Genomic DNA, 57671 nt, shown 5'->3' with positions numbered 1-57671 from the left:
GGGAGCGGCGGGCCGCGTCCAGCCACTCCTCGGTGATCCCGCTCGCCCGCGCGGCCGCCGCGACGGCCGGGTCGTTCGGGTCGAGGAAGGCCTCCAACTGGGCCGGGTAGAGGTCCTGTTCGTCCTCCACGGCGGCGGCCGCCCCCACCTTGTCGGCGTCGTACAGCATCACGCCGATGTAGCGCATCCGCCCGACACAGGTCTCCGAGCACACGGTCGGCATCCCGACCTCGACGCGCGGGAAGCAGAAGGTGCACTTCTCGGCCTTGCCGGTCGAGTGGTTGAAGTAGACCTTCTTGTACGGGCACGAGCTCACGCACATCCGCCAGCCGCGGCACTGGTCCTGGTCGACGAGGACGATGCCGTCCTCGGCGCGCTTGTACATCGCGCCCGACGGACAGGCCGACACACAGGCCGGGTTGAGGCAGTGCTCGCACACGCGCGGCAGATAGAACATGAAGCTCTGCTCGAACTCCATGCGGATCCGTTCGCCCACCTCCTTACGGAGGCCGTCGATCTTCCCGTCGATCTGCCTGTTGATCTTCTCGACGATCGGGTCCTTGGTGGCGTGCTCGGGCGCACCACCCAGGTTGTCGTCCCAGTTCGGACCCCATTCGATCTTGTCGATGGGCTCCCCGGTGATCTGCGAGACGGGCCGCGCGACCGGCATGTCGTTGCCCGCCGGGGCCTCGGTGAGGTTCTTGTACTCGTACGTCCACGGCTGGTAGTAGTCGTCGATCTCGGGCATCTCCGGGTTGGCGAAGATCTGCCCGAGCCGCTTCAGGCGGCCACCTGCCTTGAGGCGGAGCCGACCCGAACGGGTGCGTTCCCAGCCGCCCTTCCACTTCTCCTGGTCCTCCCAGCGGCGCGGATAGCCCTGGCCGGGGAGGGTCTCGACGTTGTTGAACCAGACGTACTCGGTGCCCTTGCGGTTCGTCCACGCTTGCTTGCAGGTGACGGAGCAGGTGTGGCAGCCGATGCACTTGTCGAGGTTCATGACCATCGCCACTTGAGCCATGACGCGCATCAGTACTGGACCTCCTGGTTGCGGCGACGGATGACCGTCACCTCGTCGCGCTGGTTTCCGGTCGGGCCGAGGTAGTTGAAGGCCCACGTCAACTGGGCGTAGCCGCCGATCAGATGGGTCGGTTTCAGCATCACGCGCGTGAGCGAGTTATGAATTCCGCCGCGGCGCCCGGTCTTCTCCGTCTTGGGGACGCCGACCGTGCGCTCCTGCGCGTGGTTCATGAAGACCGTGCCGGGCGGCATCTTGTGGGACACGATCGCGCGGGCCGTGATGACGCCGTTGCGGTTCACGGCCTCGATCCAGTCGTTGTCCGCGACCCCGATCGACTCGGCGTCCTGCGGCGACATCCACACGGTCTGCCCGCCGCGCCCGAGCGTCATCATGTAGAGGTTGTCCTGGTACTGGCTGTGGATCGCCCACTTGTTGTGCGGGGTGAGGTATCGCACGGCGACGGTCTTCTCGTCGACCTTCCCCAACTCCGGCTCGCCGTACAGCTGGTGCATGTCCAGCGGCGGCTTGTAGACCGGCAGTGCCTCGCCGACCTCGTGGATCCAGTCGTGGTCGATGAAGAAGTGCTGGCGCCCGGTGAGGGTGTGCCAGGGCTTGAGGTGCTCGGTGTTGACCGTGAAGGCGGTGTAGCGGCGCCCGCCCGACTCGCTGCCGCTCCACTCGGGCGACGTGATCACCGGTACGGGCCGCGCCTGGGTGTCCGCGAAGGTGATCCGCTTGCCCTCGGCCTCGGCCGCGAGGTGCGCCAGTTCGGTGCCGACCTTCTTCTCCAGGGTCTGGAATCCCTGGGTGGCCAGGCGGCCGTTGGAGGTGCCGGAGAGGGAGAGGATCGCCTCGCAGGCGTGCTGGGCGGTCGTAAGGCGCGGCCGTCCCTCGGCCACTCCCTCGCGTACGACACCGTTCTTGCTCTTCAGGTACGCGACCTCTTCGGCCACGTCGAAGGTGATCGCCTTCGTGGTCACGCCGAGGCGGTCGATCAGCGGGCCGAGGGCCGCGAACCTCTCGCCGACCGCGCCGTAGTCGCGCTCGACCACGGCCAGGTTGTACATGGTCTTGCCGGGGATCGGCTCGCACTCGCCCTTCGACCAGTCGAGCGCCACGCCGCCGGGCTGGGCCATCTCGCCGCCGGGGGTGTCGTGCTGCAGCGCGGTGGCCACGAGGTCGTGGCGTACGCCCAGATGCTCCTTCGCGAGCTCGCCGAAGCGCTTGGCTATCGCGTGGAAGGCGTCGTAGTCCGAGCGTGCCTGCCACGGCGGGTCCACGGCCGGGGTGAAGGCGTGCAGGAAGGGGTGCATGTCGGTGGACGACAGGTCGTGCTTCTCGTACCAGGTGGCGGCCGGCAGGACGACGTCCGACAGGAGCGTGGTCGAGGTCATCCGGAAGTCCATCGCGAGCAGCAGATCGAGCTTGCCCTCGACGTCCTCCTCGTGCCAGGTCACGTCCCTGGGCTCACAACGCGGCCCGTCCTCCGGCAAGTTGGAGTGCGTACCGAGGAGATGCTTCAGGAAGTACTCATTGCCCTTGGAGCTCGACCCCAGGAGGTTCGCCCGCCATACGTTGAGCACGCGCGGCCAGTTGCGGGGCGCGTCCGGGTCCTCGCCGGCGAAGCCCAGCTCGCCGTCCTTGAGCATCCGCACGGCGTTCTGGACCGGGTCCTGCGATGCCTCGCCCAGCTCCAGCGGATTGCGGTCGAACGTCGGGTACGAAGGCATCCAGCCCATGCGTGCGGACGCGGCCAGACAGTCCGCGCCCGTCATGCCCTCGAAGCGGCCGTCCGCGAGGGGCGAGGCAAGGGCCTCGGCGGGCAGGGTGTCGTAGCGCCACTGGTCGGTGTGGAGGTAGAACCAGCCCGCGCCGATCATGTGCCGGGGCGGCCGGCCCCAGTCGGACGCGCTCGCCAGGGTCGCCCAGCCGGTCACCGGGCGGCACTTCTCCTGGCCCACGTAGTGGCCCCAGCCGCCGCCGTTGCGGCCCTGGCAGCCGGTGAGGGTGAGCAGGGCGAGGAAGGCGCGGTAGATCGTCTCGGAGTGGAACCAGTGGTTGGTGCCCGCGCCCATGAGGATCATGCAGCGGCCGCCCGAGTCCTCGGCGGTCTGCGCGAACTCCCGCGCCACGCGCGCGGCTTGGGCGGCGGGCACGGAGGTGAGGGTCTCCTGCCAGCCGGGGGTGCCGGGCGTCGACGCGTCCTCGTACGACGTGGGCCACTCGCCCGGCAGCCCTTCGCGGCCGACCGCGTACTGGGCGAGCATCAGGTCGAAGACGGTGGTGACCAGGCGGTCGCCGACGCGGCGGACCGGGACTCCGCGCCGGACCGTGTCCGCGCCAGCGCCTCGCTCGTCGAAGCGGGGGAGGGTGATCTCGGCGTGCTCGCCCTCTTCCATGAGGGTGAGGCGGGGGACGGTGTCACCGAGGTCGAGATTCCATTCCGGCTTCTCGTTCTTGCCCCAGCGATGCCCCAACGTGCCGTTCGGAACGGTCAGTTCACCGGTCACGTCGTCGACGAGCACGGTCTTCCACTCGGCGTTCTCGGTCTCCTGACCAAGGTCCTTCGCCGTCAGGAACTTGCCGGGAACCAGCCCCTTGGCGGTCTCCTGCAGCGACACCAGGAAGGGCAGATCGGTGTACTGACGTACGTAATTCTCGAAGAACTCCCTCTTCTTCTCGACGAAGAACTCCTTGAGGACCACATGCCCCATGGCGAGCGCGAGCGCGCCATCGGTCCCGGGGTGCGGATGCATCCACTCGTCGGCGAACTTGGTGTTGTCCGCGAAGTCCGGGGAAACGGTGACGACCTTCTGCCCGCGATAGCGCGCCTCGGTCATCCAGTGCGCGTCGGGCGTACGCGTGACGGGGACGTTGGAGCCCCACATCATCAGGTACGCGGCGTCCCACCAGTCGCCCGACTCGGGCACGTCGGTCTGGTCGCCGAACACCTGCGGGGAGGCCACCGGCAGGTCCGCGTACCAGTCGTAGAAGCTCAGCATCGGCGCGCCGATGAGCGAGTGGAAGCGGGCGCCCGCCGCGTGCGAGGCCATCGACATCGCGGGGATCGGCGAGAAGCCGGCGACGCGGTCGGGACCGTACTCCTTGATGGTGTGCACGTGCGCGGCCGAGATGATCTCGACGGCCTCGTCCCAACTCGCCCTGACCAGGCCGCCCTTGCCGCGCGCCTGCTGGTACTTGCGGCGGCGCTTGTCGTCCTTCTGGATGTCGGCCCAGGCAAGGACCGGGTCGCCCAGACGCTTCTTCGCCTCGCGGTACATCTCGAGGAGCACGCCGCGCACATGCGGGTAGCGCACCCGGGTCGGCGAGTAGCTGTACCAGGAGAAGGAGGCGCCGCGCGGACAGCCGCGCGGCTCGTACTCCGGGCGGTCCGGGCCCACGGACGGGTAATCCGTCGCCTGCGTCTCCCAGGTGATGATCCCGTCCTTGACGTAGACCTTCCACCGGCAGGAGCCCGTGCAGTTCACGCCGTGCGTCGAGTAGACGACCTTGTCGTGGCTCCAGCGGTCCCGGTAGAAGACGTCGGCCGCGCGGCCGCCGGTGTGGTGCACGGTGCGCAGATCCTTGGAGACCTCGGCGCGGCTGAAGAAGCTCCCCGCCTTGATCAATGCCTCTGCGGCGCCCTGGTTCTGCTGCAACGCGGTCCTCCGGCGGAATCGGCGGGATCAGGAATGGCTCCCAATGGCTCCCAAAGAGGCTATGCGGGACATTTGTTGGAACCCGGTGACAGAAGTCCCAGGGGCCCGGGACCTCCTCCTTGAATTCCCCAGGCCTTGTGGTGCGAAGGTGGATGGGCCTCAACTGGCAAGGAGAAAGGCCGACATGGTGTCGGCAACTCGGGACATCGCGAGACTTCACGGGACGGGAATTCAAGGTGAGCAGGAATCGCTGGCTGCCCAACCAGCACGGGGCCTGGGCGATGCTCGCGGTGCCCTTTGCCACGGGTGTTTTCCTCGGCAGTCCGCGCTGGGCCCACTTCCCCCTCCTCGCGGCCTGGCTGCTCGGCTACATCGCGGCGTTCCACGCCCAGCAGTGGCTCCGGCTGCGCCGCATCTCGCGCAATCCGAAGGCGCCGCGCCGCCATGTCCGGCCGGCGCTCGTCTTCGGGGCGGCCTTCGCGGTGTGCGGGCTGCCGCTGGCCGTGCTGCACCCCTGGCTCGTGGCGGCAGCGGCCTGCGCCGCGCCGTTCGTCGCGGCGAACACGTACTACGCCTGGCGCAACAACGAGCGGGCCCTCCTCAACGGCCTGCTCGCGGTGGTCCCGGCCTGCGGCATGCTCCTGGTCGCGCTGCACCTCGGCGGCGGAACCTGGGCGGACGGCTGGCGCCCGGCGCTGGCGTGCCTGCTCTACTTCGGCGGCACGGTGCCGTACGTGAAGACGATGATCCGGGAACGCGACTCACGCGCGTACTACCGGGGCTCGGTGGCGTACCACGGGGTGGCCCTCGTAGCGGCGGCCTTCCTGACCCCGTGGCTGGCCCTGCCTTTCGCGGCCTACCTGGCCCGCGCGGCGCTGCTGCCCGGGCGGGGCCTGAAGGTGGCCGTGGTGGGCGCGGTGGAGGTCATCTGCTCGGTGGCACTGCTGGTGACGGTGCTGCTGACGTAGCCGTTCCGCCCATCATTCAGCCCGCCCGTCATTCAGCCCGTCCGGTCATTCAGCCCGTCCGGCGTTTGAGGACACCGCCCGGAGGGCGGAAGGCTTCGCAGAATTTCGGGAAGGGGCGGGGCGGGGAGAAAAAAATCCCCACCACAGCCCCGCCCTACAGCGACCCCTTCCGGGTCAAATGATTGAACGCGAGCCACCCCGGCAAAACCGGCAGCCACAACGTCAACAGCCGATACAGCAGCACAGCGGGAGCCGCGACCTCACTGGGCACACCGATCAGCACGAGCCCACCCGTGAGCGTCGCCTCAACCGCCCCCACACCACCAGGCGTAGGCGCCGCAGACCCCAGCGCATTCCCCGCAAGGAACACCACGGCAACCCCGGCCAGACTGATCGTGCCCGTGTCCGACCCGAACGCCCGCAGCGACGAGTCGAGACACAACACGAAGCACGTGGTCAAAAACAACATCCCGCCGATGCCCGTAAGGAGCTTCTGCGGCCGCTGCAGCACATCCAGCATGCGCGGCACCACCCCGGCGAACAGCGACCGCACGCGCGTCACCACGAAGTTCCGCAGGAAGGGCACGGCGGTCACCACGAGCACCAGGACCGCGATGGTCAGCAGCCCCGCGATCACCGTCCGGGACGGGGTGAACTCCGCGGTCTTCTGCGTCCCGGTCAGATAGCCGAAGGTCAGCAGGAGCAGGATGTGCGCGCCGAGCCCGAACAGCTGCGAGGCCCCCACACTGGCGACGGCAAGCCCGGAGCGCACCCCGGACCGCTGCAGGAAGCGCGTGTTGAGCGCGACACCGCCGACCGCCGCCGGCGCCACGATCTTCACGAAGGACCCGGCGACCTGCGCCGCCACCGTCCGCAGGAACGGCACCCGCTCCGGCACGAAGCCGAGCAGGCTCATCGCCGCCCCGAAGTAGCTCAGCGCCGAGAACGCGACCGCCACCGCCACCCAGCCCCACTCGGCGTTCCCGAAGACCTTCGCGAACTCGATGTCCGTCAGCTGGGTGAGCAGGAAGTACGCGCCGATCGCGCCCGCGATGAAACTGACCAGCGTGCGCGGCTTGATCCGCTCCAGCTGGGCCGGCTCCACTGGGGCCTGCGGCCTGATGAGCAGCACCTGGTGGCGGATCTGGGTGAGCAGATCCTCCTCGCGGGCCTCGTCCAGGGCCACGTCGAGCGCCCGCTTCTCGGCCTGTCGCTCGGCCTTGACCGACTTGCGGTCGGGCGTCTGCGCCTCGGCCTCCTCCGCGCGCGCCAGCTTGGCCTGCTTGGAGGCCTCCAGGACCGCCTCGCGCTGGCGCTGGGAGCGCTCGCGGCCGAGCCTGCGCAGCTCCGCGCGGGTCGACCGGGACAGTGCGATGGGCTGGAGCAGCGGCAGACAGTCGGCGACCGCGTCCGGGCCGAGCACCGCGACCACGGCGGCCACCGCGCGCTCGGCGCCGACCCGCAGGCCGAAGGTGGTGAGCAGCTGCGCGATGTCCATGCGAAGGAGCAGGTCCCCGGCCGCGATCTCACCGCCCCGCAGATCGGTGATGATCACCTTGGCGGAACGATCCACCACGATCGCGTCGCCCGCCAGCCTGCGGTGCGCGATGCGCCGCGACTGCAGCGCCTGCACCTGCAGCCAGGTGTCGCGCATCAGGTCGTCGGTGATGTCCTTGTCGGGCAGCGAGTCCAGCGAATGCCCGCCCAGGTGCTCGTACACGAGCATCACCGCGTCCGGGCCGAGCTCGGACGTGGCGATGAGCTTCGGTGCGTTGGCGCCGGCCGCGATGGCCGCGTACGAGAGCAGTGCCTCCTGCTCCAGGGCCTGGCGCAGCGAAAGCAGGCTGCGCCGGGTGGTGATCGAGCGCAGCGTGAGGCGGCGCCACACGCGGTAGAAGAAGCCCTGCGCCTGCTGCTCGCGGTCCACGACCGTCACGTCGAGCGGCGGCCCGTCCTCAAGGAGGACGAAGTAGCGGCGGCCCCGGTCGCCCGAGTCGGGTGCGTCCGGCAGCTCCTCGGCGCGGGCCGCGCTGACCGGGCGGAACCCGACGTGCCGCAGGCCGGCGAGGAGGTTCTGCCCGGTGGGCCGGACGTTCGGCGAGCCGACCGCGTACAGCGTGCCGTACGCGACGGTCCAGCCGATCAGGATCGTGAGGATGATCGAGAACGGGGTGGTGTACCCGGCGACCAGCATCGACAGGGCGTCAAGCGCGAGCACCGTCCACAGCACCACGCGCCAGCGCGGTCTGCGGGACATGCCGACCGCCGTCATATAGGCGATCACCGGCGCCAGATAACCGTGCACCGGGTCGGTCAGTGTGCCGCCGACGCTGGTCTCGGTCAGCGCGTTCCGGATGGCATCCGGTGCGCCGTTCGCCACCCACAGATCGGTGGCGAGGGTGACGCCGTGCGCGAGCACCGCCGCGAGCACACCGTCCGCGATCCGCAGCCCGTCCCGCTTGATCAGGCGCTCGATCGCGAAGGCGACCGGCACGAACAGGACCGCGATGCTGGAGGCCAGACCCGCGAACTTGATCAGCATGTCGGGCGCCTGTGTGGTGCCCCGCTTGATGTCGTCCTCGAGCCCCGAGGTGGTCTTGAGCGCGAACGCCGCGACGGCGAGCACCAGGGCGATGGCCAGGATGCCGATGAGCATCCGCATCAGGTCCGAGGGGCGGTGGACCCGTGCGGGGAGCAGCGGTTCGTCGCCCTCTACGCGGTCGAAGCGGGCCTCGGCCGGGTCGCAGTTCTCGTGGCCGTTCTCCTGGCCGTAGTCGTGGCCGGTGTCGTGGCCGTTGTCGGGCTCGGACGCGTCAGGGCGCGCCGAAGTGTCAGGGGCACCCTCGTCCTTCGGGGGTTGCACTCCCTGATCCTCCGTCGACTCTTTTTGATCACGTATCACCAGTCACCGCCCGCACGATGGTGGCATGACCGACTGACAGTGCGGGGCATCAGGGTGCAATCACCGAAGCGGAGCCTTGCCGTCCGTGGCTGGTGGCGGGGCCGGCGCCGTGGTCGGGGCCATGGCCGACCTCCTCGCCGGGACCGTGCCGGGTCCCGTTGTCGGTGGGGTGCGGCACCATGGGGCGGATGAGCAACGAGAGCCTGCCGGAGATCCCGACGATCCCGGACTACGCGGAGCGGGTGCTCGAGGTCGCGGAGCTGATCCCGCCCGGCCGCGTCATGTCGTACGGAGATGTCGCGGAGTGGCTCGGCGAGGGCGGCCCCCGGCAGGTCGGACGGGCCATGGCGCTGTACGGCGGGGCGGTGCCCTGGTGGCGGGTGGTCCGCTCGGACGGCGTGCCGCTCGTCGGCCATGAGCTGCGCGCCCTGGAGCACTACCGCGCCGAGGCGACTCCGCTGCGCACGACGGGCGCCGGTGAACACCGCCTCGACATGAGGCGGGCGCGCTGGGACGGCGCTGCGCGGACGGGCGGTCACAGATGACAGCTTCCGGCATCGGCGCAGCGTACGGGCGATGGGTGGACCGTACGGGGGAAGCGGGCGCGGTGGGCCGGACGAGGGACCCGGCGCGCAGCGCGACGGCCGTCCCGCGCGAGCCCGGCGAACCCCTGGAAGCTCCGCATCCCGACCGTCCACTGGCGTAGCGTCGAGCGCACCAGTCACCTCGCAGCCACCGCAGCCGTCGCACCCGCGAGGCCGCACCTCACCCAGTACACCCACCAGGACCGGCGATCCACGTGAGCTCCTTTTCTTCCGACAGGCGTAGTTCTGACGCGCCTGTACGTCAGAGGAGCCACGGCGCCTACCGACTGGTGCGTACCCCGCCGGTGTCGGTGGATCCTCCTCATCTGGACGCAAGCCAGCGCGCTGTGGTTGACCATGCGTCCGGACCGCTCCTCGTCCTCGCAGGACCGGGCACCGGCAAGACCACCACGCTCGTGGAGGCGGTGGCCGCGCGGACGGCCAAGGGCACGGACCCGGAGCGCATCCTCGTCCTGACCTTCAGCCGCAAGGCGGCGGTGGAACTCCGCGACCGCCTGGCCCTCCGGATCGGCGGCGTACAGGCGCCACAAGCCACCACCTTCCACTCCTTCTGCTACGCCCTGGTCCGCGCCCACCAGGACGCCGACCTGTTCACCGAGCCGCTCCGGCTGCTCTCCGGTCCCGAACAGGACGTCGTCGTACGCGACCTCCTCGCCGGCGAGACCGACCTGGAAAACGCCGGCCACGCACGCGTGCGCTGGCCCGACGAACTGCGCGCGTGCCTGACGACGCGGGGCTTCGCCGACGAGGTCCGCGCGGTCCTGGCGCGCAGCCGCGAACTGGGCCTCGGCCCCGCGTCCCTCGCCGAGTTCGCCCGCCGCACGGGGCGGCCCGACTGGGGCGCGGCGGCGTCCTTCCTCGCCGAGTACCTGGACGTACTGGACGCGCAGGGCGTCCTCGACTACGCGGAGCTGGTGCACCGCGCCGTGCTCCTCGCCCACCGCACGGAGGTCGCGGACCAACTGGCGGCGCGCTACGACGCGGTGTTCGTCGACGAGTACCAGGACACGGACGCGGCGCAGGTCCGCCTGCTCCAGGCCCTCGCGGGCGGCGGCCGCACCCTGGTCGCGCTCGGCGACCCGGACCAGTCGATCTACGCCTTCCGCGGCGCGGACGTGAACGGCATCCTCGACTTCCCTTCCGCCTTCCCCCGCACGGACGGCACCCCGGCCCCGGTCGAGGTCCTGACGACCTGCCGCCGCTCGTCCTCCGTACTCCTCGAGGCCACCCGCGGCCTCACCCGCCGCATGCCCCTGACCCGCCTCCCCTCGGATGCGGTACGCCGCCACCGCGCGCTCTCGCCGATCGCGGAGGGCGGCAAGGTCGAGGTCTTCACGTACCCCACCCCCGGCACCGAGCTGGACAACATCGCCGACGTCCTCCGCCGCGCCCACCTGGAGGACGGCGTCCCCTGGTCGGACATGGCCGTCCTGCTTCGCGCCGGCACCCGCACGATCCCTGCCTTCCGCCGCGCCCTGACATCGGCCGGCGTCCCCCTGGAAATAGACGGCGACGACCTGGCCCTGAGCCAGGAGCCGGCGGTGGCCACACTGCTGGCAGCGCTGCGGGCGGCGGCGGAGGCGACAGCTTCTGCCGACGCCACCCCTGCGGGCAGTCGTGCCGCAGGGCGGCACGGGTGGGCGCAGGCGGAGGTGCCGGATGCCGGTGAGGTGGGCCTTGAGGTGGTCGACCTGGGCGAGCGGCAGGTGCCGGATGCCGGTGAGGTGGGCCTTGAGGTGGTCGACCTGGGCGAGCGGCAGGTGCCGGGCGCCGGTGAGGTGGGCCTTGAGGTGGTCGACCTGGGCGAGCGGCAGGTGCCGGATGCCGGTGAAGCAGACCTCGACGCACTCGTGCCCGAAGAACCGCAGGCACCGGCTGCCGACGAAGCGGGCCACGACGCAGTCGAGCTGAGCAAGCCCCGACCGCCGGATGCCGACGACGCAGGGCCCGACACAACCGCCTGGCTCGACACAGAAACCGCCCTCACCCTCCTCACGTCCCCCCTCGCAGGGATGGACCCCGCAGACCTACGCCGCCTCGGCAGAGCACTCCGCGAGGAGGAAAGGACAGCGGGAATCCGAGTACCGCCCCCCTCCGACGACCTCCTGGCGAGGGCCATCGCCGAGCCCGAAAGACTCACCGCCCACGACCCCGCGTACGCCCGGAACGCCCAACGCCTCGGCACCCTCCTTAAGGAGACCCGCAAAATCCTCGCGGAAGGCGGCACCGCAGAGGACGCCCTCTGGACCCTCTGGAACGGCACCCCCTGGCCCCAGAGACTGCAGCGCGCAGCGCAAAGGGGCGGCGCGGCAGGCCGCAACGCAGACCGCGACCTCGACGCGATCTGCGCCCTGTTCGCGACCGCGGCCCGCGCCGAGGAACGCACAGGGGGCCGCGGCGCCCTCAACTTCCTGGACGAGCTGTCCGCCCAGGACATCGCCGCCGACACCCTCACCAAGCGTGAGGCCCGCCCGGACGCCGTACGCCTGATGACCGCCCACCGCTCCAAGGGCCTGCAGTGGCCCCTGGTGGTCGTCGCCGGCGTCCAGGAAGGCCTCTGGCCGGACCTCAGGCGACGCGGCTCCCTCCTGGAAGCCGACCGCATCGGACTCGACGGCCTCGCCGAACCCCTCACCCCCGGCGCCCTCCTCGCAGAGGAGAGAAGGCTCTTCTACGTCGCCGCCACCCGCGCCCGCACCCGCCTGGTCGTCACCGCCGTCAAGGCCCCGGCCGACGACGGCGACCAGCCCTCCCGCTTCCTCACCGAACTCGGCGTCGAACCAAGGGACATAACGGGCAGACCCCGCCGCCCCCTCTCGGTCGCCGCCCTCGTCGCCGAGCTGCGCGCCACCACCGTCGACCCCCGCGTGACCGACGCCCTGCGCGAGGCAGCGGCCCAGCGCCTCGCGAAGCTCGCCGCGCTCAGCGACGAGGACGGCCGCCCGCTGGTCCCGTCCGCGCACCCGTACCGCTGGTGGGGCATGTACGAGCCCACGCACAGCAAGATCCCGCTGCGCGACCGCGACAAGCCCGTCGCCCTCTCCGGCAGCGCCCTCGACCAGCTCGCCAACACCTGTGCCCTGCAATGGTTCCTGGGCCGCGAGGTCAAGGCGGACGCCCCGGCGAGCGTCGCCCAGGGCTTCGGCAACGTCGTCCACGTACTGGCCGACGAAGTCGCCTCCGGCCGTACCCCCGCGGACCTCGACGTCCTCATGGAACGCCTCGACTCCGTCTGGGACGCCCTCGCCTTCGACGCCCCCTGGAAGTCGGCCCAGGAGAAGGAGCACGCGCGCGTGGCGCTCGAACGCTTCCTCCAGTGGCACGTGATGGACCGCGCGGGCCGCACCCCCGTCGCCAGCGAGCACGACTTCGACGTGACCCTGGAGGCGGGCGGCGAGTACGCGGTCCGCATCCGCGGCTCCATGGACCGCGTCGAGACGGACGCCGAAGGACGCGCGTACGTCGTCGACTTCAAGACCGGCAAGAACGCCCCGACCGCCGCCGAGGTCGCCCGCCACCCCCAGCTCGCCGTCTACCAACTGGCCGTACGTGAGGGCGCCTTGGACACCGCCTTCGACGGCGACCGCCCGCCCTCGGGAGGCGCCGAACTGGTCCAGCTGCGCAAGCCGGCCGCCAAGAAGGACGGCGGCGAGACCCTGCCCAAGGTCCAGGCGCAGCAGCCGCTGGAGGGGGAGTGGGTCGGCGACCTGCTCGCCACGGCGGCCGGCAAGGTCCTGGACGAACGCTTCACGCCGACCAGTGGCCAGCACTGCACTCACTGCGCCTTCCAGGCCTCGTGCAGCGCGGTGCCCGAGGGCCGCCACATCGTGGAGTGAGCGTGCGGTGATGGCGGAGCGATGGCGGAGTGAGAAAGGCCACCGGCCCAGGGCTCAGGGTCCCCACAAGCACCGCGTAAGGTCCCGGTAAAGGTCATTACCCGCAGCTTTGAGGAGACTGAAACATGGCAGCCAACCGGAAGTTCCTTGCGACGGCAGTGGCCAGTGCGGCCGCACTCGTCGCGGTCACCGGTTGTTTCGGCGGCGAGGACAAGGACCCCTTCGAGGGCATGAGCGCGGCCAAGATCGCCAAGAAGGCGGACGCCGCGATGAAGGACGCCGACACCTTCAAGATGTCCATGACGGGCAAGGACGAGAAGGGCAAGCCGACCTCCGGCAGCTACGAGATCGCCGGAGACGGCAACTGTCAGGGCACGCTGACCGGCGACGGCATGGGTGAGGTCGAGTTCCTGCAGCTGGGCAAGGACTCCTACACCAAGGCCGACGCCGCCTACTGGAAGGCCGTCACGGGCAGCGACGAGCCCGGCAAGAAGGCTGCCGGCAAGTGGGTGCAGGCGCCCGAGGGCCAGAGCCAGCAGATGTGCGACGCCAAGAGCATGTTCAAGGGCGACGACGCCAAGGGCGCCAAGCGCGGCGACGACGCCGAGGTCGACGGCAAGAAGGCGGCCACGCTCGTCAAGAAGGAGAAGGGCGAGACCACGACCTTCTACATAGCGGCCGAGGGCGAGCCCTACTACCTGAAGGTCGTCACCAAGGAAGCCAAGAAGGGCGAGACGACCACGACGATCACCGACTTCGGCAAGAAGTTCGACGTCACCGCCCCGCCGAAGGGCGAGGTCCTGCAGGCGAAGGACCTGGTGCCGGGCGCCTGACGCTCGGTCCAACGTTCCGGTGGCCGGTGTAGATCCCGCCCATCCGGCTAATTCTGGCCTCTCCGGCGATCGGGCAAAAATCAGCCCCTCCGGCGTTTGAGGAGCAGGGGGTCCGGGGGGCAGCGCCCCCGTGACCTCCGCCGGGCCGGGGCCCACCTCACACGTGGCCCCGTCCGGCAGAGCTCGCAGCGCCCCCGCGGCACGCGACCTCCGCCGGGTCGGGGCCCAGCGACAAATCGAGGCCTGTCAGACCCACCCGCTAGCCTCGCAGAGTGACCGCACGACTCACCGACCCCGAGCAGCTCAAAGAGCTCCTGGGGATCCCTTTCACCCCGGAGCAGACGGCCTGCATCACCGCGCCGCCCGCCCCGCAGGTGATCGTGGCCGGAGCCGGGTCGGGCAAGACGACGGTCATGGCGGCGCGTGTGGTCTGGCTGGTCGGCACCGGCCAGGTCGCCCCCGAGCAGGTCCTCGGCCTGACCTTCACCAACAAGGCGGCGGGCGAGCTCGCCGAGCGCGTCCGCAAGGCCCTGATCAAGGCCGGCATCACCGACCCGGACGCGATCGACCCGGACAACCCCCCGGGCGAGCCCGTCATCTCGACGTACCACGCCTTCGCCGGCCGCCTCCTCACCGACCACGGCCTGCGCATAGGGCTGGAACCCACCACCCGCCTGCTCGCGGACGCGACCCGCTTCCAGCTCGCCGCGCGCGTGCTGCGCGAGGCCCCCGGCCCCTACCCGGCGCTGACCCGCGGCTTCCCCGACCTGGTCAGCGACCTCCTCACCCTGGACGGCGAGCTCTCCGAACACCTCGTACGTCCCGACCGGCTGCGTGCGTACGACACCGAGCTCCTCGCCACCCTCCAGCGCGCGAAGCTCAGCAACGACGACCTGCGCAAGGTCCCCGAGGTGGCCGCGGCCCGCCTCGAACTGACCGAGCTGGTAGGGCGTTACCGCGCGGCGAAGCGCGCCGGCGACCTCCTCGACTTCGGCGACCAGATCGCCCTCTCCGCCCAGCTGGCCCGCACCCGCCCCGAGGTCGGCGGCATCCTGCGCGACGAGTTCCGCGTCGTCCTGCTCGACGAGTACCAGGACACCTCGGTCGCCCAGCGCATCCTCCTCGCCTCCCTCTTCGGCTCCGGCACCGGCCACGCGGTGACCGCGGTCGGCGACCCCTGCCAGGCGATCTACGGCTGGCGCGGCGCCTCCGTGGCCAACCTCGACGACTTCCCCGAGCACTTCGCGTACGCCGACGGCAGCCCGGCCACCCGCTTCTCCCTCTCCGAGAACCGCCGCAGCGGCGGCCGCCTCCTCGACCTCGCCAACGACCTCGCCGGGCCCCTGCGCGCCATGCACGCGGGCGTCGAGGCCCTGCGCCCGGCCCCCGGCGCCGAGCGCGACGGCATCGTGCGCTGCGCCCTGCTGCGTACCCACGCGGAGGAGATCGACTGGCTCGCGGACTCGATCGCCCATCTCGTACGCACCGGAAAGGCCCCCGGGGACATCGCAGTCCTGTGCCGCACGGCGGGCGACTTCGCCCAGATCCAGGGCGCGTTGGTGGCCCGGGACATCCCGGTCGAGGTCGTCGGCCTCTCCGGCCTGCTGCACCTCCCGGAGGTCGCCGACCTGGTCGCCGTCTGCGAAGTCCTCCAGGACCCCGGCGCCAACGCCTCCCTCGTACGTCTCCTCACCGGCCCCCGCTGGCGGATCGGCCCGCGCGACCTGGCGCTCCTCGGGCGGCGCGCCCGCCTCCTCGTGCACCACGCGCGCGTGGCCGACGATGACGACGCAGACCACCGCCTGGCCGCGGCCGTGGAAGGCATCGACCCGGCCGAAGTGATCTCCCTCGCGGACGCGTTGGACACCTTCCTCGACCCGGACGCGGCGACGGACGACCTGCCGTTCTCGCCCGACGCGCGCGTGCGCTTCGCCCGCCTCGCGGCCGAACTGCGCGACCTGCGCCGCGCGCTCGCCGACCCCCTGATGGACGTCCTGCACCGGGTCCTGGCCACCACCGGCCTGGACGTCGAGCTCTCCGCCTCCCCCCAAGCCCTGGCGGCCCGCCGCCGCGAGACGCTCTCCAACTTCCTGGACGTGGCGGCCTCCTTCGCGTCGAACGACCCCTCGGCCTCCCTCCTCGCCTTCCTCGGCTTCCTGCGCACCGCCGCCCAGTACGAGAAGGGCCTGGACAACGCCCTGCCCGGCGGCGAGAACACCGTCAAGGTCCTCACCGCCCACAAGTCCAAGGGCCTGGAGTGGGACGTGGTCGCCGTTCCCGGCCTGGTCACCGGCACCTTCCCGTCCACCCAGGGCCGCGAGAAGTGGACCTCCCAGTCGAAGGTCCTGCCGCACGACCTGCGCGGCGACACGGCGACACTGCCCGACGTCGAGGCATGGGACAGCAAGGGTCTGAAGTCCTTCCACGAGGAGATGAAGGCCCACCAGAGCACCGAGGAACTCCGCCTCGGGTACGTCACGTTCACCCGCCCCCGCTCCCTCCTCCTGGGCTCCGGCCACTGGTGGGGCCCGACCCAGAAGAAGCCCCGCGGCCCCTCGGACTTCCTGCTCGCCCTGCACGACCACTGCGCGGCGGGCCACGGTGAGATCGAGGCCTGGGCGGACGAGCCGGCCGAGGACGAGGAGAACCCGGCCCTCACCGAGCACACCGCCGACGAGGCCTGGCCCCTCCCGCTGGACGCGACGGCCCTGTCCCACCGCCGCGCCGCCGCGGCCACGGTCCTGGCCCACCTGGACGCCCTGACGTCCCGGCCCGACGAGCACGCGTACGCACCGGACGAGGCGTACGACCCGGAGTGGCCGCCACCGCCGGACGACGAGGAACCTCCGTACGAGGACGAGGAGCCTCCGCACGAGGACGAAGAACCTCCTCACGACGAAGAACCTCCTTACCCGGACGACGAGTTCGAGGACGCCCCTCGAGCCCACGCCGCCCGAACCCACGCCCCCGAACCCCACACCGTCCCGGGCCCCCGCCTCACCCCCGAGGAACAGCGGACCATCGCCTCCTGGGACCGCGACCTGCAAGCCCTCACAGCGGAGCTGAACCGGACCCGCAAGGGCGTGCGCGACGTCCCCCTGCCCGCGTCGCTCACCGCGTCCCAGGTCCTCCACATGGCCGCCGACCCCGACGGCTTCGCCCAGGAGCTGGCCCGCCCCATGCCCCGCCCGCCCCAGCCCGCGGCCCGCCGCGGCACCCGCTTCCACGCCTGGGTCGAGTCCCGCTTCGAGGCCCTGGAACTGCCCATGCTCGCCCCCGACGAACTGCCGGGGACGGACGCGGAGATCGCCGACGAGCAGGACCTGGAAACCCTGAAGGAAGCCTTCGGCCGCACCCCGTACGCCGACCGCACCCCCCACCGGGTGGAGACCCCCTTCCAGCTGGCGATCGCGGGCCGCGTCATCCGGGGCCGCATCGACGCGGTCTACCGCGACGGCACCGGCGACGAGGCGACGTACGAAATCGTCGACTGGAAAACAGCGCACAACCGCACCGCCGACCCCCTCCAGCTGGCGATCTACCGCCTGGCGTGGGCGGAGCAGCACGGCGTACCGCTGGAGTCGGTGAGGGCGGCGTTCGTGTACATACGGACGGGAGAGGTGTCCCGCCCTCGGAATCTGCCGGGCCGCGACGAACTGGAACGCCTGCTGACCACGGGCAAAACCAGCCCGTCCGGCGTTTGAGGACACCGCCCGGAGGGCGGCAGGCTCCGCAGGATTTCGGGAAGGGGCGGGGTGGGGAAAGCAAACCCGGCCACCCCCGCCGCCCGCATCCCGAGACACCACCGAGACCCTGATCACAGGCCCAGGTCCAGACCGCCGGCCCCTTCCCGGAGAGGGATACGCTCGACCATATGAGCCAGACCCCGGACAGCGCCGTCCGCACGTACATCGCAGCCAACCGCATCGACTTCCTCGAGGACCTGCAGGACTGGCTGCGAATCCCCTCGGTCTCGGCCCAGCCCGAGCACGCGGACGACGTGCGCCGCAGCGCCGACTGGCTCGCCGGCAAGCTCAAGGAGACCGGCTTCCCGACCACCGAGGTCTGGGAGACCCCCGGCGCCCCCGCCGTCTACGCGGAGTGGCCCTCCGACAACCCGGCCGCGCCCACCGTCCTGGTCTACGGCCACCACGACGTCCAGCCCGCCGCCCTCGAGGACGGCTGGCACACCGAGCCCTTCGAGCCGGTCGTCCGGGGAAACCGGCTGCACGCGCGGGGCGCCGCCGACGACAAGGGCCAGGTCTTCTTCCACACCCTGGGCGTACGCGCCCACCTCGCCGCCACCGGCCGCACCACCCCCGCCGTGCACCTCAAGCTCCTCATCGAGGGCGAGGAGGAGTCCGGCTCCCCGAACTTCCGGGCCCTGATCGAGGACCGCAAGGACCGTCTGACGGCAGACGTAGTGATCGTCTCGGACACCGGCATGTGGTCGGAGACGACCCCCACGGTCTGTACGGGCATGCGCGGCCTCGTCGAGTGCCAGATCGACCTCAGCGGCCCGGACCAGGACATCCACTCCGGCTCCTTCGGCGGCGCCGTGCCTAACCCGGCGACCGCCGCGGCACGCCTGGTCGCGGCCCTGCACGACGAGCACGCGCGCGTGGCGGTCCCCGGCTTCTACGACGGCATCACCGAACTCACCGCCCGCGAGCGCGAGCTCTTCGCCGAGCTCCCCTTCGACGAGGCCGAGTGGCTGCGTACCGCCAAGTCGCACGGGGCGTACGGCGAGACCGGCTACTCCACCCTGGAGCGCATCTGGGCCCGCCCGACCGCCGAGGTCAACGGCATGGGCGGCGGCTACCAGGGCGCCGGCGGCAAGACGATCGTCCCGTCGTCGGCCTTCCTGAAGCTCTCCTTCCGGATCGTCGCGGGCCAGGACCCGGCCCGCGTCGAGCAGGCCGTGACCGACTGGGTGGCCACGCGGCTGCCCGAGGGCATCGGCCACACGATCAACTGGACCGGCGCCACCCGCCCGTGCCTGACCCCGCTCGACCACCCCGCGCTGCAGTCCGTCGTGCGCGCCATGGGCCGCGCCTTCGAGCAGCCGATCCGCTTCACGCGCGAGGGCGGCTCCGGGCCCGCCGCGGACCTGCAGGACGTACTCGAGGCACCCGTGCTGTTCCTGGGCATCTCCGTCCCCTCCGACGGCTGGCACGCGCCGAACGAGAAGGTGGAGCTCGATCTGCTCATGAAGGGCGTCGAGACCACCGCGTACCTCTGGGGCGATCTCGCGGAGAGCGGGCCCACCGCCGCACCCTGACCCGTCTCGCCGCAGTTTCCCGAGAGTCCTGCCGAAAGAGTCCTGCCGAAAAGACCCGTTCCACTGGGGGAGTTGGAAGTTTCTGTGACCACCTGGACCGACCGCGCCACTGACCGGCCCATCTCGCTGACCGAACGGCCCATCTCGCTGACCGCGGACAGCGGCATCGACCGCGAGGCCCACCACCGACTCGACGAGGCCTGGCTCGCCGCGGCCTGGAGCCACCCGACGACGCGGGTCTTCGTGGTCTCCGGCGGCCAGGCGCTCATCGACGACACGGAGGACGGCCGCACCGAACTCGTCATGACGCCGGCCTTCGAGGCGCCGATCACCGAGACCCACCGCTACTTCCTCGGCACGGACGACGACGGCGTCAGCTACTTCGCGCTCCAGAAGGACGCGCTCCCCGGCCGCATGGACCAGTCCGCGCGCCCCGCCGGGCTGCGCGAGGCGGGCCTGCTCCTGTCCCCGCGCGACGCGGGCCTGCTCGTGCACGCGGTCGCCCTGGAGAACTGGCAGCGCCTGCACCGCTTCTGCTCCCGCTGCGGCGAGCGCACGAACATCGCGGCCGCGGGCCACATCCGCCGCTGCGCGGCCTGCGGTGCCGAGCACTACCCGCGCACCGACCCGGCCGTGATCATGGCGGTCACGGACGACGAGGACCGCATCCTGCTCGGCCGCCAGGTGCACTGGCCGGAGGGCCGCTTCTCGACACTCGCGGGCTTCGTGGAGCCGGGCGAGTCGATCGAGCAGTCGGTACGCCGCGAGGTCTGGGAGGAGGCGGGCGTCAAGGTCGGCGACGTCGAGTACGTCGCCAGCCAGCCCTGGCCGTTCCCGTCCAGCCTGATGCTGGGCTTCATGGCCCGCGCCACCTCGCAGGAGATCAACGTCGACGGCGAGGAGATCGAGGAGGCCCGCTGGTTCTCCCGCGACGACCTGCGCGCTGCCTTCGAGTCCGGCGAGGTCCTGCCGCCCTTCGGCATCTCCATCGCGGCCCGGCTGATCGAGCTCTGGTACGGCAAGCCGCTGCCCAGGCCCGTAGCCTGACGGCGGGGGCCTCGAAGGAAGGCGCAGAACCCATGGCGGACTACCGCATCGAGACCGTACGCACCGGCTACCGCACCTGGACGGCCCGCAACGACCGCGGCGCCGAGGTCCACATGGGCCCGGCCGACGACGAGGCGGCGCAGCCGTCCTTCACCCCGGTCGAGCTGCTGCTCGCCGCGATGGGCGGCTGCGGCGGCATGGTCGTCGACCGCACCGCGCGTGCTGTCGAGCACGACGACCTGAAGATCGTCGTCGACTCGATCTCCACCCCGGAGGACGACGGCCGGGTGGGCCGCATCCGGGTCACGTACGAACTCGACATCCCCGCGGAGGCCAACGGCGGCAAGGCCGCCGAGGTCTTCGCCCGCGCCGTCCGGCTGACCCACGAGCAGCACTGCACGGTCAGCCGCACGGTCGAGCACGGCGCCCACGTGGAGGCGATCCTGCCGGACGGCACGACCGGCTTCGAGGGCGGCTGAGGACACACGAAGGCCCCCGCCAGGAGGCGGGGGCCTTGCGCGTACGCGGCGACCCTCAGGCGCCGACCTTCTGCTTGACCTGGGCGAGCGAAGGGTTGGTCAGCGTCGAGCCGTCCTCGAAGAGCACGGTCGGGACCGTCTGGTTGCCGCCGTTCGCCTTCTCGACGAACGCCGCGGACTCCGGGTCGTGCTCGATGTTGATTTCCTTGTACGCGATGCCCTCGCGGTCCAGCTGCTTCTTCAGCCGCTGGCAGTAGCCGCACCACGTGGTGCTGTACATCGTCACAGTGCCCGGCATGTCTTTTGTGCTCCTTCGCTGCTCGGTGCGTTCCGCACACCGCTCGGGTGCGTCCTCGCACCTGCTTTGAACGTACGCGACCCGGTCACCATTCCCGCATTAGTACGACCAATGCTGCACCCCTGTGGACAACGGGCTCGGCCACCTCCGCCGACCTGGCAGCATGGCGGGGTGACATCAGCAACGCACTCCCCACTGTTCCCGCAGGAACCGGGCGGCACAGGCCAGTACACGGCCCCGCCCCCGGACGCGGACGCCGTGCTCGCCGGGCTGGACCCCGAGCAGCGCGCGGTGGCCACCGCCCTGCAGGGGCCTGTGTGCGTGCTGGCCGGTGCCGGCACGGGCAAGACCCGGGCGATCACCCACCGGATCGCGTACGGGGTGCGGGCGGGCATCCTGCCCCCGGGCGGCGTGCTCGCCGTCACCTTCACCAACCGCGCCGCGGGGGAGATGCGCGGGCGCCTCCGCCAACTCGGGGTCAACGGCGTGCAGGCCCGCACCTTCCACTCCGCCGCCCTGCGCCAGCTCCAGTACTTCTGGCCCAAGGCCGTCGGCGGACCGCTGCCCCGCCTGGTCGAGCGGAAGGTCCAGCTGGTCGCAGAGGCCGCGGCCCGCTGCCGGATCCGGCTCGACCGGGGTGAGCTGCGCGATGTCACCGGCGAGATCGAGTGGTCCAAGGTCACCCAGACCGTCCCCGTCGACTACCCGGCCATCGCCCTCAAGGCCGGCCGCGAGGTACCCCGCGACCCGGCCGAGATCTCCCAGATCTACGCCATGTACGAGCAGCTGAAGCAGGACCGCGGCGTCATCGACTTCGAGGACGTACTGCTCCTGACGGTCGGCATCCTGCAGGACAACTACGCCGTCGCGGAGCAGGTCCGCTCCCAGTACTCGCACTTCGTGGTGGACGAGTACCAGGACGTCAGCCCGCTCCAGCAGCGCCTCCTGGAACTGTGGCTCGGCGACCGGGACAACCTCTGCGTGGTCGGCGACGCCAGCCAGACGATCTACTCCTTCACCGGCGCGACCCCCGACCACCTCCTGAACTTCCGCACCCGGCACCCGCAGGCCACGGTCGTGAAACTGGTCCGCGACTACCGCTCCACGCCCCAGGTCGTCCACCTCGCCAACGGCCTGCTCGCCCAGGCCAAGGGCCGCGCCGCCGAGCACCGCCTGGAACTGATCTCCCAGCGCGAGGCCGGACCCGAGCCGGTCTACACGGAGTACGGCGACGAGCCCACCGAGGCGGAGCACACCGCCCGCCGCATCCGCGACCTGATCAAGTCTGGCGTCACGGCCGGCGAGATCGCGGTGCTCTTCCGGACGAACGGCCAGTCCGAGCTGTACGAGCAGGCGCTCGCCGACGCCGGTGTGCCGTACCAGCTGCGCGGCGCCGAGCGGTTCTTCGAGCGCCAGGAGGTCCGCGAGGCGGGCGCGGCCCTGCGCGGGGCGGCCCGCTTCGGCGGCAATGACGCGCTGCTCGACGACGCCGTGGACGTGCCCTCGCAGGTGCGGGCCGTGCTGTCCACCAAGGGCTGGACGAGCCAGCCCCCGGCGGGCTCCGGCGCGGTCCGGGACCGCTGGGAGTCCCTGGCGGCGCTGGTCCGCCTGGCCGAGGACTTCGCCCGGGTCCGGCCCGAAGCCACGCTCTCCGACCTGATCGCGGAGCTCGACGAGCGGGCCGCCGCCCAGCACGCGCCGACCGTGGAGGGCGTCACGCTCGCCTCGCTGCACGCGGCCAAGGGCCTGGAGTGGGACGCGGTCTTCCTGGTCGGCCTTACCGAAGGCATGCTGCCGATCGCGTACGCCAAGACCGACGAGCAGGTCGAGGAGGAGCGCCGCCTCCTCTATGTCGGGGTCACCCGGGCCCGGGTGCACCTCTCCCTGTCCTGGGCGCTGTCCCGCTCGCCCGGCGGCCGCGCCTCGCGCCGGCCCAGCCGGTTCCTGAACGGCCTGCGGCCGGGCTCGGCCGCGGCCGCCCCCCGCAGCGCGGGCGGTGCGGGCGGCATCGAGCGCGGGGCGGCCCGCAAGCGCCGGAGCCGGGGTCCCGTGCACTGCCGCGTGTGCGGGCGGACACTGACCGACGCCGGCGAGATGAAGCTGATGCGGTGCGAAGACTGTCCTTCCGACATGGACGAAGGACTCTATGAGCGCCTGCGCGACTGGCGGGCCGAGCAGGCGGCCCAGCTCAGCCAGCCCGCATACTGCGTGTTCACGGACAAGACGCTCATGGCGATCGCCGAGGCCTGTCCGTCGGCCGAGGGCGAGCTCGCCCGCATCGCCGGCGTCGGGGTCCGGAAAATGGATCGCTTCGGCGCCGACGTCCTGGCCATCTGTGCAGGTGAGGAGCCTGAGACGGGAGTTGAAGCAGTGGTCGAGGGCGACTGATACAAACTCGTCGAGAAAATAGTTTGCGCACGCCCAAGGAAGACCCATAGGTTCTTAACCACGGGAACAGCGACTTCTCTGAAGCCCTGGTTCCGTGCTGTACTTAACAACCTTGACCGGTTCACCCCGGTCTCCGAGACGCCGAGAGGAGGCGAGTCCAGTGATCAGCATCAACCAGAGCAACATCAAACTGACCGACGTCGATCGCTCGGTCGTCGCCACCTGCCCGCTCGGCATCTCGTTCCAGGGCACCGGTCTGTCCGGCATTAATGCCGCCAGCCCCGTCGCCGCCCTGGGTCTCCCGGCTCTTGTGAGCCGTGAGCGCAATGAGCGTGATGAGCGACCGATGTTGGCACCGGAAGCAGCAGTAGCAACGGCCCAGGCACATGCCTATGCCTTTGCGGCAGCCGGTGCCGGATCCCGGAAGCAGACGACGCAGCAGCACATGTGGGCCTTCCGCGGGCTCGAACCCTGGAGTGATCCAGCCTGATCCAGATCAGGCCGGCGCCTTCAGGGCCGCGGAATCCCACCCGGGATCCGCGGCCCTTCTGTTTTCCCCGAACGGGAAAGCGGAGCGAAGGGGCCACCGGACGCAACACCCCGGTACCAAAGCCGCCACCCGGCCAACCCGGCCGGAACGACCGACGAGGAAGAAACCAACCGTGCAGACCGAAACGCACGCCCCGTCCGTACCGCCTTCAGAGACCATCCCGCCGCCCGGCCTTCAGGAGAACACCTTGACTCCGCTCACTGCGCTCACCGCGCTCGACGACGCCATCGAGAACCTCGGCGTACCCGTCCCCTGCCGCAGCTTCGACCCGGAGGTCTTCTTCGCCGAGTCGCCGGCCGATGTCGAGTACGCCAAGTCGCTCTGCCGTACCTGCCCGCTGATGGAGGCCTGCCTGGCCGGCGCCAAGGAGCGGCGTGAGCCGTGGGGCGTCTGGGGTGGCGAGCTGTTCGTCCAGGGTGTGGTCGTTGCCCGCAAGCGGCCGCGTGGTCGCCCGCGCAAGAACCCGGTCGCCGCATGAACGCCACCGGAACCATCGATCGCCCCCACACGCACGACCCCATGAATCAGGCCCCGATGAAGCCCTTCACCAGCGAGCCCGCCGGCTCCGCGACCACAGACACGTACAACTTCGGTGCGAACTCCTCGCGCCAGAACAGGACCCGCGAAATGCAACTCCAACCAGAAGCCCTGGCTCGCGCACATATGCACGAGCAACGCCGTGAGGCCGCTTCCGAGCGCCTCGCCCTGCGGCTGATCACCGCCCGCCGGATGCAGCGCCGCGCCGAGCGCGCGTCGCTGCGTGCCCGCCGCGCGCTCGCCATGGCGGTCATGCACTGATCGCCGAGCCGCATCCGGGTGCCCTCGGGCCCCGAACCGCATGACCATCCACGGGGGTCGTTCCGAACGGAGCGGCCCCCGCGGTGCGTTGTACGACCCAACTCCCGGCCGCGGCGCTACATTCGCCAGGTGGACAAGGAACCTCATCACCCTCCGCAGCCGGGTGCCGAGAGCGTCGTGTGTTCCCGCTGTGGCGCCACCGCCGAGGGCGCCCGGCCGACCTGGACCTGCTCCGTGGAGAACGGCAGCCGCCAGTACTTCTGCGACGACTGCGCCCGCGCCAACATCAGGGCCATCGAGGGACGACTCGACTCCAGCTGGTGGTGAGCCGTCCCGTCAGGTCAACCGCCCCTGGCCAACTTCCTCAGGCCTCGACGGCCGCCTCGGCCTCGGACTCGTCCTCGGGCAGGAATCCGGGCAGCCACGCCTCGAGTTCGTCCCGCATCCGCACCGTCGCCCCCAGCTGACAGAGCACCCCGATCGTGCTGAGCGTCACCCGGTGTATCAGCAGATACGAGGGCGGCAGATTCAACTGCTTGCCCAACTGATGCGCGGGGGAGCGGGGATCGGCGATCCGCCCCGCCTGATTGCGGATCCAGCTCCGGGTGAACTCGAACGCGTCGGCCTGGGCGGGCTCGATGATCGGCAGCAGATAGTCGAGCACCGCGTCCGGGTCGAGGTCTATGGACTCCTTGACGAAGCCCTCCTCGCGCAACATCTCGTACACCGCCTCGGCTTCGCCCTCGATCGTCATCCGCAGGGCATAGCCGATCGTGTCGGGCAGTCCGCCCGGCAGCCGGTCCACCGTGCCGAAGTCGAGCACCCCGAGCCGCCAGTGGGCCACGTCCCCTTCGCCGTCCTCGCCGCCCTCCCCGGTGGGCAGCAGCCGGAAGTTGCCCGGGTGCGGGTCGGCGTGCAGCAGTCCGGTGCGGGCCGGGCCGGAGAAGAGGAACCTGGTCAGGAGCTGACCCGCCCGGTTGCGCTGCTCCTCGGTGCCGTCCGCGATCACCTCGGACAGGGGTATCCCGTCGATCCACTCGGTCACCAGGACCTGCTCGCACTGATGCACCACAGCGGGCACCAGCACATCCGGATCGCCCGCGAACTCCTCGGCGTGCGCCCGCTGGGCCTGCGCCTCCAGGCCGTAGTCGAGTTCCTCGGACACCCGGTCGCGCAGCTCGGAGATGAGCGGCTTGATGTCCATCCCCGGAATCAGCGGGCCGAGCAGGCGCGCGAACCGGCTGAGTTGATTCAGGTCGGAGAGCAGCGCCTCCCCGGCGCCCGGGTACTGCACCTTGACGGCGACCTGCCGGCCGTCGTGCCAGATGGCCCGGTGCACCTGGCCGATGGACGCGGCGGCCGACGGCTTGTCCTCGAACTCGAGGAACTGCTCCCGCCAGTCCTCGCCGAGCCGTTCGGCGAGCACCGCATGCACGGTGCGCGTCGGCATCGGCGGCGCCGCTTCCTGCAGCTTGGTGAGCGCGGCGCGGTAGGGCCCGGCTATCTCCTCCGGCAGTGCCGACTCGAAGACGGACAGTGCCTGCCCGAACTTCATGGCCCCGCCCTTGAGCTCACCGAGCACCTTGAACAGCTGCTCCGCCGTGCGTTGTTGCAGCTCACGGGCCACGATCTCCGCCGACTTGCCGCCGATCCGCTTACCGAGCCCCCATGTCGCCCGGCCCGCGAAGCCGAGTGGCAGCGCGGCCAGCTTGGCGGTCCGGGTGACCGCCTTCCGGGGAAGATCAGACATGCGCCCCTCCAATTCCCAGACAGCTGTGCCGCTTGTGCCCTCGGCATGGCCTGTGCCCCTGAGCGTCGGCACCTGCTCCCGCCGACGGTCGTTACCCGGCCATTGTCTCGTGTGACGCGCGTTCTCTTGAGGTGTCCTCCCTCTCATCTCGAGAGGCCGCCCCGCAGGAGCAGTCGGGGTGCGGCCGCACCCGCTCCGACCGCCAGTCGAGCCCCGGCAGCGGAGCCTCCCACCGTGTCCCGACGGCAGCCGGGAGCGCCCCGTCCAGGAAGGCCAGTGCATGCGAGGCGGCAAGCCCCGCGACCGCCGTCGCCAGCGCCAGATCACAGGACGGCACCGCCCTGGACGCCCGCCCCGAGCGCCACTGGGCCAGCATCCGCAGCCACCCGGCGTCCCGCTCCGCCCGCCCGAGATCGAGACACCCGGCGCAGCCTGAAACGCCCGGCAGCACCAACGGCCCCACCACCCCGGTGCCCTCGATCACCCCCGCGAAAAGATGCGGTGTGCCCGCCGCCACGAGTGGCTCCACGACAGCGGGGTCGGGTGCGAAGGCGGCCAGACCGTCCCGCGGCGCCACCACCACGAGCGAAAGCCCCGGCTCGACGCCCTGCCCGTCCTCGGGTACCTCGCCGCTGCCCGCGGGTCCGGTTCGCCTCCGTCGTGGTGGTCGGACCGGTGCGCATCGGCGCACCAGGCGTCGTGCGGCCGCGTCCCTGCGCTCCCCGACCGACTGCGCGGGCAGCCCGCCGGGCGACACGTCCCACGGCTCGACGCACCCGCCCTCCAGCACATCGACCTTGCCGACCGCCGCCCCCGAGAGCACGGCGGCGATGCCCGCCCCCACCCGGCCGGCGCCTCGCACCTGGACACGCATGGCGCTCCGTGCCGCCAACCGCCTTATCCCGCCCGTGGGTTCCCGGTCCACGAGGGACAGCGACGCCAGATCGGGGCGCAGCCGGTCCAGCGCGCCCGGCCTGCGGCGCAGCGCGTCCGCGGCCGGACCGCCGCCCGTGGTGTCATCGAGCAGACCTGCCGCGGCCAGCCGCTCCACCAGCATGTCCACATGTCCTTCGGGCAGCCCGAGCCCGTGTCCTTCCTCGCGCAGCAGCGGCAACCCGCGCGTGCCGTCGAGCCGGTGGAGCAGGCCGGCCGTCGCCAGGTCGAGCGGTCCGAGCACCACCGCGTGTGCGGGTGCGATGCCGAACTGCACGGTGGTGAGATCCCGCCAGGCGCGCCGCAGCGCAGGTTTCACCATCGGATGCATGACTGTCCCCCGTACTGTCCCCGTGATCCGTGATCCGTGATCCGTGATCCGTGGTCGTGGTCCGCGGACCGGAGGCGATCCCCGAGCCGCATCGCCAGCATGCCGCCTCCGCCGCGAAGGCCCCGAAAGTTATCCACAGGCGGTGGTCAATAGTCGTACAAACAATCCACGCAAGGGGTGGATCAGCCCCGAACCGTCCCGGAGGCGGGACTTCCCCCACTGCCAGCGGGTAACGTCGGGGCGTGCCAGCCGACCCACTGCACCGCGCCGGAAGTCCACAGCGCAGCACGACGAACCAGCCGCCACGCGGCTCGGCGGTGAGCGCGGTCGAGGTCCGCCGGAGTGCCAGACGGCGCAGAACGGTCTCCGCGTATCGCGAGGGCGACCGCACGATCGTGCTGATCCCCGCCCGGATGTCGGAGGCGGAGGAGCAGCGCTGGGTCGGCGTGATGCTGGACAAGCTCGCCGCGCAGGAGAGCAAGCGTCTTCTCGGCGACGCCGAACTCGCCGAGCGGGCCGAATATCTGTCGGACCAGTACTTCGAGGGCCGGGCCAGGCCCACCTCGGTGCGCTGGGTCACCAACCAGAACACCCGCTGGGGCTCGTGCACTCCGGCCGAAGGCAGCATCCGTCTCTCGCACCGGCTGCAGGGCATGCCCGAGTACGTCGTCGACTACGTCCTGGTCCATGAGCTCGCCCACCTTCTGGTGCCGGGGCACGGCCCCAGGTTCTGGCGGCTGTTGGAGGCGTATCCGCGTACGGAACGAGCCCGCGGCTATCTCGAGGGCGTCGTCGCCGCGGACCGGCTGCCGCACCTCCCCGCAGCGCGCAGCGAGTGACACCGGCCGCGCAGCGCGTGACATCCACGCACGTGGTGTAGGCCCCAAGCGACGATTCTGTACCGGCTCTGTCCCGGCTTCGCGCACTGTCAGTGTTTGCGGTTAGCCTGGCGCGGCGCATTCACATTCGGGATGGGGGACGGTCGTTACGTATGGCCAGGGAATTCCAACGCGGCCACAAGGCCAAGATCAGTGACCTCACCGCAGGGACGGATCTGTACGTAGGTGTGCAGATCTCGGCCCCCGGACTGAGCTTCGACATCAGCTGCTTCGGCCTCGACGCCAATGAGCAGCTCTCCGACGATCGCTACTTCGTCTTCTTCAACCAGCCCAAGTCGCCCGAGGAGTCGATCCAGCTCCTCGGTGCCCAGTCCGGCGACACGGAGTCGTTCCGGGTCACTCTCGACCGGATTCCGCCGCAGATCCACAAGTTGTCGATCACGGCGACGATCGACGGTGCGGGTCAGATGTCGCAGATCGCCCCCGGGTACCTCCGGATCGTCGCGGGCGGTGAAGAGGTCGCCCGCTATCCGTTCAACGGCACGGAGTTCTCCACCGAACGCGCGGTGATGATCGGCGACTTCTATCTGAAGGACGTCTGGCGGTTCGCCGCGGTCGGCCAGGGCTTCGACGGCGGACTCGACGCCCTCCTGAAGAACTTCGGCGGCGAGGTCGCCGAGGAGCAGCAGGCCGCGCCGCAGCAGGCGCAGGGCGGCGCCCCCGGCTTCGCCCCGCCGCCCGGTGGTGCGGCCCCCGCCCCGGCCCCGTCCTTCGGCGCCCCGGCACCGGCCCCCGCCCCGCCGCAGCAGGCGCAGCCCGCACCGCAGGGCTTCGCCCCGCCCCCGGCCCCCGCGCCGGCCCCGCAGCCGGATGTGCACGCCGCGCCGACGATCGTCGCCCCGCTGTCGACGCCGCCCGGCACGGTCCCGCCGCCCGCCCCGCCGGGCTACGGCCAGCCGGGCCAGCCGCAGCAGCAGCCGATGCACGGCCCGCACCCGGGCCAGCAGCAGCCGTTCCCGGGCCAGCAGCCGCAGTACGGCCAGGTTCCCGGCCAGCCCGCGCCCCCGCCGGGTTACGGCCAGCCTCCGGGCCAGCCGCAGGGCGGTCCGTTCCCCGGCCAGCCCTCCGCGCCGTCGCCGTACGGCCAGCCCCAGGGCATGCCGCAGGGCGCCCCGCAGGCCGGCGGTGTGGCCGCCGCGCTGCAGAAGTACCGCGAAGCACCCACCGGACAGCGCTGGACGCAGCAGAACGAGCAGATGGTCCGCGTCGACCTCGGCCAGCAGGGCCAGGCCGTCCTCGCCCGCCAGGGCAGCATGGTGCTGTACCAGGGCAAGGTCGACTTCAGCTACAAGGGCGCAGGCTTCGCCGGCCGCATCGTGGGCAACGCCACCGGCCAGGAAATGCAGTTGATGCGCTGCACCGGCCGCGGCCAGGTCTTCCTCGCGGAGAACGAGGCCCATCTGCACCCCATCGAGCTCCAGGGCGACGCCATTTGCGTCTCCGCGGAGAACGTCTTGGCGTTCGACGAGTCCCTGCAGCACGAGGTCCGTCGCATCGAGGGCCACGGCATCCCGGGCGGCGCCCTGTTCACCATGCAGTTCCAGGGCACCGGTTCGGTGATCGTGAAGACGAAGGGCACCCCCGTGGTGCTGCCCGTCACGCCGACGACCTTCGCGGACGCCAACTCGATCGTCGCGTGGTCGGCCGCCTCCCAGGTCATCATCTCGAGCCAGGTGCGCCTGCGCAGGCAGGCCTTCCCCGGCCACAGCGGGGAGACCGTGAACCTCCAATTCCGCGGTGCGCCCGGCAACTTCATCGTCGTCCAGCCCTACGAGATCTAAGGGGAGCGAAGTCATGAACCAGCTCGCGGGCTTCGCCCCGACTCCCGTGTCGGCCCGGATGGAGAACCACGGCCGCAGCATGGCCAAGATCGCCATGCAGAGCGGCCAGGACGTCTTCTGCCGGACCGGCTCGATGATCGCGTACGAGGGCTTCGTCCAGTACGAGCCCAATCCGCCGGCCGTCCGGCAGATCGCCGGCGCCTGGATCACCGGCGAGGGCATGCCGCTGATGAAGGCCAGCGGCGACGGACTGCTCTACCTCGCCGACTACGGCGCGGACGTCGTCGTCATCAACCTCAACGGCGACTCCCTCTCCGTGAACGGCACCAACCTCCTTGCCTTCGACGCGCACCTCCAGTGGGGCGTCGAGCGGGTCAAGGGCCTGGCGAAGTTCGCCGGCCAGGGCCTGTGGAACGTCAAGGTGACGGGCCAGGGCTGGGTCGCGCTGACCTCGCGCGGGGCGCCGATCGTCGTCGACTGCGGCAGCGGCGAGGACGAGACGTACGTCGACCCGGACGCCCTGGTCGCCTGGTCACCGAACCTCAAGGTGAAGGGCAAGCGCAGCTTCAAGGCGTCCTCGATGATCGGCCGGGGCAGCGGCGAGGCCTACCAGATGGCGTTCTCCGGCCAGGGGATCGTCGTCGTACAGCCCAGTGAAGACAGCAGCGACCGTCTCCGGGTCCGGGGCTAGGGGGAGCGAACACACCATGCAGAGCCCGCTTTTCGCTTTTACCGAGCAGCAGTCCCAGGAGCGCTACGCGATCCAGAATCCGCAGATGCTGCGGATCCACCTCGAAGGCCATGACGACGTCCTCGCCCGCAAGGGCGCGATGGTCGCCTACCAGGGCCTCATCGAGTTCGACGGCGAGTACCAGTCCGGTCAGCAGCAGCGCGCGCGTGCCAACACGGGCGAGGGCCTCGACCCGATGCGCTGCTCCGGGCAGGGCACGATCTATCTGGCCAACCTGGCGCAGTACATCCACATCGTCGACATCGACCAGCAGGGCCTGGTCGTGGACAGCAGTTACGTCCTCGCGCTCGATTCCGTCCTGCACACCGAGTCCATCGCGGTGGACAGCCAGTACGGCATCTCCGGGTCCGGCAAGTACCAGCTGAACATCTCCGGCAGCGGCAAGGTCGCCCTGATGACCTCAGGTCAGCCGCTGATGATGCAGGTCACGCCGGACAAGTACGTGAACTGCGACGCCGACGCGATCGTCGGCTGGTCCAAGTCGCTGCGGGTGCAGATGCAGGCCCAGACCTCCAGCTCCAACGTGCGCCGCCGCCGCGGCAACACCGGTGAGGGCTGGGAACTGAGCTTCATGGGCTCGGGCTTCGTCCTGGTCCAGCCCAGCGAGGTGCTGCCGCCGCAGAACGTCGTGATGCAGGGCATGGCCGCGCAGTACGGCATGGGGCAGCAGGGCGCCCGCGGGCAGAACCGGGGCAATGTCTGGGAGTAATTCCCGTCAGACGGATGCCCATTGGGCAGCAGTAAGGGGCGACCGCCATGGCGGTCGCCCCTTACGCGTGCTCCGGTTTACGCGTGCTCCGCTTACGCAAGCTCCGCAAGGCGCGCGCGGGTGGCTTCCATCAGCCGTACGACCGACTCGTCGGCCACACCCGCCACCTCGTCGTACGCGAACCAGCGCAGGTCGAGCGACTCGTCGCTGATCGCCTCGACCGCGTCCGCCGGGGCGACGGCCGCGTACTGGACATCGAGATGCCAGTTGCAGGGCGCCGGAATCGGATGCCGGTCCAGGCGCACCGGACCGCCCGGCAGCAGCGTGAGCCCCGCGATGCCGGACTCCTCGGTGCCCTCGCGCAGCGCGGCGGCGGCGACCGTGTCATCGCCCGGTTCGCAGTGCCCGCCCATCTGCAGCCACATCTGCAGCTTTTTGTGCAGCGTCAGCAGTACGCGCCCGCGCGTGGGGTCGATGACCAGCGCGCTCGCCGTCAGATGCCCGGCCCCGCAGGCCTTCCACATGCCGTCGGGATGAGTCGCCAGATGGTCCAAGTAGGCCTGGCGCAGCTCTTCTTGGTGCTCGTACTTCTTCAGTACGAGCACCGCGTCTTCGTGCAGGCTCACTTGTCGCCGTCGCCCTTGTCGTCGTCCTTCTTGAGGTCGGGCCCGGAGCCGCCCGCGGCCTCGCCGAGCATCTTGTCGATGGCGTCGAAGTCGAGCTTGGGCTCGTCGGAGGAGGCGTCGGAGCCCGCCTCGCCGCGGTGCACGAAGCCGTCCGGGTCGTCCAGGTCCCCGGCCGTCGGCAGCATGTCCGGGTGCGCCCACAGGCCGTCGCGCCCGTCCACCCCGCGCGCGTCCGTGAGCGAGGCCCACAGCCGCGAGGCGTCCCGCAGCCGGCGCGGCCGCAGCTCGAGGCCGATCAGGGTGGCGAAGGTCTGCTCGGCGGGCCCACCGCTCGCCCGGCGCCTGCGCAGCGTCTCGCGCAGCGCCCCGGCCGAGGTCAGCCGGTCCTTGGCGGCCTCGTGCACGACCGCGTCCACCCAGCCCTCGACCAGCGCGAGCGCCGTCTCCAGACGGGCGAGCGCGGCCTTCTGGGCCGGGGTGTCCTCGGGCTGGAACATGCCCTGCTGCAGCGCGTTCTGCAGCTCCTCGGGGTTCTGCGGGTCGAACTGGCCGACCACGTCCTCCAGCTTCGCGGTGTCGACCTTGATCCCGCGCGCGTACCCCTCGACCGCACCGAACAGATGCGAGCGCAGCCACGGCACATGGGCGAAGAGCCGCTGGTGGGCGGCCTCGCGCAGGGCCAGATACAACCGCACCTCGTCCTGCGGGACGCCCAGGTCCTTGCCGAACGCCTCGATGTTCAGCGGCAGCAGCGCGGCCTTCCCGGCCGGGCCCAGCGGAAGGCCGATGTCGGTCGAGCCGACGACCTCGCCCGCGAGCACGCCCACGGCCTGCCCGATCTGCTGGCCGAACATCGCGCCGCCCATGGAGCGCATCATGCCGAGCAGCGGGCCCGCCATGGCCTGCATCTCCTCGGGCAGCACATCGCCCATCGCGGCCCCGACCCGCTCGGCCACCGGGTCCACCAGCTCCTGCCACACCGGCAGCGTCGCCTCGACCCACTCGGCGCGCGACCAGGCCACCGCGGACCCCGCACCCGACGGCAGCGAGGTCACGCCGTCCAGCCACACGTCGGCCAGGCGCACGGCCTCTTCCACGGCGGTGCGCTGGGCGGGGCCCACGCTCGCGTCCTTGGTGCCGTCCGCGGTGCCCTGGGAGACCGTCTGGCGGGCGATCTGCTTGGCCATGTCCCAGTTCACCGGGCCGCCCTCGTACGAGAGCATCTGGCCGAGCTGCTGGAAGGCGGCGCCCAGGTCGTTCGGGTTCATGTTCCCGAACATCGCGGCGAACGGATTGTCGCCACCGCCGGGCATACCAGGCATGCCGCCGCCCGTACCGAAGCCGAAGGGGTTGGCCGGGTCCTGGCCGGCGCCACCGCTCGCGGGGTCCTTCTTCTTGCCCTCGTCGCCGTTTTCCGGCTCCTCCGGCGGAAGGCCGAATCCGAATGGGGTGTCACTCACGGGAATCCTCGGCTCGTAAGGCCGCCGGTTCTGGGTTCCGACGGCGACTGCCCGACAACACCACCCAGCGTAGACACCGAAGCCGCTTATGGGCTCGGTGCTCCGCTGCCTTGCGGGCTGCGGCAGGATGGACGCCACCTGGTCCGTACGCGTCATTCACGTACGTACTGAAGACAACCGCTGGAGACGCCCGGTGAGTTCCCCAGATCCGCAGGTTCGCGCAGCGCGAAACGAGTCAACCGTGCCCGCGAGAGGTCCCGTGGTGGCCGTCACGGGCGCCGCGTCCGGTGTGGGCGCGCTGCTCGTCGAGCGCCTGGCCGCATCCGAGGAGATCAAGCAGGTCGTGGCCATCGACGAGCGCCGGGGCGAGTGCGCTTCGGCGCAGTGGCACATTCTCGACGTACGGGATCCAGCCATCGCCGAGAAGCTGCGTGGCGCAGACGTCGTCGTGCACCTGGCGCTCGACCTCGACCTCGAGACCGACCCCGCAGCCCGCACGGCGTACAACGTCCGCGGCACCCAGACCGTCCTCACGGCCGCCGCGGCGGCCGGCGTCCACCGGGTCGTGCTCTGCACCTCCGCGATGGTCTACGGGGCGCTGGAGGACAACGAGCTCCCGCTCTCCGAGGACTCCGAGCTGCGCGCCACCGCCGAGGCCACCGGCGTCGGCGACCTCCTTGAGATCGAACGCCTCGCCCGCCGCGCACCCCGCGCGCACCCCGGCCTGAACGTCACCGTGCTGCGCCCCGCCGTCCTGGTCGGCGGCGGTAGCGACACCGCGCTGACCCGCTACTTCGAGTCGCCGCGCCTGCTCGTCGTGGCCGGCTCGCGCCCCGTGTGGCAGTTCTGCCACGTCGAGGACCTGTGCAGCGCGCTCGAGTACGCCGTCCTGGAGAAGGTCGACGGCGACCTGGCCGTCGGCTGCGACGGCTGGCTGGAGCAGGAGGAGGTCGAGGAGCTCAGCGGAATCCGCCGCATGGAGCTGCCCTCGGCGGTCGCCCTGGGAGCCGCCGCCCGGCTGCACCGGATCGGCCTCACCCCGTCCCCGGCGGGCGACCTCGCGTACACGATGTACCCCTGGGTGGTCAGCGTGAGCAGGCTGCACGACGCGGGCTGGCGGCCGCAGTGGAGCAACGAGGAGGTCCTCGCCGAACTCCTCGAAGAGGTCTCCGGCCGGCACACCGTCGCGGGCCGCCGCCTCGGCCGCAAGGACGCGACCGCCGCGGGTGCCGCGGGTGCGACCGTCGCCCTTCTGGGCGCCGCCGCGGTGGTGCGCGCGGCGCGCAGGCGCCGCGGCCTGTAGGCGCCGCATGTAGGACTCTCCTACGCGGCACACGCGCGGCCGGTCGAACGTGCTATTCCGCGATGTCAGTGGCGTAAGGCACGATGAAGGGCATGGCAGCAGCACGGTACGACCACCCCGGCGAGCAGGCAGCACAGGACCCGATCCGGCTGCTCGCCATTCGCGACACCCCGCTCTCGCTCGACGAGGTCTTCAAGGCGGCGGGCGACCACGCGGCGGGCGGCACCGCGCTCTTCGTGGGCACGGTACGCAACCACGACGGCGGGGCCGACGTGGACGAGCTGGGCTACTCCTGCCACCCCACGGCCGAGGCCGAGATGCGCCGCGTCGCCGAGAAGGTCGTCGCCGAGTACCCCGTGCGCGCCCTGGCCGCCGTGCACCGCGTGGGCGATCTCGAGGTCGGCGACCTCGCGGTGATCGTCGCGGTCTCCTGCCCGCACCGCGCGGAGGCCTTCGCCGCCGCCCGCAAGCTGATCGACGACCTGAAGCACGAGGTCCCGATCTGGAAGCACCAGAAGTTCTCGGACGGCACCGAGGAGTGGGTCGGCGCCTGCTGACCCGTCGCGGGGCGCCTGTCCGACTCCGCGTGGGCCGCACCGCGCATCCTTGGCCGAGCCGTTGCTTCCGGTTGCGTAACCCGGGCCCTGCCGTGAGCGTTGACAGAGCGGATGGTTAATCTGCTGATCAGTCAGTTGCGGTCGCTCATGGGGTCGGGAGGTCGGCATGGCATCGCTCGCTTGGTTGCTGATTCCGCTTATGGCTGCGATCGGCGCCGGAGTATGGGGCAGTTGGGCCGCCCGCAATCGCCGGACCGGTGACGGCAACGAGCTTCAGGGGTACGCGAAGTTCCGCGAGGCCATGGAGCGGTCGGAGCTGGAGAAGACGAGCACAGGCACGGACGCCGCCTGAGGCGTGGGCAGCCACCGGGGTCGTCCCCGGACGGACCGGCCCCAGCGGTGCACTCACAGGCCGGTCCCGTACTGTCGTTCCATGCCACGCCGCACCGCGACGATGCTCGCCTCCACCCTGATGCTGATCACGCTGCTCTGCGTGGGAGTGCTCTACCCGGTGCCGTACTCCGAGATGACCCCGGGGCCGACGGTGAACACCCTGGGCGAGCACGGCGGTGAGCCGGTGCTGCAGATCTCCGGCCACAAGACCTACCCGACGACCGGTCACCTCAACATGACGACGGTCCGGGTCACCAGCGCCGACTACCGGATGAACATGTTCCAGGCGGTGTACGGCTGGCTGGCACACGACAACATCGTGGTGCCGCACGACACCCTCTACCCGGACGGCAAGACGGAGGAGCAGTCCTCCCAGGAGAACGCCGAGGAATTCAGCCAGTCCCAGGAGAGCGCCAAGGTCGCGGCCCTCAAGGAGCTGGACATCCCGGGCGTGAAGACGCGAGTCGTCGTCTCCACCGTCGGCAAGGACCGGCCCGCGGAAGGCAAGCTGCACGCCGGCGATGTCATCAAGGCGGTCGACGGCGTCGAGGTGAAGGAATTCGCCGACGTGTCGAAGCTGGTCACCAAGCACAAGGCCGGCGAGGACGTCGTCTTCACGATCGTCCCGGCCAAGGAGGCCGCCGCGGCCGAGAAGAACCGCGAGGAGCCCGCCGGGACCGAGGACGTCACCATCACCACCGAGAAGGCGGGCAGGAACCCGCAGACCGGGAAGATGGAGGACTACCCGGTCGTCGGCATCACCGCCGGCCTCGACCACACGTTCCCGTTCAACATCGACATCAAGCTCGCCGACGTCGGCGGCCCCAGCGCGGGCCTGATGTTCGCCCTCGGCATCGTCGACAAGCTGACCCCTGACGACCTCACCGGCGGCAAGTTCGTCGCCGGCACCGGCACCATCGACGACGCCGGCAAGGTCGGCCCGATCGGCGGCATCGAGATGAAGACGGTCGGTGCCCGCGAGAAGGGCGCCGAGTACTTCCTGACGCCCGAGGACAACTGCGCGAGCGCCGCCAAGGACGTCCCCGACGGCCTCACGCTGGTCAAGGTCAAGACGATCGACGACGCGGTGAAGTCCCTCGACGCCATCAGCAAGGGCAAGACCGCGGACCTGCCGCAGTGCAAGGTCAAGTAGTCACGGCGAAGTGAGGCTTACGTTGCCGGGTACTCCGGCAACGTAAGCCGGGCGGCTACTCCGCGAACGTCGCCGTCAGTGCCTCGGCGAGGCCCGGCACCAGGTCGGACCCGGTGAGCACCTCGGTCGGCGAGTCCTTCTCGCGCAGCCGCAGCGCCGACTCGCGCGTCCCGTCCCGCAGCACCGCGACCGTCATCCGGACCTCCTGGCGGTCCCTGTGCCCGGCCACCCACTTCGCGAGCTGAGCCTCGCTCAGACCGTCCGGAACCGAGGCCTCCGCTGACGGCGGCAGCATCAGACGCTCCACGGTGAGCGCGCAGCCGGCCACTGCGTCGGGCCAGGCGATGGTGCCGAGGAATTCGTCGAGCGGGCTGCCGGCCGGCAGCTCGTCCTGCTCGATGGGCGTCAGGTTGGTGGCGGACTCCTCGCCTGTCAGGCCGAGTTTGTCGGCGAGGCCCGGCTCCTGGGAGCGGAGCTTCGCGGTGTCGACGAGGGCGAAGAGACGGGCGGGCTGGTCCCAGCCGAGACCGGCGACGTACTCGTCAATTTCGATCACGGCACGGGTGAGGGGGCTGGCGGCCATCGGAGGGCCGGAGGGGGCATGGTTGGGCATGGCCAATATCCTGCCTGGTTCAGACCCGGAAACGGGAACTGAGTAAAGCTTCAGTAAGTTGCATGAGTGGGCTCTACGATCGCGGAGCCTGATACATCAACAGCGAACTTCGAGGTGCGCACCTTGGCTTTCCAGATGCCGGACCGCGGCTCAGGCCCGTCGGGGCCACGGATCAGAGTGGGCCGACCGTCCCGGCGTGTCCGCACCCTGCTCATGACGTTGGGTGTCCTGGCCGTACTGGCCATGCTCTTCGTCATGTTCGCGGGGTTCTGGACGGACTGGCTCTGGTACCGGTCGGTCAAGTACTCCTCCGTCTTCACCACGACCCTGAGCACCAAGGTCGGCCTGTTCTTCGTCTTCGGCCTCCTCATGGCGGCCGCCGTCGGCTTCAACATCTGGCTGGCGCACCGGTTGCGCCCGCTGCCGGGTGCGATGTCGAACGAACAGCAGAGTCTCGACCGTTACCGCCTGGGCATCGCGCCCTACAAGAAGTGGATCCTCGTCGCGATCGCGGCCCTGGTCGGGCTGATCGCGGGCGCCTCGGCCGCGGGACAGTGGCGTACGTGGCTGCTGTGGGTCAACGGCGTGCCGTTCAACCAGAAGGACCCGCAGTTCGGCCTGGACGTGTCGTTCTACGCGTTCGACCTGCCCTGGTACCGCTTCCTGCTCGGCTTCGGCTTCGCGGCCTCGGTGCTCGCGCTGATCGCCGCCGCGCTGACGCACTACCTGTACGGCGGGCTGCGGATCACGCAGGGCGCGCGCGCCACGTCCGCGGCCACCGGTCATCTGTCGGTGCTGCTCGGCGTGTTCGTCTCGCTGAAGGCGATCGCGTACTGGCTGGACCGGTACGGCCTCGCGGTGAAGTCCAGTGACTTCAAGGCGACGGGCAACTGGACGGGCCTCAGGTACGTCGACGCCAACGCCTATCTGCCGGCGAAGACCATCCTGTTCTGCATCGCCGCGATCTGTGCCGTGCTGTTCTTCGCGACGCTGTGGCGGCGCACCTGGCAGCTGCCGGTCATCGGCTTCGGCCTGATGGTGCTCTCGGCGATCCTGATCGGCGGCCTCTACCCGGCCATCGTGCAGAAGTTCCAGGTCGAGCCGAACGAGCAGGCCAAGGAAGCGCCGTACATCAAGCAGAACATCGAGGCGACCCGCAAGGCGTACGGCATCGACGGCGCCAAGGTGCAGGACTACTCGGGCAAGGGCAAGACGAGCTCCGACGAGGCGGCCAAGGAGCAGCAGCGCAAGACCGCCGACGGCCAGGCCAGCTACCGCGTCATCGACCCGAACGTGGTCGGGGACACCTTCGACCAGCTCCAGCGCGAGCGGAAGTACTACCAGTTCCCGACCACCCTTGACGTCGACCGCTACAAGGATGCGAACGGCAAGGAGCAGGACACCGTCATCGGCCTGCGCGAGCTGGACCTCGGCGGCATCCCGAAGCGGAACTGGATCAACGACCACTTCACGTACACCCACGGCTATGGCGCGATCACGGCCAAGGGCACGGAGACGGACCCCAACGCGGACCCGGCGGGCTCGCCGGCGTTCACGGAGTCCGGTCTGCCGACCAAGGGCATGCTGCCGAAGGACTACCAGCAGCGGATCTACTACGGCGAGAAGACCCAGCAGTACTCGATCGTCGGCGGCCCGCAGGAGGAACTCGACTACGAGTCCGACGGCGAGAAGAAGACGAGCTACAAGGGCAACAGCGGGGTCAACCTCTCCAACCCGATCAACCGGGCCGCGTACGCGGTGGCTCTCAGCGAGCCGCAGATCCTGTACTCGGGCGCCATCGGCGAGGGTTCGCGGATCCTCTACAACCGCACGCCCAAGGAGCGCGTCGAGGCGGTCGCCCCCTGGCTCACCATCGACGGCGACGCCTACCCGGCGGTCGTCGGCGGCAAGATCCAGTGGGTCGTCGACGCGTACACGACGAGCAACGGCTACCCGTACGCCTCGCGCACCACGCTCGGCGACACCACGGCCGACTCGCTGACCGCGGCCAACAACCAGCGTGCGGTGGTGGCCCAGCAGAACCAGGTCAACTACATCCGCAACTCGGTGAAGGCGACCGTCGACGCGTACGACGGCACGGTCAATCTCTACGAGTGGGACCAGAAGGACCCGGTCCTCAAGACCTGGATGAAGGCCTTCCCGGACACGGTCAAGGCCAAGAGCGAGATCCCGCAGGACCTCAAGGAGCACCTGCGCTACCCGCAGGACATGTTCAAGGTCCAGCGCGAACTGCTGACCCGCTACCACGTCGAGAGCCCCTCGCAGTTCTACAGCGGCTCGGACGTGTGGCAGGTGCCCAGCGACCCGACGAACAAGGACAAGAACGCGGTTCCGCCGTACTACTTGAGCCTGAAGATGCCGGGTCAGGACCAGCAGAAGTTCTCGCTGACGACGACGTTCACGCCCAACGGACGCCCGAACCTGGGGGCGTTCATGGCCGTCGACGCCGATGCCAACAGCGACGAGTACGGCACGATAAGAGTTCTGAACGTGAAGTCGGACGTTCCAGGGCCACAACAGGTGCAGTCCGAGCTCAACGGTGATCCGGACGTCGCCGAGTTCGTCAGAAACCTGAGAGGCACCGACTCCGACATCGTCTACGGCAATCTGCTGACGGTGCCGATGGATGACGGCTTCCTCTTTGTCGAGCCCGTCTACGTCAAGGGCGGCAACACGAACTATCCGCTGCTGAAGAAGATCGGCGTCTCGTACAACCGGAACACCGTCTTCAAGAACACCCTCACCGAGGCCTTCAACGAGGTCTTCGGGGCCCAGAGCGAGGGCGGTGAGGATCCGCCCAAGGATCCGAACCAGCCGCCGTCGACGAGCGACCCCACGGTGAAGGAGGCGCTCGCGGAAGCGGAGAAGGCGTTCGCCGACGCCGAGAAGGCCCTCAAGGCCGGCGACCTGGAGGCCTACGGCAAGGCCGTCAAGAAGGCCGAGGCGGCCGTCCAGCGGGCCGCGGAGGCGCAGGCCAAGGTCCAGGACAAGACCCAGGACAAGGCCCAGGACAAGGGCCAGGACAAGGACAACAAGGGCGACTGAGCCCGACGGAAGCGGTCCGCCCGGGAGGCCGGGCGGACCGCCCTCCGCACCGTGGTACGGTTGCAACACAACGGCGCGGGGTGGAGCAGCTCGGTAGCTCGCTGGGCTCATAACCCAGAGGTCGCAGGTTCAAATCCTGTCCCCGCTACTCAAGTACTGAGGCTCGGATCTCATTGAGATCCGGGCCTCAGTCGTGTGCCCGCAGGAGTGTGCCGCCGTGCCCGTAGACGGGTGCCGCCGCGGCCCAACTGCGCCTGTCGCCGCCCGGTTTTGCCGGTGGAATGTGCGACTACTGGGCCAGCCGTGGGGAGTTGAGAAGTCTGTGTTTGACTTATCTCTCTGTGGGCATGTCGACAAAACGCTGTAGTGACCTCACTGGCTGCGGTATACCAGGTGTACCCGGGTTGCAGGTGGTGCGACGATGGACGTTATGGGGGACAAGGCAACTCTGTTGGAGACAGGGCGACTTATGCAGTCGGCCGACCGGGGCGATCCCGGCGCGGTCGTCGAAGAGGCACGCCATCGCGTCGCCGCCGAGGCCGGCGACGTGGCGTCGATGAGCGTCCTCGGCGCCCTGCTCCTGCGCCGCGGCGATCTCGACGGCGCCGAACCTCACCTGCGCGCGGCCACCGCCGACGGCGACCGCGCGGCGGCCAACAACCTCGGAGTGCTGCTCCACCAGCGCGGATACGCCGACGAGGCGGCCGGCTGGTGGCGGGTCGCCGCCGTGGCCGGCTCCGCCGCCGCGGCGCACGCGCTCGGCCGTCACCACCGCGAGCGGGGCGACGAGCCCGCCGCCGAGTACTGGCTGCGCCAGTCCGCCGAGCAGGGCCACGTCCTCGGCGCGTACGCCCTCGCCGATCTCCTCGAGCACCGCAGTGACGTGGGCGCCGAGCGCTGGATGCGTACCGCCGCCGAGCGGGGCCACCGCGAGGCCGCATACCGCCTCGCGCGCGCCCTGGAGCGCACCGACGAAGAGAGCGCGACGGACAAGCCGGACAGCGGTCGCCGCCGCACGGACACCGAGGCGCGTGCCGCAGGCCGGTCCATCGCCTTCGGCGCGGATCTGCTGCGCTCGGCCTCCCATGTGATCGACATCGAGGATGCGGAGGCGGGCACGGAGTGCGACGGGGGTACGTCCCCGAGGAGCGCCCCGCCCGCCACCGAGGCCCCGGCGGGCGCCGAGCCGCTCCAGCTGACCGCCGCAGAAGAGGCCGAGCAGTGGTACCGCCAGGCCGCCGCGCGCGGCCATCGCAGGGCCGCCCTCCAGCTCGGGGCCATCCTCGAGCGGCGCGGCCTGCTCAAGGAGGCCGGGCGCTGGTACCTGACCTCCGCCAAGGACGGCGAGCCCCGGGCCGCCTGCGCGCTCGGCTTCCTGCTGCGTGACGCGGGCGACGAGAAGAACGCTTTGATCTGGTGGCTCAAGGCCGCCCAGGACGGCGACGGCAACGCGGCGAACGCGCTCGGCGCGCTGCACGCCGAGCGCGGCGAGACCCAGACCGCCGAGCGCTGGTACCGCGCCGCCATGGACGCGGGCGATGTGAACGGCGCGTACAACCTCGGCCTGCTCTGCGCCGAGCAGGGCCGCACCCCGCAGGCCGAGCAGTGGTACCGCCGCGCCGCTTACGCCGGACACCGCGAGGCCTCCAACGCCCTTGCCGTGCTGCTCCTGCAGGCAGGCGACACCGCGGGCGCCGAGCCCTGGTTCTCCAAGGCCGCCGAGGCGGGCAGCGTCGATGCGGCGTTCAACCTCGGCATCCTCTACGCGGGCCGCGACGACGACAGCGCCGCGCTGCGCTGGTACGAGCGCGCCGCCACCGCCGGGCACACCGAGGCCGCCCTCCAGGTCGGCATCGCCAAGGTCCGCGACGGCGACCAGCAGGGCGCCGAACGCCATCTGCGCTGCGCGGCCGGCGGCGGCAGCCCCGAGGCCGCGTACCGCCTGGGCACCCTGCTCGACGGGCGCACCCCCAGGCCGCCCACCGGCACGGTCCTCGGTGAGCCGGCAGCTGAGAAGAGCGAGTGCGAGGAGTGGTACGAGCGCGCCGCCGAGCAGGGCCACCGACGCGCCCAGGTCCGCGTCGGCACGCTCGCCGCCGGGCGCGGGGACGTGGTCGAGGCCGCCCGCTGGTACCGCGAGGCGGCCGAGGCCGGCAGCCTCGGTGGCGCCTTCAACCTCGGGCTGCTGCTTGCCCGCGAGGGCAGCGAGCCCGAGGCGCTGATGTGGTGGACCCGCGCGGCGGACGCGGGGCACGGCCGGGCCGCGCTCCGGCTCGCCCTGCTCTACGCGCGTCGTGGCGATCTTGCGGAGGGCCAGCAGTGGTGCGCCCGTGCGGTGTCCCTCGGGCCTGCCGAGGTGTCCGAGCGGGCGGGGCGGCTGAGGGATGCGCTGCAGCAGGAGCTGACCGCGTAGGAGAGCGGCTGCGAGTCCTGAGGGAGCGGCTGCGGGAACGGATTTGCCCTGGTCGGGGGCGTGACGTAGAGTTGGGTTCACCGACGCGGGGTGGAGCAGCTCGGTAGCTCGCTGGGCTCATAACCCAGAGGTCGCAGGTTCAAATCCTGTCCCCGCTACTCAAGTACTGAGGCCCGGATCTCATCGAGATCCGGGCCTCAGTCGTGTACCCGCACCTTCGGCCCGTAGGGGCGGGCCTGGCGGACCTACTTGTGCCCGACCGCCTCCGCGTACAGCGACCGGTCCACCGCCTTGTCCTCCGGCACCGGATCGCCCTTCGAGACCCCGGCCTCCTCGTACGCCGCCTGCAGCCGGTCCATCGTGCCCTTGCGGATCTCCCAGTCCATCCGCAGTGACGGCGTCGACGACAGGATCGCCTCGTCGATCTTCAGGAGCTTGGACAGCTCGGTGACGAAGGCCTTGTCCTGCTTGTAGTCACCGGCGAAGTAGGTGTTCACGGTCCGGATGTACGCACGCAGGAAGGCGACCCCCGCGTCCGGGTCCTTCTCGAGGAGCGAGGGCCCGAACAGCACGCCGCCGAGCGGTTCGCCCTGCGGCTGGCCGCCCAGGAAGGCGTACTTCTTGTCGCCGTCGACCTTGCGCCAGATCGGGTCGAGCAGCCAGGCCGAGTCGACACCGCCGTTCTGCAGGGCGGTCAGCACGTCCGCCGAGCCCAGCTGGCGGAACTCGACCTTGTCCAGGCCGCCGCCGTGCTTCTTGAGGGCCTGGCTCATCGGGTACGAGATGACCGAGCCCTTGCCGATCATCGTGCCGAGCTTGCGGCCGGCCATGTCGACGTGCGTGGCGCTCTCGCCGTCCTTGAGGCGCACCCACAGGCCGCTCTTCGAGGCCGGGTCCGCCGAGAAGTTGGCGGCCACCCACTTGATGTTGAAGCCGCCGTTGACCCCGTTCATCACGGCGGCCTCGGGGGCCGCCCACTGGGCGTCGATCTCCCCCTTGCCGAGGAGCGGCAAGGCGTCCGGGGTCGGCAGGGTCTTGATGTCGACGTCCAGGCCCTCCTTCGCGAACTCGCCCTTTGCCTTGGCCAGTTGGAGCGGGGCCACGTACTCGGCGCTCAGCGTGCCGGTGGCGATGGTGATCTTCCGCTTCTTCTTCAGGGGCTGCGGGGCGGGCGCGCCCTTGTCGCAGCGCGCGGGCTTGCGGTCCTTGGCGAGGTCCGCGGGGTCGGTCCAGCTGCCGGCGCCGCAGCCCTCGACGGTCTTGATGGCGCGGGGCTTGTGCGCGGCGGGCTTGGCGTCGTCCTCCTTGGCGCAGCCCGCCGAGGCGAGCAGGGCGCCGGCGAGGAGCGCGGCGGGCCAGGTCTTTCGGGTGAGCATCGAGCCTCCGTACGTACGAAGTTCACAAAGAGCCGAAGTGCAGAGCGGAGCTGGGGGTTCAGGACTGGCCGCGGCCCCGGTCGCGCGGGGCCCACGGCGTGAGCAACCGCCCCGCGATCCGGACCAGTTCGGAGAAGACGACGCCGAGCACGGCGACACAGACGATGCCGACGAACATCACGTCGTTCTGGAAGAGGGACCGCGACTCGAAGATCAGGACGCCGAGGCCGGTGCTCGCCGCGATCGGCTCCGAGGCGACGATGACCAGGACCGCGACCCCCGCCGCGATCCGCGCCCCGACCAGGACCGCGGGCAGCGAGGCCGGCAGCAGGACATGGCGGAACATCTGCCAGGGCGAGGCCCCGAAGACCTGCCCCGCGTCCCGGTGCCCGGCCGGGACCGCGAGGACCGCCGCCATGGTCGAGATCCAGACGAAGAAGAAGACGGTCGCCGCCACGAGGGCGATCTGCGGGCCCTCACCGAGCCCGAACATGTTGAGGAAGATCGGCAGCAGAGCCAGCTTCGGCACGACGTACAGCGCGTCGAGGAGGGGCTCCAGGGCGGCGCGTACGAGGGACAGCGACCCCATCAACAGGCCCAGGACGTAACCGGACACGGTCCCGATCGCATAGCCCGCGAGCACCCGCTTCAGCGTGGCCCACACATCCGGCCACAGGTCGCCCTCGGCCGCCCGCTCCCAGCCGTCCTCGATGATCGTCTGCGGGGCCGGATATACGCGGTCGTCGATCCAGCCCGACACGGCCGCCAACTGCCAGAGCAGGACGAGCAGCAGGGGCACGGCCACGGCGAGCGACACTTCCAGGGTGCGCCGCCTGCGGTGGGTGCGTACGGGATGGAGTTCTTGCGGTCCCGGCTTCCTGACCAGTACGTCTTCGGGTGCGGCCTTGGTGATGGCGGTGGCGGTGACCGGGGCGCCGCTCGTGTCTTTGGTCGTGTCGTTGCTCATGCCGCGGCCGCCCTGGTGCCGACCTCGCCGCGCAGCAGCTCCCACAACTCGCTCTTGAGGGAGGTGAATTCAGGTGTGTCGCGTACGTTGCCCGAGCGCGGGCGCTCGAACGGTGGGCGGCGCTCCGCGATCACCCGGCCGGGGCGGGCGGACATCACCAGGACGCGGTCGCCCAGGACCAGGGCCTCTTCGAGGCTGTGGGTGATGAAGAGGGTGGTGGTGCGGGTGGTCTGGGTGAGTTCGAGGAGCTCGTCCTGGAGGATCGTGCGCAGCTGGGCGTCGAGGGCCGCGAACGGCTCGTCCATCAGCAGGATCTCGGGCTCCACGGCGAGCGCGCGGGCGATGGCCACGCGCTGGCGCATGCCGCCGGAGAGGGCGGCGGGGTAGGCGTCCGCGAAGTCGGCGAGGCCCATGCGGGCGAGCCAGTCGGTGGCGCGGGCGTTGGCTTCTTTTCGCGCTACGCGCTGGATGTCGAGGCCGAAGCGGACGTTGGCGAGGACCGTCTTCCAGTCGTAGATGCCGTAGTCCTGGAAGATCATCGCGGCCGGGCGGGGCGACGAGGTGCGGATTTCGAGGGTGCCCCGGCTCGGGCGGAGCAGGCCGGCGGCTATCCGGAGCAGCGTGGACTTGCCGCAGCCGGAGGGGCCGACGATGCAGGTGAATTCGCCGGGGGCGATGTCCAGATCGATGGGGCCGAGGGCGTCGAGCGCCTTGCCGCCGCGGCCGAAGGTCCGGGTCAGGGCGGTGGCGCGGAGTTTGGGGGGTGGGGTCGGGTGCGGATCTCCCACTGCGGGCTCCTGCGGAGTTGCGTGCGGTTGTTTCAGGCCGCGGGCGGGCCGCCGTCGACCATATGACGGTCCGTCAGATTCTGGAAGACCCTGGGTGCGGGCGACGCGTGGTGCATGCACGCGAAAGCCCCCGGACACCTGTCGGTGCCGGGGGCTTCGGAAGCGTAAGGGGGAGTGGAGAGGTCAGGCCGCCGCGCAGTTGGGGCAGACGCCGCGGTACGTCACCTCGACGTTCGACACCGTGAAGCCGAAGCGCTCGGAGTCCGGGAGGTCCGCCAGGGGGTTGCCCGCCGGGTGGACGTCGCGGATCGCGCCGCACTGGGCGCAGACCAGGTGCTGGTGCGGCCGGTGTGCGTTCGGGTCGTATCGCTTGGCTCGGCGGTCCGTGGAGACCTCGAGCACCTCGCCGAGGGTGACCAGCTCGCCCAGGGTGTTGTAGACCGTCGCCCGGGAGATCTCGGGCAGCTTGGACACCGCGAGGGAGTGCACCTCGTCGGCCGTCAGATGGACGTGGTCCCCGTCGAGGACCTCCGCGACGACGCGTCGCTGGGCGGTCATACGCCAGCCGTGTCCGCGCAGTCGTTCCAGAAGGTCGCTCATGAGGGTCAGCCTAACAAGTCAAGGGACCTAAGTCCCGAACGAGTGTGAGTCTGGATGCTTACTTGACTTAGACATTGTCCAGTGTAGGGTCGGAACCGGCATTAGCCAAGGGACAGGACTTGCAGTAGATGACGCAGGAGGCGCACGTGACGCAGGGACCGCTGACCACTGAGGCCGGGGCTCCGGTCGCCGACAACCAGAACAGCGAGACGGCCGGCGTCGGCGGTCCGGTTCTGGTCCAGGACCAGCTGCTCCTCGAGAAGCTGGCCCACTTCAACCGCGAGCGCATCCCGGAGCGCATCGTGCACGCCCGTGGCGCCGGTGCGTACGGCACCTTCACGCTGACCCGCGACGTCTCGCAGTGGACGCGCGCCAAGTTCCTCTCCGAGGTCGGCAAGCAGACCGAGACGTTCCTGCGGTTCTCCACCGTGGCCGGCAACCTCGGTGCGGCCGACGCGGTGCGCGACCCGCGCGGCTGGGCGCTGAAGTTCTACACCGAAGAGGGCAACTACGACCTCGTCGGCAACAACACCCCGGTGTTCTTCATCAAGGACGCCATCAAGTTCCCCGACTTCATCCACACCCAGAAGCGCGACCCGTACACCGGCTCGCAGGAGGCGGACAACGTCTGGGACTTCTGGGGTCTGTCGCCCGAGGCCACCCACCAGGTGACGTGGCTCTTCGGTGACCGTGGCATCCCGGCCTCGTACCGGAACATGAACGGCTACGGCTCGCACACGTTCCAGTGGAACAACGAGGCCGGCGAGGTCTTCTGGGTCAAGTACCACTTCAAGACCGACCAGGGCATCAAGAACCTGACCTCGGACGAGGCCGCGAAGCTCGCCGGTGAGGACCCCGACTCGCACCAGCGCGACCTGCGCGAGTCCATCGAGCGCGGTGACTTCCCGACCTGGACCGTGCAGGTGCAGATCATGCCGGCGGCCGAGGCGGCCGAGTACCGCTTCAACCCGTTCGACCTCACCAAGGTGTGGCCGCACGAGGACTACCCGCCGATCGAGATCGGCAAGCTGGAGCTCAACCGCAACCCGGAGAACATCTTCGCCGAGGTCGAGCAGTCCATCTTCAGCCCCGCGCACTTCGTGCCGGGCATCGGTCCGTCCCCGGACAAGATGCTGCAGGGCCGTCTCTTCGCGTACGGCGACGCGCACCGCTACCGCGTCGGCATCAACGCCGACCACCTGCCGGTGAACCGCCCGCACGCCACCGAGGCGCGCACCAACTCCCGTGACGGCTACCTGTACGACGGCCGCCACAAGGGCGCGAAGAACTACGAGCCGAACTCCTTCGGCGGCCCGTTCCAGACGGACAAGCCGCTGTGGGTGTCCAGCGCCGTCACCGGCGGCACGGGCAACCACGCCGCCCCCTCGCACTCCGAGGACAGCGACTTCGTGCAGGCGGGCGACCTCTACCGCCTGATGTCCGCGGACGAGCAGGGCCGGCTGATCGACAACCTGGCCGGCTTCATCGCCAAGGTCTCCCGTGACGACATCGCCGAGCGCGCCGTCGACAACTTCCGCAAGGCGGACGGGGACTTCGGCAAGCGCCTCGAAGAGGCGGTCAAGGCCCTGCGAGGCTGATCTCGCGAACTGCTGAGCGGCGCCCGTGCGGATTCGATCCGTACGGGCGCCGTCGTGTTCAGCTCGCCAGGGTCGTCGCGTGCTTCCGGCTCGGAGCCCAGCAGCGGATGATGTCGCGGACCGACACGATGCCGACCGGTTCGTGGTCGTCGAGCACGATCAGATGCCGGAAACCGCCGTGCGCCATGGCCTCGGCGGCGTCCTCCAGGGTCCACGCCGGGGCGGCGAAGACGACGTCGGTCGTGGTGTGGGTGCCGGCGGTCTCCTGGTCCGGGTCCTGGCCCGCGCCGAGGGAGTTGAGGATGTCGCGCTCGGTGAGGATGCCGATTCCGCCCGCGTCGGTGTCGAAGACGACCGCGGCGCCGACCCGGCGTGCGGACATCAGCCGGGCGGACTGGCGAAGAGTGTGGTCGGGGCCGATGGTCAGGACCATGGTGCTCATGGCGTCGCGGACGAGCATGGGCTGGAGCCACCTCCTAGGTGAGTCCCTTCCCTTCAAGAGAAGGAATTCACAAGTTCACAAGTGGGGGGACTCTCAGAGTGGCAGGTCAACAGAACGTCAACAAGAGGTAGTGCGAAGCCCATTGGGGGGCGCGCAATGTTCGTACGAACTCTTCAGTACCTCTGGTTGAGATAGCCGAGCAGCTCGTCGTGGAGCAGGCCGTTGGACGCCGCCGCGTTGCCGCTGTGCGGGCCCGGTGTGCCGTCGAGGCCGGTGAAGCTGCCGCCCGCCTCGGTCACGATGATCGCGTTGGCCGCCATGTCCCAGAGCGACAGCTCGGGTTCCGCGCAGATGTCGATCGAGCCCTCGGCGACCATCATGTACGGCCAGAAGTCGCCGTAGCCGCGGGTACGCCAGCACGCGCGCGTGAGGTCCAGGAAGCCGTCGAGCCGGCTCTGCGCCTCCCAGCCGCTGAGCGAGGAGTACGCGAACGACGCGTCCGGAATCCGCGACACCTCGGACACCTTCAGCCGGGTCGCCGAGGTGAGGCTGCGTCCGGTGTACGCGCCCGCGCCCTTGGCGGCCCACCAGCGGCGGCCGAGCGCCGGGGCCGAGACCACGCCGACGACGGGCTGGTAGCCGCCCTCGCCCGCCTCCATGAGGGAGATGAGCGTCGCCCAGACCGGGACGCCGCGCACGTAGTTCTTGGTGCCGTCGATCGGGTCGATCACCCAGCGGCGGGGGCCCGTGCCCTCGATGCCGTACTCCTCGCCGAGGATCGCGTCCCGGGGCCTGGCGCGCTGCAGCTGGCCGCGGATCAGTTCCTCGGCTCCCTTGTCGGCCTCGCTGACCGGCGTCATGTCCGGCTTGGTCTCGACCTTGAGGTCGAGAGCCTTGAACCGGTCCATCGTCGCGCGGTCGGCGGCGTCCGCCAGGACGTGGGCCAGGCGCAGATCATCGTGGTAGTCGGACATGGGCGAACAGTATCGAAAGAAGTACAGCGGCCCGAAGGGCCCCGTTGCGGGGTGGTGGCCGGGAGACGGGAGGGCACGGCCCACGGGGACCGCACGGCCCTGGTAGGTGCCGACTGACACATGGCTCAGGCAGGGCTATTGACAGTGCGCACGGGCAAGTCAACGCTGCTAGCCAAGCACCGGAGCGTACGGCTCCTGATCGTGCAGCTCCTGATCTTGACGCAGCCGGTCCGGTCGGCCTGGGAGGCGAAGATGCCTGCAGCGCGAGAGTCCCTGCTGGACGCGGCCTACACGGCGCTGGAGCGACGGCCCTGGTCCGCGGTGCGGATGGTCGATGTCGCCGCCGTCGCGGGGGTCTCCCGGCAGACCCTCTACAACGAGTTCGGCAGCAAGGAGGGTCTCGCCCGTGCCCTGGTGCGCCGCGAGGCCGACGGCTATCTGGCCGGGGTCGACCGCGCCCTGATGGAGGGCGGGCTGCCGGCCGCCGCGGAGTGGACCGTGTCGACGGCGCGCGGCAATGTGCTGGTCCGGGCCGTGCTCACCGGGTGCTGGAGCGAGCGGCTGCCCTCGCCGACCCTGTCCGCCGTGCCCTCGGTCTCCGCGGTGCCGGCCCAGCGGCGCGCGGACGGGCCGTTACCGGCGCCGGGTGAACTGGTCGCACTGGTCCGGGACCGTGCGGTCTCGGTCCTCGCGCCGCCGGGCACGGGCAAACCGGAGGCGGCGGACCTGGCGCGCGAGTGCGAGGTGGCGGTGCGGCTCGCCCTGTCGTGCGTGGTGGCGGGACCGGGGGAAGGGGGAGCGGGGCGGCTGGTGCGGGAGGTGGTGAGGGTCCGGTAGGGCCACTCGGAACCGGCCGCGGGGCCCACCCGGAATCGGCCGCCGGGTCCGGTAGGCCCGCCCGGAACCGGCCGCGGGGAAATCCGTCAGTGCGCCGCGGGGAAATCGGTCAGTGTGAGGAGCCGGACAGCTGCAGCCCGATCACGCCGATGAGCACGAACGAGATCGACACGATCTTGAGCGTGGAGACCAGGTCGCCCAGGAAGACCATGCCGTAGATCGCGGTGCCCGCCGCGCCGATGCCCGTCCACACCGCGTACGCCGGACCGACGTCGAGCTTCTTCAGGGCCAGGGTCAGCAGGCCGAAGCTGCCGAGTGCGAACACCGCGAAGGCGATGGTCGGCAGGATCCGGGTGAAGCCGTGCGACAGCTTGAGGCACACGGCGAACCCGGTTTCGAGGATTCCGGCGACTACGACCAGCAGCCACGCCATGGGTTTTGCCTCCCGCGTCCGGTGACCACATTCAGTGACCGCTTCGTCTGCCTTGACTCGGCTTTTGCGATTATGCACTTACCGCTGCCGGGCCGCCGCAAACAACGCCGGGTCAGTCGCCGTCGCGTCGCTCCCGGGTGGCGAGCAGCCGGCGCAGCGAGTAGAGCCGGGCCGGGTCGGCGTGCCCCTCCTCCACCCAGGCGTCCAGCGCGCAGTCCTTCTCGTCGTGGCTGCACGCCCGCGGGCAGTTGGCCGTGCCCGGCACCAGGTCGGGGAAGGCGTTGATGACCCGCGAGGGGTCGACGTGGTGCAGGCCGAAGGACCGTACGCCCGGGGTGTCGATCACCCATCCTTCGGCGTCCGTCAGGGGGAGCGCGAGGGCCGAGGTGGTGGTGTGCCGGCCGCGTCCGGTGACCGCGTTGACATGGCCGGTGCTGCGTCGCCTGTCTTCCGGCACGAGCGCGTTGACCAGGGTCGTCTTGCCGACGCCCGAGTGGCCGACGAAGGCGGTGACATGGCCGTCGAGCAGTTCCCGTACGCGGTCCGCCGCATGCCCGTTCACGAACTCGTCCCGGCTGGTGACGACGTACGGGAAATCGAGTGCGCCGTACGCCTCCAGAAGCTTGTCGGGCGGCGCGAGGTCGGACTTCGTCAGGACGAGGAGGGGCTTGAGGCCCGCGTCGTACGCCGCGACCAGACAGCGGTCGATCAGGCGCGGCCGGGGCTCCGGGTCGGCGAGGGCGGTGACGATGGCGAGCTGGTCGGCGTTGGCCACGACCACCCGCTCGTACGGATCGTCGTCGTCGGCCGTGCGGCGCAGGACCGAGGTCCGCTCCGCGATGCGGACGATCCGCGCGAGGGTGTCCTTCTTGCCGGAGAGGTCGCCGACGAGCCACACCTGGTCGCCCACCACCGCGGCCTTGCGGCCCAGTTCGCGGGCCTTCATCGCCAGCACGACCCGGTCCTCGACCAGGCAGGTCAGCCGGCCCCGGTCGACGGTCAGGACCATGCCCTCGGCCGCGTCCTCGTGCTTGGGGCGGATGTTGGTACGCGGCCGGTTGCCCTTGCGGTTGGGGCGGACCCGGATGTCGTCCTCGTCGGGGTTCTTGCCGTAGCGGCGCATGTCGCTCGGCCCTATACCTGAGGGGCCTTGAGCATTCCGGTCCACATGTCCGGGAAGTCGGGCAGTGTCTTGGCCGTCGTCGCCACGTTCTCCACCTCCACGCCCTCGACCGCGAGGCCGAGGATCGCGCCGGAGGTCGCCATGCGGTGGTCGTCGTACGTGTGGAAGATCCCGCCGTGCAGGCGGCGCGGGCGGATGTGCAGGCCGTCGGCGGTCTCGGTGACGTCGCCGCCGAGCTCGTTGATCTCCTTGGTGAGCGCGGCCAGCCGGTCCGTCTCGTGCAGGCGCAGGTGGGCGACGCCGCGCAGGGTCGAGGGGGAGTCGGCGAGGGCCGCGACCGCCGCGATGTTCGGGGTGAGCTCGCCGACCTCGCCGAGGTCCACGTCGATGCCGTGGATCGTGCCGGAACCGGTGAACTTCAGCCCCTGGTCGGTGAGTTCGCAGGAGCCGCCCATCTCCGTGAAGATGTCGCGCAGCTTGTCGCCGGGCTGGGTGGTGCGCAGCGGCCAGTCGGGGATGGTGACCGTGCCGCCGGCGACCAGGGCCGCGGCCAGGAACGGCTGGGCGTTGGACAGGTCCGGCTCGATGGTGAGGTCGCTGCCGAGCAGGGCGCCGGGGGTGACCCGCCAGACGTTCGGCTCGCCGCCGGTCTCGGGCTCGTCGACCTGGGCGCCGGCCGTGCGGAGCATGTCGACCGTCATCCGGATGTGCGCCATGGAGGGCAGGTTGCTGCCGGTGTGGCGGACCTCGACGCCCTGGTTGAAGCGCGGCCCGGAAAGCAGCAGCGCGCTCACGAACTGGGACGAGGACGAGGCGTCGATCTCCACCACGCCGCCGTCGAGCGCCCCGGCGCCGTGCACGGTCATCGGGAGCGAGCCGGGAGCCCCATGAGAGGTGTCGTCGATGCGGGCGCCGAGCGCGCGCAGGGCGTCGATCACGCCGTGCAGCGGACGCTCGTACGACCTCGGGTCACCGTCGAACCGCACCGGGCCGTCAGCGAGCGTGGCAACGGGCGGCAGGAAGCGCATGACCGTGCCCGCGTTGCCGACGTCCACCGTGGCCGGGCCGTGCAGCCCCGAAGGGATCACCCGCCACGCCTCACCGGTGCCGTCGGGGCCCACGCCCTCCTCGATGCCCACGCCGAGGGAGCGCAGCGCGGCGGCCATCAGCAAGGTGTCCCGCGAGCGCAGCGGCCGGCGCAGCCAGCCGGGCTCGGCGGCGAGCGCGGCGAGGACCAGCGCTCGGTTGGTGACCGATTTGGATCCGGGCACATGAACCGTCGCGTCGACGGTTCCGCTCGCGGTCGGGGCGGGCCAGAGGGCGGTGTGCGCAGGATTTTCGGTCATGACCCCCACTTTAGTGGCTCAAGCGGGCCACAGATCTTGATCAAAAGTGGCGAAACCATGGCGAAACACGACCGTATGGCCGACGGACCCGCTGGTACCTCCGTACGTCCGTACGTCGGTGGGCCGGCCTACAGGCCGAGCAGCCAGCGCCCGCCGCCGATCAGCGCGGACAGCGAGACGGCATGGAAGAGGAAGAGCCAGAGCCCGGCGGGGACGTGGGTGAGCCGGGCGAGCTGGTCCGCGTCGGAATCCGGCGCACCGCCGCGGCTGCGCTTCGACTGCAGCTCGAAGGCGGGACGTACGCCGCCGAGCAGCAGGAACCACACGACGACGTACGCGAACGCCGCCTGCACCTGGGGCTCCGCCAGCCAGGAGACCAGCAGGAAGGCGCCGCCGGTGACGACCACGGTCACCGCCCCGTACGCGTTGCGGATCATCACGAGCAGCGCGATCAGCAGGGCCGTGGCCAGCCAGAGCAGCAGCGTGATGTGGTTCGCGGCGAGCAGCCAGGCGCCGCCGAGGCCGAGCAGCGGGGGAGCGGTGTAGCCGGCGGCCGCGGTCAGGATCATGCCGAGCCCGGTCGGCTTGCCCCGGCTCACGGTCAGCCCGCTGGTGTCGGAGTGCAGCCGGATCCCGTCCAGCTTGCGGCCGCTGACCAGGGCGATCAGGCCGTGGCCGCCCTCGTGGGCGATGGTGATCGCGTTCCGGGACACCCGCCAGACGGCGTGCGGCAGGATCGCGGCCAGGGCGACGGCCGCGGTGGCTATGACCAGGTAACGGTCGGGGTCGGGCTGGGTGCCGAAGACGCGGTCCCAGAGGTCGGCCGCGGAGTTGGCCGCGAGGCTTTGCACTGCTGCGAGGCTTTGCATCTTTGGGCTGGGCTCCCTCTGGGCTGGGCCGGTCTGGCAGTGTGGCACGTATGTGCGGACGGTATGCATCCAGTCGTAGGCCCGAGGATCTCGCAGGAATCTTTGAGATCGAGAAGTGGGAGCCGGAGGAGGCGCTCGAGCCTGACTTCAACGTGGCTCCGACCAAAGAGGTCTACGCGGTTCTGGACCGCCCTGTGAAAGACGCGGAGTCCCCGGATCCGGTTCGCCAGCTGCGCAAGCTCAAGTGGGGGCTCGTGCCGTCCTGGGCGAAGTCGCCCGAGGGCGGGGCGCGGATGATCAATGCCCGGGCGGAGACGGTGCACGAGAAGCCCTCGTTCCGGAAGGCGTTCACCTCGCGGCGCTGCATCATTCCTGCGGACGGCTATTACGAGTGGGTCACCGCGGTGGACGAGCGTGCTCTCGAGGTCGAGGGCAAGAAGAAGCGGCCCCGTAAACAGCCCTACTTCGTCACTCCGGCGGACGGGTCGGTGTTCGCCATGGCGGGGCTCTATGAATTCTGGCGGGACCGTACGTTGCCCGATGAGCATCCGCTCGCGTGGTGGGTGACGTGTTCGGTCATCACTACTGAGGCGGAGACGGGGCCTCTGGGGGTGGCTCCGGCTGAGGGGCCCCAGTCCCTGGCGGACATCCATCCCCGGATGCCTTTGATGCTCACGCCGGACAAGTGGTCTTCGTGGCTGGACCCCTCGCGGTCCTCGGCCGAGGAACTGCGGGGTTTGCTGGTCCCGCCGCCCGAGGGGTTGATGCGGGCCTATCCGGTGTCGACCGCGGTCAGCAATGTGCGCAATAACGGGCCTGAGCTGCTGAAGGAGCTGGAGGGGCCGGAGGAGGGCACGCTTTTTTAGTCCCCACCCCGCCCCTTCCCGAAATCCTGCGGAGCTGTGTCCTCAAGCGCCGGGCGGGCTGATGAATCAGCCCGCCCGGCGCTTGAGGACATCTTTGAAGCCGGCGGCAGCCTTACGGGAAGGGGCGGGGTGGGGGAGAAAGAATGCGGTCATGACCACGACCGAAACTGTCGCGACCGACGCCGGCGACGCCCGCATCACCTGGCACCCGGCCAAGAAGGCCGACCTGATCCTCGCCGTGAGCCACGGCGCAGGCGGTGGCATCGAGGCCCGCGATCTGCAGGCCCTGGCCCAGGAACTGCCGGGGCACCAAGTCACCGTCGCCCTGATCGAGCAGCCCTGGCGCGTGGCGGGCAAGAAGGTGGCCCCCGCGCCGAAGACCCTCGACGTCGGATGGCGCGGCATCTGGCCCGCCCTGGCCAAGAAGAAGCTCCCCGTGATCGCCGGAGGCAGAAGCGCCGGCGCCCGCGTCGCCTGCCGGACGGCAACAGAGCTGGGAGCCCACGCCGTACTCGCCCTCAGCTTCCCCCTCCACCCCCCGGGCAAGCCCGAGAAGTCCCGTGCCGACGAACTCCTGGGCGCAGGCGTGCCCACCCTCGTCGTGCAGGGCGGGAACGACCCCTTCGGGAAGCCCGCGGAATTCCCGAAGGGAACGTACGAGCTGACGGAGATCCCCTACGGCGACCACGGCTTCGCCGTCCCCAAGCGCGCCGAGATCGGGCAGGACGAGGCAGTGGCGCTCATCACGCAGGAAGTCGCCGCCTGGATCAAGCGGCTGCGGTAGCGACGGGAATGTTGAGCCGGTGACCTCTGTTGTGGCGGATGTCGATACGTAAGCGCTTGAAGAGGGAGTCCGCCGCATGGGTTCGACCATCTGCCCGAGCCGCAGCAGCGCAGCAGACCTGGAGAGGTCGATGCTGGCCGCGGCCAAGAACGCCCCGTTCCGGGCGGCGGGCGGACCGGATCGGCAGGTCGTGACGGCCGGTCGACTATTCTCCGAGACGAGCGCGGCCGGTCTCGGCCCCGCCACGTCGCTGGAGGAGGTGGGTCCGGTCACTGGGACCGACGACGGCCGCAAGGAAGAGACGGCTGCCGAGCGCAACGCACGCTTCGAGCGTGACGCGCTCGAGTTCCTCGACCAGATGTATTCGGCCGCACTGCGCATGACGCGCAATCCGGCCGACGCAGAGGATCTGGTGCAGGAGACGTACGCGAAGGCGTATGCGTCCTTCCACCAGTTCCGCGAGGGCACCAACCTCAAGGCGTGGCTCTACCGCATTCTGACGAACACCTTCATCAACTCGTACCGCAAGAAGCAGCGCGAACCCCAGCGCAGTGCGGCCGAGGAGATCGAGGACTGGCAGCTGGCGCGCGCCGAGTCGCACATGTCGACCGGTCTGCGCTCTGCCGAGTCGCAGGCGCTCGACCACCTGCCGGACTCCGATGTGAAGTCGGCGCTGCAGGCGATCCCCGAAGAGTTCCGCATCGCCGTCTATCTCGCGGACGTAGAGGGCTTTGCGTACAAGGAGATCGCGGACATCATGGGAACACCCATCGGCACGGTCATGTCCCGGCTGCACCGGGGCCGCCGTCAACTGCGCGGCATGCTCGAGGACTACGCGCGTGAGCGCGGCCTCGTCCCTGCCGGCGCCGCGTCGGAGTCATCGAACGAAGCGAAAGGCTCGGGCTCATGAGCTGCGGAGAGCCGCACGAGACGGATTGCTCTGAAGTCCTGGACCATCTCTATGAGTTCCTTGACCACGAGATGCCCGACAGTGACTGCACCAAATTCGAGACGCACTTCGAGGAGTGCTCGCCGTGTCTCGAGAAGTACGGCCTCGAGCAGGCCGTGAAGAAGCTGGTGAAGCGCTGCTGCGGTCAGGACGACGTGCCGACCGACCTGCGGGCCAAGGTCATGGGCCGGATCGATGTGATCCGGTCCGGCGGGGCCGTGCCCGAACAGGACGTGACGGCTTCGGACGTCACCGACTCGGCAAATCCCGCCATCTAGCACAGAGTTGGCAGGCTGCGGCCGGTAATCGCGCAAGCTGC

The 57671-nt window shown here is 70.4% G+C and carries 48 protein-coding genes and 2 tRNA genes (1 of these 50 cut by a window edge); 31 read left to right on the top strand and 19 right to left on the bottom strand.

The window, feature by feature from the left end:
• Positions 1–1027, bottom strand: partial view of a nitrate reductase subunit beta gene (gene narH, locus OG430_RS18210; protein ID WP_327353581.1) — the 5' portion only. 539 nt of this gene lie to the left of the window's left edge; only the first 1027 of its 1566 coding nucleotides appear in the window; its start codon is at positions 1025–1027; the stop codon falls past the left edge of the window.
• The gene (locus OG430_RS18205) at positions 1027–4677 is read right to left on the bottom strand and encodes a nitrate reductase subunit alpha (protein WP_327353580.1); all 3651 of its coding nucleotides are present in this window, start codon (positions 4675–4677) and stop codon (positions 1027–1029) included. The genes narH and OG430_RS18205 overlap by 1 nt, the downstream gene beginning before the upstream one ends.
• A 236-nt stretch (positions 4678–4913) precedes the next feature.
• On the opposite strand from OG430_RS18205, the gene OG430_RS18200 reads away from it, so the two are divergent.
• On the top strand, positions 4914–5645 hold the full coding sequence (locus tag OG430_RS18200; protein WP_327353579.1) for a YwiC-like family protein: 732 nt from the start codon (positions 4914–4916) through the stop codon (positions 5643–5645).
• A gap of 154 nt (positions 5646–5799) precedes the next feature.
• Here the strand turns inward: OG430_RS18200 and OG430_RS18195 are convergent, their stop codons facing one another.
• Positions 5800–8508 (bottom strand): lysylphosphatidylglycerol synthase domain-containing protein, encoded by a 2709-nt coding sequence (locus OG430_RS18195; protein ID WP_442816509.1) that lies wholly within the window; start codon positions 8506–8508, stop codon positions 5800–5802.
• Between the two features lie 227 nt (positions 8509–8735).
• On the opposite strand from OG430_RS18195, the gene OG430_RS18190 reads away from it, so the two are divergent.
• The 7 genes from OG430_RS18190 (at position 8736) to OG430_RS18160 (ending at position 20628) form a co-directional block, all read left to right on the top strand.
• Positions 8736–9092, top strand: coding sequence for an MGMT family protein (locus tag OG430_RS18190; RefSeq protein ID WP_327353577.1), 357 nt, complete (start codon positions 8736–8738; stop codon positions 9090–9092).
• Positions 9093–9346: 254 nt separating this feature from the next.
• Positions 9347–12988 (top strand): ATP-dependent helicase, encoded by a 3642-nt coding sequence (locus OG430_RS18185; RefSeq protein ID WP_327353576.1) that lies wholly within the window; start codon positions 9347–9349, stop codon positions 12986–12988.
• A 125-nt stretch (positions 12989–13113) separates the two neighbouring features.
• On the top strand, positions 13114–13821 hold the full coding sequence (locus tag OG430_RS18180) for a hypothetical protein (RefSeq protein ID WP_327353575.1): 708 nt from the start codon (positions 13114–13116) through the stop codon (positions 13819–13821).
• Between the two features lie 272 nt (positions 13822–14093).
• The gene (locus OG430_RS18175) at positions 14094–17525 is read left to right on the top strand and encodes a UvrD-helicase domain-containing protein (RefSeq protein ID WP_327353574.1); all 3432 of its coding nucleotides are present in this window, start codon (positions 14094–14096) and stop codon (positions 17523–17525) included.
• A 170-nt stretch (positions 17526–17695) separates the two neighbouring features.
• Positions 17696–19102 carry a dipeptidase gene (locus OG430_RS18170; protein WP_327353573.1) on the top strand — a complete coding sequence of 469 codons (1407 nt, stop codon included), beginning with the start codon at positions 17696–17698 and terminating at the stop codon, positions 19100–19102.
• Between the two features lie 84 nt (positions 19103–19186).
• Positions 19187–20149 carry an NAD(+) diphosphatase gene (nudC, locus tag OG430_RS18165; RefSeq protein WP_327353572.1) on the top strand — a complete coding sequence of 321 codons (963 nt, stop codon included), beginning with the start codon at positions 19187–19189 and terminating at the stop codon, positions 20147–20149.
• A gap of 32 nt (positions 20150–20181) precedes the next feature.
• On the top strand, positions 20182–20628 hold the full coding sequence (locus OG430_RS18160) for an OsmC family protein (protein WP_327353571.1): 447 nt from the start codon (positions 20182–20184) through the stop codon (positions 20626–20628).
• A gap of 55 nt (positions 20629–20683) precedes the next feature.
• Here OG430_RS18160 and OG430_RS18155 read toward each other — a convergent pair whose 3' ends face one another.
• The gene (locus tag OG430_RS18155) at positions 20684–20926 is read right to left on the bottom strand and encodes a mycoredoxin (RefSeq protein WP_165332969.1); all 243 of its coding nucleotides are present in this window, start codon (positions 20924–20926) and stop codon (positions 20684–20686) included.
• 111 nt (positions 20927–21037) lie between these two features.
• Here OG430_RS18155 and OG430_RS18150 point away from each other — a divergent pair, with 111 nt between their 5' ends.
• The 5 genes from OG430_RS18150 to OG430_RS18130 all read left to right on the top strand — a co-directional run bounded on the left by OG430_RS18150 (position 21038) and on the right by OG430_RS18130 (position 24989).
• A complete protein-coding gene (locus OG430_RS18150) occupies positions 21038–23314 on the top strand; it encodes an ATP-dependent DNA helicase UvrD2 (protein WP_327353570.1) in 2277 nt (758 codons plus the stop codon).
• 160 nt (positions 23315–23474) lie between these two features.
• Entirely contained in the window at positions 23475–23804 is a 330-nt protein-coding gene (locus OG430_RS18145) for a hypothetical protein (RefSeq protein ID WP_327353569.1), read from the top strand.
• A gap of 172 nt (positions 23805–23976) precedes the next feature.
• Positions 23977–24342: a WhiB family transcriptional regulator gene (locus OG430_RS18140; RefSeq protein ID WP_327353568.1), complete on the top strand. Its 366-nt coding sequence runs from the start codon at positions 23977–23979 to the stop codon at positions 24340–24342.
• A complete protein-coding gene (locus OG430_RS18135) occupies positions 24339–24662 on the top strand; it encodes a hypothetical protein (protein ID WP_327353567.1) in 324 nt (107 codons plus the stop codon). The genes OG430_RS18140 and OG430_RS18135 overlap by 4 nt, the downstream gene beginning before the upstream one ends.
• Positions 24663–24791: 129 nt before the next feature.
• A complete protein-coding gene (locus tag OG430_RS18130; protein WP_327353566.1) occupies positions 24792–24989 on the top strand; it encodes a hypothetical protein in 198 nt (65 codons plus the stop codon).
• A 37-nt stretch (positions 24990–25026) separates the two neighbouring features.
• Here the strand turns inward: OG430_RS18130 and OG430_RS18125 are convergent, their stop codons facing one another.
• Complete coding sequence (locus OG430_RS18125; protein WP_327353565.1) at positions 25027–26412, bottom strand: ABC1 kinase family protein; 1386 nt, start codon at positions 26410–26412, stop codon at positions 25027–25029.
• A 91-nt stretch (positions 26413–26503) separates the two neighbouring features.
• Entirely contained in the window at positions 26504–27676 is a 1173-nt protein-coding gene (locus OG430_RS18120) for a TOMM precursor leader peptide-binding protein (RefSeq protein WP_327353564.1), read from the bottom strand.
• A 242-nt stretch (positions 27677–27918) separates the two neighbouring features.
• Between OG430_RS18120 and OG430_RS18115 the strand changes: the two genes are divergently transcribed.
• The 4 genes from OG430_RS18115 to OG430_RS18100 all read left to right on the top strand — a co-directional run bounded on the left by OG430_RS18115 (position 27919) and on the right by OG430_RS18100 (position 31816).
• Entirely contained in the window at positions 27919–28515 is a 597-nt protein-coding gene (locus tag OG430_RS18115) for a M48 metallopeptidase family protein (RefSeq protein WP_327353563.1), read from the top strand.
• A 152-nt stretch (positions 28516–28667) separates the two neighbouring features.
• Entirely contained in the window at positions 28668–30356 is a 1689-nt protein-coding gene (locus OG430_RS18110) for a TerD family protein (RefSeq protein WP_327353562.1), read from the top strand.
• 13 nt (positions 30357–30369) lie between these two features.
• Positions 30370–31047, top strand: a complete 678-nt coding sequence (locus OG430_RS18105) for an AIM24 family protein (protein ID WP_327353561.1) — start codon at positions 30370–30372, stop codon at positions 31045–31047.
• Positions 31048–31063: 16 nt separating this feature from the next.
• Positions 31064–31816, top strand: a complete 753-nt coding sequence (locus OG430_RS18100) for an AIM24 family protein (RefSeq protein ID WP_327353560.1) — start codon at positions 31064–31066, stop codon at positions 31814–31816.
• A 92-nt stretch (positions 31817–31908) separates the two neighbouring features.
• Here the strand turns inward: OG430_RS18100 and OG430_RS18095 are convergent, their stop codons facing one another.
• Together OG430_RS18095 and OG430_RS18090 are read right to left on the bottom strand one after the other, a co-directional pair.
• Entirely contained in the window at positions 31909–32442 is a 534-nt protein-coding gene (locus OG430_RS18095; protein WP_327353559.1) for an NUDIX hydrolase, read from the bottom strand.
• Entirely contained in the window at positions 32439–33902 is a 1464-nt protein-coding gene (locus OG430_RS18090; RefSeq protein ID WP_327353558.1) for a zinc-dependent metalloprotease, read from the bottom strand. Before OG430_RS18090 ends, OG430_RS18095 begins: the two co-directional genes overlap by 4 nt.
• A gap of 193 nt (positions 33903–34095) precedes the next feature.
• On the opposite strand from OG430_RS18090, the gene OG430_RS18085 reads away from it, so the two are divergent.
• The 4 genes from OG430_RS18085 to OG430_RS18070 all read left to right on the top strand — a co-directional run bounded on the left by OG430_RS18085 (position 34096) and on the right by OG430_RS18070 (position 37308).
• The gene (locus OG430_RS18085; protein ID WP_327353557.1) at positions 34096–35205 is read left to right on the top strand and encodes an SDR family oxidoreductase; all 1110 of its coding nucleotides are present in this window, start codon (positions 34096–34098) and stop codon (positions 35203–35205) included.
• Positions 35206–35297: 92 nt separating this feature from the next.
• Complete coding sequence (locus tag OG430_RS18080) at positions 35298–35762, top strand: molybdenum cofactor biosynthesis protein MoaE (RefSeq protein ID WP_327353556.1); 465 nt, start codon at positions 35298–35300, stop codon at positions 35760–35762.
• A gap of 166 nt (positions 35763–35928) precedes the next feature.
• Positions 35929–36114, top strand: a complete 186-nt coding sequence (locus OG430_RS18075) for a hypothetical protein (RefSeq protein ID WP_327353555.1) — start codon at positions 35929–35931, stop codon at positions 36112–36114.
• Between the two features lie 81 nt (positions 36115–36195).
• Positions 36196–37308 (top strand): YlbL family protein, encoded by a 1113-nt coding sequence (locus OG430_RS18070; protein ID WP_327353554.1) that lies wholly within the window; start codon positions 36196–36198, stop codon positions 37306–37308.
• A gap of 55 nt (positions 37309–37363) precedes the next feature.
• Here OG430_RS18070 and OG430_RS18065 read toward each other — a convergent pair whose 3' ends face one another.
• On the bottom strand, positions 37364–37921 hold the full coding sequence (locus OG430_RS18065) for a PPA1309 family protein (protein ID WP_327353553.1): 558 nt from the start codon (positions 37919–37921) through the stop codon (positions 37364–37366).
• Positions 37922–38056: 135 nt separating this feature from the next.
• On the opposite strand from OG430_RS18065, the gene OG430_RS18060 reads away from it, so the two are divergent.
• The 4 genes from OG430_RS18060 (at position 38057) to OG430_RS18045 (ending at position 43558) form a co-directional block, all read left to right on the top strand.
• Positions 38057–40987, top strand: a complete 2931-nt coding sequence (locus OG430_RS18060) for a UPF0182 family membrane protein (protein WP_327359136.1) — start codon at positions 38057–38059, stop codon at positions 40985–40987.
• Between the two features lie 74 nt (positions 40988–41061).
• Positions 41062–41135: transfer RNA gene (locus OG430_RS18055), tRNA-Met, on the top strand.
• A 273-nt stretch (positions 41136–41408) separates the two neighbouring features.
• On the top strand, positions 41409–43400 hold the full coding sequence (locus OG430_RS18050) for a tetratricopeptide repeat protein (RefSeq protein ID WP_327353552.1): 1992 nt from the start codon (positions 41409–41411) through the stop codon (positions 43398–43400).
• A gap of 84 nt (positions 43401–43484) precedes the next feature.
• A tRNA-Met gene (locus OG430_RS18045) sits at positions 43485–43558 on the top strand.
• A gap of 87 nt (positions 43559–43645) precedes the next feature.
• Here the strand turns inward: OG430_RS18045 and OG430_RS18040 are convergent.
• The 4 genes from OG430_RS18040 to OG430_RS18025 all read right to left on the bottom strand — a co-directional run bounded on the left by OG430_RS18040 (position 43646) and on the right by OG430_RS18025 (position 47131).
• Positions 43646–44776 carry an ABC transporter substrate-binding protein gene (locus OG430_RS18040; RefSeq protein WP_327353551.1) on the bottom strand — a complete coding sequence of 377 codons (1131 nt, stop codon included), beginning with the start codon at positions 44774–44776 and terminating at the stop codon, positions 43646–43648.
• Between the two features lie 58 nt (positions 44777–44834).
• The gene (locus OG430_RS18035) at positions 44835–45689 is read right to left on the bottom strand and encodes an ABC transporter permease (RefSeq protein ID WP_442816719.1); all 855 of its coding nucleotides are present in this window, start codon (positions 45687–45689) and stop codon (positions 44835–44837) included.
• Positions 45690–45739: 50 nt separating this feature from the next.
• Complete coding sequence (locus OG430_RS18030) at positions 45740–46531, bottom strand: ABC transporter ATP-binding protein (protein WP_327353549.1); 792 nt, start codon at positions 46529–46531, stop codon at positions 45740–45742.
• Positions 46532–46714: 183 nt separating this feature from the next.
• Entirely contained in the window at positions 46715–47131 is a 417-nt protein-coding gene (locus OG430_RS18025) for a Fur family transcriptional regulator (protein WP_327353548.1), read from the bottom strand.
• 128 nt (positions 47132–47259) lie between these two features.
• On the opposite strand from OG430_RS18025, the gene OG430_RS18020 reads away from it, so the two are divergent.
• Positions 47260–48729 (top strand): catalase, encoded by a 1470-nt coding sequence (locus OG430_RS18020; protein ID WP_327353547.1) that lies wholly within the window; start codon positions 47260–47262, stop codon positions 48727–48729.
• Between the two features lie 58 nt (positions 48730–48787).
• On the opposite strand, the gene OG430_RS18015 is transcribed toward OG430_RS18020, so the two are convergent.
• Entirely contained in the window at positions 48788–49189 is a 402-nt protein-coding gene (locus OG430_RS18015) for a CBS domain-containing protein (protein WP_327353546.1), read from the bottom strand.
• Positions 49190–49344: 155 nt separating this feature from the next.
• On the bottom strand, positions 49345–50145 hold the full coding sequence (hisN, locus tag OG430_RS18010) for a histidinol-phosphatase (RefSeq protein ID WP_327353545.1): 801 nt from the start codon (positions 50143–50145) through the stop codon (positions 49345–49347).
• Positions 50146–50397: 252 nt separating this feature from the next.
• Between hisN and OG430_RS18005 the strand changes: the two genes are divergently transcribed.
• Positions 50398–50982: a TetR/AcrR family transcriptional regulator gene (locus tag OG430_RS18005; RefSeq protein WP_327353544.1), complete on the top strand. Its 585-nt coding sequence runs from the start codon at positions 50398–50400 to the stop codon at positions 50980–50982.
• A 109-nt stretch (positions 50983–51091) separates the two neighbouring features.
• Here the strand turns inward: OG430_RS18005 and OG430_RS18000 are convergent, their stop codons facing one another.
• The 4 genes from OG430_RS18000 to OG430_RS17985 form a co-directional block, all read right to left on the bottom strand.
• Positions 51092–51415, bottom strand: coding sequence for a DMT family transporter (locus OG430_RS18000; RefSeq protein WP_327353543.1), 324 nt, complete (start codon positions 51413–51415; stop codon positions 51092–51094).
• 112 nt (positions 51416–51527) lie between these two features.
• Positions 51528–52538, bottom strand: a complete 1011-nt coding sequence (gene rsgA, locus OG430_RS17995) for a ribosome small subunit-dependent GTPase A (RefSeq protein WP_327353542.1) — start codon at positions 52536–52538, stop codon at positions 51528–51530.
• Between the two features lie 11 nt (positions 52539–52549).
• Positions 52550–53884 (bottom strand): 3-phosphoshikimate 1-carboxyvinyltransferase, encoded by a 1335-nt coding sequence (gene aroA / locus OG430_RS17990; RefSeq protein ID WP_327353541.1) that lies wholly within the window; start codon positions 53882–53884, stop codon positions 52550–52552.
• 128 nt (positions 53885–54012) lie between these two features.
• Entirely contained in the window at positions 54013–54753 is a 741-nt protein-coding gene (locus tag OG430_RS17985) for a M50 family metallopeptidase (protein WP_327353540.1), read from the bottom strand.
• Between the two features lie 50 nt (positions 54754–54803).
• Between OG430_RS17985 and OG430_RS17980 the strand changes: the two genes are divergently transcribed.
• The 4 genes from OG430_RS17980 to rsrA all read left to right on the top strand — a co-directional run bounded on the left by OG430_RS17980 (position 54804) and on the right by rsrA (position 57630).
• Positions 54804–55619, top strand: a complete 816-nt coding sequence (locus tag OG430_RS17980) for an SOS response-associated peptidase (RefSeq protein ID WP_327353539.1) — start codon at positions 54804–54806, stop codon at positions 55617–55619.
• Between the two features lie 151 nt (positions 55620–55770).
• A complete protein-coding gene (locus OG430_RS17975; protein ID WP_327353538.1) occupies positions 55771–56403 on the top strand; it encodes an alpha/beta hydrolase family protein in 633 nt (210 codons plus the stop codon).
• A 259-nt stretch (positions 56404–56662) separates the two neighbouring features.
• Positions 56663–57313, top strand: a complete 651-nt coding sequence (locus OG430_RS17970; protein WP_442816718.1) for a sigma-70 family RNA polymerase sigma factor — start codon at positions 56663–56665, stop codon at positions 57311–57313.
• A complete protein-coding gene (rsrA, locus tag OG430_RS17965) occupies positions 57310–57630 on the top strand; it encodes a mycothiol system anti-sigma-R factor (RefSeq protein ID WP_327353536.1) in 321 nt (106 codons plus the stop codon). Before OG430_RS17970 ends, rsrA begins: the two co-directional genes overlap by 4 nt.
• Positions 57631–57671 lie beyond the last annotated feature (41 nt).

The sequence above is a fragment of the Streptomyces sp. NBC_01304 genome, from assembly GCF_035975855.1.
In the GTDB taxonomy this organism is placed as follows: domain Bacteria; phylum Actinomycetota; class Actinomycetes; order Streptomycetales; family Streptomycetaceae; genus Streptomyces.
This window is presented reverse-complemented; position numbering and strand designations above follow the sequence as displayed.

Bases quoted from the DNA above. Each gene is read 5' to 3' on its own strand.
- OG430_RS18120 (WP_327353564.1), bottom strand. From the start codon at position 27,676: ATGCATCCGATGGTGAAACCTGCGCTGCGGCGCGCCTGGCGGGATCTC.
- rsrA (WP_327353536.1), top strand. From the start codon at position 57,310: ATGAGCTGCGGAGAGCCGCACGAGACGGATTGCTCTGAAGTCCTGGAC.
- OG430_RS18025 (WP_327353548.1), bottom strand. From the start codon at position 47,131: ATGAGCGACCTTCTGGAACGACTGCGCGGACACGGCTGGCGTATGACC.
- OG430_RS18060 (WP_327359136.1), top strand. From the start codon at position 38,057: ATGCCGGACCGCGGCTCAGGCCCGTCGGGGCCACGGATCAGAGTGGGC.
- OG430_RS18180 (WP_327353575.1), top strand. From the start codon at position 13,114: ATGGCAGCCAACCGGAAGTTCCTTGCGACGGCAGTGGCCAGTGCGGCC.
- aroA (WP_327353541.1), bottom strand. From the start codon at position 53,884: ATGACCGAAAATCCTGCGCACACCGCCCTCTGGCCCGCCCCGACCGCG.
- OG430_RS17980 (WP_327353539.1), top strand. From the start codon at position 54,804: ATGTGCGGACGGTATGCATCCAGTCGTAGGCCCGAGGATCTCGCAGGA.
- OG430_RS17975 (WP_327353538.1), top strand. From the start codon at position 55,771: ATGACCACGACCGAAACTGTCGCGACCGACGCCGGCGACGCCCGCATC.
- OG430_RS18170 (WP_327353573.1), top strand. From the start codon at position 17,696: ATGAGCCAGACCCCGGACAGCGCCGTCCGCACGTACATCGCAGCCAAC.
- OG430_RS18135 (WP_327353567.1), top strand. From the start codon at position 24,339: ATGAACGCCACCGGAACCATCGATCGCCCCCACACGCACGACCCCATG.
- OG430_RS18040 (WP_327353551.1), bottom strand. From the start codon at position 44,776: ATGCTCACCCGAAAGACCTGGCCCGCCGCGCTCCTCGCCGGCGCCCTG.
- OG430_RS18020 (WP_327353547.1), top strand. From the start codon at position 47,260: ATGACGCAGGAGGCGCACGTGACGCAGGGACCGCTGACCACTGAGGCC.
- OG430_RS18125 (WP_327353565.1), bottom strand. From the start codon at position 26,412: ATGTCTGATCTTCCCCGGAAGGCGGTCACCCGGACCGCCAAGCTGGCC.
- OG430_RS18070 (WP_327353554.1), top strand. From the start codon at position 36,196: ATGCCACGCCGCACCGCGACGATGCTCGCCTCCACCCTGATGCTGATC.
- OG430_RS18190 (WP_327353577.1), top strand. From the start codon at position 8,736: ATGAGCAACGAGAGCCTGCCGGAGATCCCGACGATCCCGGACTACGCG.
- hisN (WP_327353545.1), bottom strand. From the start codon at position 50,145: ATGTCCGACTACCACGATGATCTGCGCCTGGCCCACGTCCTGGCGGAC.
- OG430_RS18160 (WP_327353571.1), top strand. From the start codon at position 20,182: ATGGCGGACTACCGCATCGAGACCGTACGCACCGGCTACCGCACCTGG.
- OG430_RS18155 (WP_165332969.1), bottom strand. From the start codon at position 20,926: ATGCCGGGCACTGTGACGATGTACAGCACCACGTGGTGCGGCTACTGC.
- OG430_RS18080 (WP_327353556.1), top strand. From the start codon at position 35,298: ATGGCAGCAGCACGGTACGACCACCCCGGCGAGCAGGCAGCACAGGAC.
- OG430_RS18050 (WP_327353552.1), top strand. From the start codon at position 41,409: ATGGACGTTATGGGGGACAAGGCAACTCTGTTGGAGACAGGGCGACTT.
- rsgA (WP_327353542.1), bottom strand. From the start codon at position 52,538: ATGCGCCGCTACGGCAAGAACCCCGACGAGGACGACATCCGGGTCCGC.
- OG430_RS18100 (WP_327353560.1), top strand. From the start codon at position 31,064: ATGCAGAGCCCGCTTTTCGCTTTTACCGAGCAGCAGTCCCAGGAGCGC.
- OG430_RS18065 (WP_327353553.1), bottom strand. From the start codon at position 37,921: ATGCCCAACCATGCCCCCTCCGGCCCTCCGATGGCCGCCAGCCCCCTC.
- OG430_RS18105 (WP_327353561.1), top strand. From the start codon at position 30,370: ATGAACCAGCTCGCGGGCTTCGCCCCGACTCCCGTGTCGGCCCGGATG.
- OG430_RS17985 (WP_327353540.1), bottom strand. From the start codon at position 54,753: ATGCAAAGCCTCGCAGCAGTGCAAAGCCTCGCGGCCAACTCCGCGGCC.
- OG430_RS18150 (WP_327353570.1), top strand. From the start codon at position 21,038: ATGCTGCACCCCTGTGGACAACGGGCTCGGCCACCTCCGCCGACCTGG.
- OG430_RS18000 (WP_327353543.1), bottom strand. From the start codon at position 51,415: ATGGCGTGGCTGCTGGTCGTAGTCGCCGGAATCCTCGAAACCGGGTTC.
- OG430_RS18110 (WP_327353562.1), top strand. From the start codon at position 28,668: ATGGCCAGGGAATTCCAACGCGGCCACAAGGCCAAGATCAGTGACCTC.
- OG430_RS18005 (WP_327353544.1), top strand. From the start codon at position 50,398: ATGCCTGCAGCGCGAGAGTCCCTGCTGGACGCGGCCTACACGGCGCTG.
- OG430_RS18075 (WP_327353555.1), top strand. From the start codon at position 35,929: ATGGCATCGCTCGCTTGGTTGCTGATTCCGCTTATGGCTGCGATCGGC.
- OG430_RS18015 (WP_327353546.1), bottom strand. From the start codon at position 49,189: ATGCTCGTCCGCGACGCCATGAGCACCATGGTCCTGACCATCGGCCCC.